We start from the raw sequence: 57,671 nt of genomic DNA on the forward strand, positions 1-57,671 counted from the left end.
ACGATCCCGCTTTCAAATTCGTCGCGCGAGCGGAGCAAAGGGAAATTCAGTTTGGCAATATCCAACCTGCGCAGCGTAAAACCTGCATTTGCAGCGCCTATTGCGTAGGCGTCGGCGAGTGCGCCGCACAAATGGCGATCATGGCCATCTGGATGTGCTTCTATGATCAATATATGCCTCGGCAAGATCCAGACTCCTGTTGGAATTGAGGACGTGGGCTCGAGACCGAATGCCTATGTCATAGCGCCTGTTTCAATTTTTGCCGAAGCACGGTGGCTGCGAGCCTTCATTCCCATCATGACATGCCGCGCAATAGGAGCCTTGACCTATCGCAATTCCCTGCCATGCAACGAGGAATGTCTTCGCTCACGCCGGAAGAACAAGCTTTTTGCGACTTCGAGGGCGACTGCGAAAGCGACTGTAATGGAAAGCAAAGCGATAACCATGTTGAAAGGCAGCGGCACAAAACCGAAGGTTCCCGCGAATGGTAGGTATGGTAGACTGATGGCGGCAAGACCAATGGCTGCCGTTGTAGCGACAAGCAGGCGACTTGGCCTACTCTTCCAGCTTGGGAAGATCGTGCGGATGATCAGCATCGTTGCGATCTGCGACGTTAGCGATTCAACGAACCATCCTGTGCGAAACACATCAACACTCGCTCCGACAAAGAGAAGGAAACCGAAGGTCACGAAATCGAAGAGGGAGCTGATCGGCCCGAAACACAGCATGAAGCGTTGAATGCCGGCGATGTTCCAGCGCTTCGGTCGCTGCACCTCGATTGGATCGACCCTGTCGGTGGCGATTGTCATCGATGGTATGTCCGCCAACAGATTGTTGAGCAGGATTTGTTTGGCTAGCAATGGCAGGAAGGGCAGCAGCAGCGAGGCGATCGCCATGCTGATCATGTTGCCGAAATTGGCGCTGGTGGCGATCGATATATATTTTAACGTGTTCGCAAACGTCCGTCTTCCATCGTCGACGCCACGCATCAGGACGTCGAGGTCCCGGCGTAGCAGGATAATGTCGGCCGCTTCCCGCGCAACATCTACGGCACTATCGACCGAAATACCCACATCAGCTTCATGAAGAGCAGGGGCATCGTTGATACCATCGCCCAGATAGCCGACGACGTGGTTAGCCTTGCGTAACGCTTTGACAATCCGCTCTTTTTGATTGGGATCGATCTCGACAAAGAGATCTGTCTTGGCGGCACTGGCGAAAAGCGCGTCATTGCTCATGGAGGCGATCTCGCGACCGCTCAATATACGCCCGCCCTTTAGGCCCACGGCCTTTGCCAGATGGGCGACGACATAGCGATTGTCCCCGGAGATGATCTTGATGCTGATGCCACGCTTGCGCAGTCCTCCAAGAGCCTCTTCCACGCCAGCCTTGGCGGGATCGAGAAATAAGAGAAACCCTTCCAGGCAAAGGCCGATTTCGTCCCCCTTGTCAGGCACCGTCTTTTGTTGGTCGAATGGGCGCGTTGCCACTGCGATGACGCGAATTCCGTCCTCGCTCCATTGCCGATATCGGTCGTCGATTTCGGCTCGCAACTCGGCATTGATAGGTTTGGCAACGTCGCCTGCTTTCGCTGTCGCGCAAATGTCAAGGAGGGTGGTGACCGCACCCTTGCAGATCAGTTGGGCACCATCCTGCCCAGCGACGATCACCGAAAGCCGCTTTCGGGCGAAATCATAGGGAATCTCGCCCAGCTTTCGATAGGCCGCCAGCAGGGCGTCTGGCTTTTCGGTAAGGATGGCATCGTCGAGGGGATTTTTCAGTCCCGCCTGCAGGCCGGCGTTGAGGATGGCCATCAATTTCACTTTATCAGAGGGCTGACCGGTGACGTCGACACATTGGTCGAGGTGGATCGTTCCTTCCGTCAGCGTCCCGGTCTTGTCCGTGCACAGCAGGTCCATGCTGCCTAGATTTTCCATGGCTTCGAGACGGCGGATGATGACGCCCTGTCGTGCCATAACGCGAGCCCCGCGCGCGAGCGTCACACTGATGATGGCCGGCAACAGCTCAGGCGTCAGCCCCACGGCGAGCGCCAGCGAAAACAGCAATGAGTCGACAAGTGGACGATGCAGGAGAAGGTTGGCAATGAAGACGATGAAGACGATGACCAACATGATCCTGGTCATCAGATAACCGAAGCGGCGAATGCCCCGCGCGAAGTCCGTTTCGGGAACTTCACGGGTGACGGCCTCGGCAATCGAAGCGAATTCCGTGCTGTTGCCCGTCTCGACCGTAAGCGCCGTGGCAATGCCGCTTCGCACTGATGTGCCGGTGAATACGCAGTTCAGGCGATCATCGATTGGTGCTTCAGGCTTGGATATGCCCGGCGATTTGGCGACGGGAAACGTCTCTCCGGTCAGCGCCGCCTCGGTCACGTTGAGATCTTGCGCCGATAGAAGAACGGCATCGGCCGGCACCAGACTGCCGGCCGACAGCTTGATAACGTCGCCGGGCACGAGTTGGTCCGCTGGAATCGTCTGCTCCCTGCCGTCGCGGATGACCGCCGCGGTCAAGGAAATGCCGCGTCGAAGGGATTCGACGGCGCACGAGGCGGAAAATTCCTGCGAAAATCCAAGAAGACAGCTTGCGCCGACGATACAGCCTATGATCACCGCGTCATGCATTTCCCCCACACCCGCAGCGACAATGGCGGCGAAGATGAGAATCAAGACCAGCGGGCTAAGAAACTGCTTCAGCAAAATGCGCAATGCATTTGCGCGACCATCGGCGCTGAGTGCGTTCGGGCCGTAGGTCTTCAGCCGTGCGGCCGCTTCCGTTGCGGACAAGCCGGTTGACTGCGATTTGTATTCGGCAAACAGCGCCTCAACGGATTTTGCCCAATAGGGAGGCGGAAAATCTGTGACGCGATGCTCTGGCGCGGCATTATGGGCTGGATTGTCCATGGTCCTGTTCTCGAGGAGGAGGGAGCAGAAACAATCGCACGAGAGGCGAACCCGGCATTGACGAGGGTCAATTTCCGTCTCGGCATCGTAGCGGCGAAGATCACATGTTCGCGGACGGCATTGCGACCATCCCAAGGTGAAATGTGATCTAGATCAAGGATCGCTGCTTGCGCCGTGCATACAAGCCAATTCGAGGCTTGGAGAAGCATCATCCGGCTCGGAGACACCAGCATGCGCAAACAAATTGCTCTTATCTTAGCTGTCACCATCGGGCTGAGCCTATGTGGGGATGCTCGGGCCGAAAATGCTGCCTCTCGTGCGCTTGCCGGGATCAAAGCTTTCTGGAGCAGCGTCGCCGGTCAACAGCTTCCGCAAAATATCACTATGTCGAATGGCCGCATCGAAGCTCAGCAAATACTCATCTCGGCCAAGTTTGCAGGGAGGCTTGCGGAGGTGCTTGTCGATGAAGGCCAGATCGTCGACGCCGGCTCCCCAATCGCCAGGATCGATACTGCTGATCTCGAGGCGGAGCTTGTTGGAGCAAAAGCTCAGGTGCGAAAGTCGGAAAGAAGCGAAATAGAGGCAACGGCCGCGATTGCTCAGCGCGAAAGCGAACTTTTGCTTGCCCGTCAGGAGCTTGAACGGGCGCAGGCCATGAGCAACACCGGCAGTGGAACGGTACAGCAACTGGATCTCAGGCGCAGCCAGTTGAATGTCGCGGAGGCTTCGGCTCGGGCGGCTCAGGCCAGCCAGGATGAGGCTCAAGCGGCAACGGACGCGGCGCGTGCCGAGGTTGCGCGTATCCAGTCGCTGCTTCAGGACGCGGTGCTTAAAGCGCCGCGGCGGGGGCGCGTCGAATACAAGCTGGCGCAGGCCGGCGAGGTGGTTGCGGCGGGTGCCCCGGTTGCAACCATACTCGACCTTTCGGACGTCTCCATGACGATTTTCCTGCCAGCGCGGGCGGTCGGTCGGTTGGCGATCGGTGATGAGGCACGCATCATTCTCGATCCTGCGCCGCAATATGTTGTGCCGGCGAGTATCTCCTTCGTTGCGTCGGAAGCGCAGTTTACGCCGAAGGCCGTGGAAACGCAGGAGGAGCGCGAGAAACTGGTTTTCCGCGTTAAGCTGAAGATTGCGCCGGATCTACTGAAGAACTACGAATCCCGCGTAAAAACAGGGGTGAGGGGCGTCGGCTATGTTCGGATCGACCCCTCGGCAAATTGGCCGGCTGAGCTGCAAGTAAAGCTGCCGCAATGAGTGACGGGGCTATCCGACTTACTGCGGTAACCCACCGTTACGGCGCACGGACCGCGCTCGATGCGGTAGATCTTGCCGTTCCCCCCGGCTGCCTGGCGGGATTGATCGGCCCTGACGGCGTCGGAAAATCGACACTGCTTGGTCTCGCGGCAGGCACCATCCGAATCCAGCGCGGACAAATCGAGGTGCTCGGCGGAGATATGGCCGAGATACGCCACCGCCGCGCCGTTTGCGCCCGGATTGCGTTCATGCCTCAGGGGCTTGGGCGCAATCTCTACCCGACGCTGAGTATCGCGGAAAATCTCGATTTCTTCGGTCGTCTCTTCGGGCAAAGCAGCCGCCTGCGGCGAGCACGCATGGATGAATTGCTGCGTGTAACCGGGCTTTTTCCCTTTCGCGACCGGCCAGTGGGCCAGCTTTCGGGCGGCATGAAGCAGAAGCTTGGTATCTGCGCTTCGCTGCTGCATGATCCCGATCTCCTAATTCTCGATGAACCGACGACCGGTATCGACCCCCTTTCACGTCGCAAATTCTGGGAACTGATCGACCATATTCGAGCACAGCGTCCGCAGATGAGCGTCGTTGTCGCCACCGCCTATATGGAGGAGGCCGAACGTTTTGACTGGTTGGCTGCGTTGCATGGAGGACGGCTGATTGCCACCGGCAGTCCGGCGGAAATCATGCAGCGGGTCGGACAACAGTCTCTCGAGACAGCTTTCACGGCGCTGATACCAAACATTGTCGCCGAACAAAGTCCGCTGATCGCTACGTCACGCGCAATCGCCGATGGAGCACCGGCAATTGAGGCGGAAGGACTCACCTGTCGTTTCGGCGATTTCGTCGCGGTTGACCACGTGAGCTTCCGAATTCCAAAGGGTGAGATTTTCGGCTTCCTCGGCTCAAACGGCAGCGGCAAGAGCACGACGATGAAGATGTTGACGGGTTTGTTGCCGGCCACTGAGGGCGCAGCCCGACTATTCGGCCAACCGCTAAAGGCCGGAGACATCGATACCCGTAAACGCGTCGGGTATATGTCTCAGGCCTTCTCGCTTTATAGCGAGCTGACGGTACGCCAGAATCTGGAGCTGCATGCACGACTCTTTTCTATGCCTGCCGATGAGGTTGAATCCCGGGTCGCAAAGATGCTTGCCGAATATGACCTGACCGAAGTGGCAAACCAGCGGCCGGAGGACTTGCCACTCGGCATCCGTCAACGCCTGCAGCTTGCCGCCGCCGTCATCCACCGGCCGGAGATGTTGATCCTCGATGAACCCACGTCCGGTGTCGATCCTGTGGCGCGAGATGCCTTCTGGCGGTCGTTGATTACCCTGTCGCGGGAGGACGGGGTTACTATTTTCCTGTCGACGCATTTCATGAACGAGGCCGAGCGCTGCGACCGAATCTCATTAATGCATGCGGGTAAGGTGCTGGCGATTGGAAGCCCCGCCGAACTTTGCGCCAAGCGCGGCAAAGCAACGCTGGAAGAGACCTTTATCGACGTGCTGGCCGAGGCGGATATGGGGGGAAACACCGGTGCGGACGATGAAGCAACGGTGTTTTCCCACCAACATAGATCACCACAGCGATTTTTCGATCCGGGTCGGCTCTGGGCCTATGCGCGACGAGAGACGCTGGAAATATTGCGCGACCGGGCACGGCTCGTCTTTGCGCTGCTCGGGCCGGCGATCCTGTTATTGACGTTCGGCTATGGTATTTCGTTCGATGTCGAGCATTTACCCTTTGCCGTCTACGACCAGGATCAGTCGGCCGAAAGTCGGCAATTGATCGAGAGCCTACAGGGCTCTCGCTATTTCGAAGAGAAGGGGTCGATAGCATCGGCCGACGATCTGCAGACGCGCCTGCAAACCGGTGAGCTCAGAGTCGGTATCGAGATTCCTCCCGGCTTCGGCCGCGACCTGATGCGACAGGAAAAACCGGAGGTTTCCGTCTGGCTCGACGGCGCCATGCCGTTTCGTGCGGAGACGGCACGGGGTTATTTGTCGGGTCTTGTTGCCTCCTATCTCGCCGACGCATCAGCCCGGCAGACAGGACGCATCGTTTCGCCCTATCCGATCAATATCGAAAGTCGCTTTCGCTACAATCAGGACTTCAAGAGTGCCAACGCCATCGTGCCGAGCGTCATCATGCTGCTGTTGGTGCTCATCCCGGCAATCATGACGGCACTCGGCATTGTCAAGGAAAAGGAGACCGGTTCGATCGCCAACTTCCAAGCGACGCCGGTCACTCGCATCGAGTTTCTGCTTGGCAAACAGCTTCCCTACGTCGTGATCGCTTTTGTCAGCTTTCTGACATTGCTCCTCATGACTCGCACGATTTTTGGCGTACCCATCAAAGGCTCTATAAGCCTGCTGGTTGTCGGCACCATTTTCTATGTCTTTGCGACCACGGCTTTCGGCCTTGTCGTATCGAGTTTCGTTCGCAGCCAGGTAGCGGCAATCTTCGCAACCGCGATTGTCGCAATGATTCCCTCGGTCAATTTCTCTGGTCTCCTGGTGCCGGTTTCCTCGCTTTCGGGAGGAGGGCGAGCCATGGGCCTCCTCTTTCCTGCGGCCTGGTATCAGCCGCTAAGTGTCGGCGTGATCACCAAGGGGCTTGGCCTGACGGAACTATGGCCAAATCTACTAGCCCTTGCCGCCTTTGGCATCGTCTTCATTGGAGCAGCGCTCGCGGCGCTCAAAAAGCGGAGCGAATGATATGTGGGGGAAGCTCGGCCGCATCTTCCGGCTTGGCGTCAAGGAGCTTTATAGCCTGAGAGCCGATCCGGTGATGCTCATTCTCGTCATTTACACCTTCACCATCGCCGTCTACACGGTATCGACTGGCGCCAAGCTCGAAGTTGAAAACGCCTCCGTCGCTGTGGTCGACGAGGATGGCTCGATGCTGTCGGAACGGTTGAGAGATGCACTGATCCCCCCCTTTTTTAAGGAGCCTACGCTGATCGAGGCAAACGAGATCGATGCGGCGATGAATGCGGGGCGCTTCGTCTTCGTGCTGGAAATTCCGCCGAAATTCGAAGAAAATGCGATTGCGGGGCGTAAGCCCTCCCTCCAGCTCGATATTGACGCGACGGCAATGTCGCAAGCCGGAAACGGAGCCTCGTATATTCAGAGCATCATCCTAAAGGAAGTGGCGGTGGCACTGCCGAGCAACGTAACCGCCCAGCCGATTCATCTTATCATCAGCACGCGCTTCAATCCCAATCTGCAATCAACCTGGTTCACCGCCGTGATGCAGGTCATCAACAACATCACGATGCTCTCTGTAATCCTAACTGGCGCGGCCCTGATCCGCGAGCGTGAGCATGGCACGATCGAACATCTCCTAGTTATGCCACTGACGCCAGCCGAGATCATGATGTCGAAGATCTGGGCGAACGGGCTCGTCATCGTGGCTGCAGCGGTGTTTTCCCTTGTCATCGTTGTTGAGCGGCTGCTTTCCGTACCGATCGCCGGCTCGCTCGGCCTCTTCATCTTCTGCGCTGTGCTTTATCAATTCTCAGTCACATCGCTCGGCATCCTCATCGCGACGGCCTCCGGTTCGATGGCGCAGTTCGGACTGATCTCGATGCCGATCCTGATTGTAATGAACCTGCTGTCCGGCAGTACGACACCGATGGACAGCCAGCCTCTCTGGCTGCAATATGCGATGACGATTTCACCTTCGACCCATTTCGTAGCCCTTTCGCAGGCTATCCTTTATCGTGGAGCCGGGTTCAATGTGGTCTGGCTCGAGGCGGCCGCTTTGTTTCTCCTCGGCACAGCCTTCTTCATCATCGCTCTTATCCGCTTTCGTTCGACAGTAGCAACTGCTCGATAGAGCGGGTCGAGAGCGGTTTCTTTCACCCACGGACGAACGTAGTCGATCAAGATTCTAAGTTTCAGAGGCTGTCGGTGTCATTTTGGATAGTAGACGGAAACCCACCGAATAGTGGGCGGAAGTCTTCGTGCGACGGCACCGGAATGTCTAGTGAGAAAGTAGAACAGGCATCGTTGGTGCGGTCAGTAGCGACCGGGTAACACCCCCGAAGATAAATTCGCGCAATTTGGTGTGCCCGAATGCACCAGCGACAAGCAGGTCGGCGTAGTTTTCTTTGGCAGCCGATTGGATAACGTCAGCCGTCGGTTCTCCATGAGCCTGGATGGCGATGATCTCAACATTTAGGCCGGCATTGCGAAGTACGGTTGCGAATCGGTCGCGGGCCTTCTCATTGATCAGTTTCTCATCAATGACCGAGACTAACACAACTCGCGATGTATTCTCCAAAAGCAGCCGTGCACCCGTTAGCGCCCGCGATAGGGCAGCGCTTCCGTCCCACGCTATCGCTATCGTATCAATCCGCCCATAGAAATTGTCCAAGGGAAATAGGACAAGTGGCCGGCCGCTTTCAAATAGAACACTCTCGACAAGTGGCGCTGTTATCTCAGAAGCTTCCATGACCGAAAGCTCATAGGCGCGCGACAGCTCGGCAAGGGCGCTGGCGACGAAAGGCTCCCATTCTTCGAAGGATTGAATCGAGGCCTGTATGTCCGCCTTCTGCGCATAATCTTGGAATATCTCGATCAGTGCCGCTCCACTATCGCGGCTAAATTGCTCCGCCTCGGAACTCGTTTTCTCCGCATCGGCTGTCGACACGAACGGTCGCCGAGTGAGCGGTATCTTGTCCTGCAAAACGCTTGCAGTGAGGTCGGCCTTTTGATGGCGTGCGAATTCGACGGCATTCTGAACGATGGTAAACGAACTGGCCTCTGGATAAGTGATCAATGGTAGATGGAATTGAGGTTTCATGCCGATCTCCTGCCACACGGTGCCGTAAATGGTTGCTCGCGCCGCCCACTTTTGCATTGATGGATATCAAAGTTACCAGTCTATAGAGCAGCTATCGGCCCCTTGTCGTAAGGATCGGCCGATGCAACAGGTTATCGGGTTCAAACTCAATTTCTCTCGCCCCAAGCCGGTGCCGTTCTTTACAAGTTTGCCATTGCATTGGTTGCTGCCGCCGACTTTATCAAAGGAGGGCCTTCAGACGTCGTAGGACGGTTGCGATCGACGGCCATCGAGGCACTCCGAAGGCGGCTTTCCCAGCCATCGGACGCAGCTCAGTTGCAATAGCGTCGGGGTATTAGGTGGGAAGGGGGAGCAAGAGCTCCCTTCCTTATGTCAGCCGACACTAACATGAAGATGGTTTTCAACGACTGTAACGCTGGGGATAGACCATGCAGCCTGCTCTGCGACGCGCCGTTCGTTCAACGTATGCACATTGCCCTCAAGCACCACTTTATTGTCGGCCACACAAACGCTTATCGCATTGGCGTCGAGCTCCGCGTTTCGCAGAAATGCCTGCTCAATCTGGCTCTTGATGTCGGAAACACTTGGACGTGGCTGGATCGTTAGACGATTAGCGACGCCGATAACACCGCCAAGCTTCTTGACGGCGTTTTCCGCAGCCATACGCTGAAAATTCCAACGGACCTCGCCTGACAGGGTCACCCAGCCCCTCTGAACTTGGACGTCAATGGCGCCGTCCGGAAGTGAGGTGTCCCAGGCAATGACATCAAGGGCGCGGCCTGCAATTTCGTCGTCAGAATGCGCTTTATGCCCTGGATAGCGAACTTCAATCTCCTCGGCTATTGCACGGACACCTTTCACACGTTGCGTAATAAGTTCGGCTGCCAGTTTTTCTGTGTAGCTCTTCACGTGGCCAGACAGCGTGACAATACCATTGGTCACGGAAACACCGATATTAGCAGCGTCAACGCTGGGATCGAATTCCAATTCGTCGAGGACATCCCGGCGAATTTTTAAATCGCTCATGTTTTCCTCCTTGAATACGATTGAGGCACTCTCCTCAGTTCCAATCTTTGTCACTGCGGCGTTCGGTGTCATTGCGCTCGGTCAAAAATGATTGCGGACTTTCGCATCAGCTTCCTCATGATCATCACGAGAAGATTCGGCGAATGGTGCAGATTTCAGCGCAGCGAATACCTGATGAGTGACAATCGTTCCTTCGGAAGCAAATCGGCTAAGTTGCCGGTCCGTGCTTTGTGCTCTAGCACGACGCAATCGCTATCATGCTGACGAGCCGTGCCAAACAGGCTCAACGTTCTGAAGTGGCGATACAAGTCGTAGTAGGGATCAGGTTGCAGTCGTTCGGCAATGGCCGCGCCAGCTCCATCGCTTTTCCCCCCGGAGCCCGCATCCAACCATCAGTCTTCGCGTGTCTTGAGAAGAACAGGCACGGCCTTTTCGTGAACCGGATTCACTATGGCGTTCGCGTCAGTTGGACGCGCCACGTCTATAGGAGGCGAGACGCGAATGTCATTGGGTTCCCTCTGGCGTGTGGATTTCAGCGCCATATCCGATCTTTGATGCCGAAGCTCGAAAATTCGGTGCACGGCGCTTGCTCGGGTCTAGCCTTCTTTCTGAAGATCACCACGCGCCAACAAGCGAATTGCCGACAAGCGGAACGATCCTGGTTTTGCCCTGCTGATCTCGAACCGTGATTGACGTTTGCATCTGCTTCGGTGACTTTCGGAACCAATTCGCGGCGACGGTTGCAAGATCTCCGATCATCGGATGCTTGCGCCAGTCTGCGAAGCGTTGGGTCATTGCGTCAGGCTCAGAGTGATAGAAGAAATCACCGGATTGGCCTAGATCGTTGATAGACGGCGCCATTGATGACAACCGACGCTGAAACATCTTTGAAGGCAGTCCCAGACCCTCTGCACTTTCGGAAACCGCCGGAGCCATGAAGTCGATTGCCCAACCGTCCGCTTCGACCCAGCAGTGAAAGTTTTCACCGGCACCGGAAACGTAACCGTCTTCGCGGTGGTCAGCGAAAAGGATGTGCTTTCCTTCAAAATTGTAAGCGGCGAGACCACCCTTGGGCGTCGCCGCGACCTTATAATGGTGTTGGAGAATGAAGGCTCCAAATGTGCTGAAATACATGGAAGCCGTGGCAGGATTGGCGTTCTCGTTGATCAGCAAGCTATTGATGACCCTGTAGATCCGATGATAGTCGCTTTGCTTGATCAACATGACCGTTTGCCCCAATTCGATAGTCGGGCATGTACTAGGCGAGGGGAGGGGCATTGTAAACGCTGCCTCATTCGCCAAACTTTTCAGACCCAGACATTTTGCCAAGCGGTCGATCGACAACATAGCTCAAAAGGTGAGTTGGAAAAAAACAGATGCTGCGGACGGAACGACCAAGCTGCAATCCGGAAGATTCAAATCAGCATCTTCACAAGCAGGCTTCCGCAAGCATCCACATCTTTAATCGATTAAAATAAATTCAATCGTTTAAACTTTTTAATGCTCTAATTTACAAAGCATTTCTCCCGTGGCATTCAAAGAACATCAACGGCAGGGGAGGCCTCGATGCAAGAGCGTGAAACTGTACGGAAAGAAATCCCCGTACATGTAGTCGATCGTCTGGAAAATGAATGGCGGGTAATGCAGGTCGAGCGTTCGCCGGCAAAGCTTGTGCCTGAGATCGACGGGACCGATAAGATTACCTCTGCGCCGGGCAACGGCATTAACACACGCTGAGCACTACCGCGCTTGCGGCGGTTATCGGTAAAGCCTACATCCATCTCATCGAACGTTCTGCGCTTGGGATCCGAATTGATCGGGTCCCATTTCTTTATGCGGAAATTGCGCGTGGGCGGGGAAGAGGCTCTTCGCCGGATGTCGCTGCATCATCGGGCTGGTTGAGCACCGTTTGGCTCACGGTGTCGACGATGGCGTATTTCTCGGCTTGATAGTTCCAGTATTCGGAGATGAAGTTTCGAGACAGCCAGAAGCTGCTTTTGCCGGAGTCGTCGGCCCAGCCGACGTTTCCGAGTTCTGTCGCCTGTTTCAAAAGCCGCTTCAGATGCGAGCCTGAAATCATGAATTGGCTCTGGATGACCTTCAGCGAAATTGGGCCGATCAGGACCTTGTCCGCGGCGGGATCAATCTTGTCGATTCGGGAAAAGAGATAGTCCATCACCACACCGCCGGAGGTCGCCCAGTTGAACAAAGCGAAGGTTACGCCGGGATTCTGCAGGCTTTCGCTGTCCAGGATCATCTTGGCGATCCTGGGCTGCATCCGCGACACCGAAGCGGGGTCGGCGGTTGTCCTTGCCAGCCTGTCGCCGCCGTCCAGCGCGTCCAGAACCAGCAGATGCGTGTAGATCCAGCGAGCCATATATTCGTGGGTCGTTTCGGTAGGCTCCAGCAAGGTGATGCGGCGGTCAGAACTGCCGGCGATCGGCCGAACGAAGCGGTAGGCAACCATTTCCTTCAGGAACGCTGCGGCCGTATTGCGGCTCGCGATCTTATGCTTGACCGCGAAATCGATAAACCTGCCGGTATAGAGCGCCGGCGCGGGGCCGTCTGGATAGCCGAGAAACAGAGCATAGCCGGCATGTGCCAGAAGCCACCTTTGCTGCGCAGCAAAGATCGAGGCTATGCGGGGGTTCTCATTGTAGATCGCCATAAGTTCATGCGCGCTCTGTAATATAGCGGATAGGAAATGTTCGTTTTGCGCAAGTTCTTTTGCTGTGAAGGCCATAAGTGCCAACATTCTTTCAATGGTTTAGGATTGGCCAAGTCATCGCCTCAATAGCCGATATTTATAGGCTTTAAATACTAAATGTTTGTTTGTTTTGCTGGTTCCAAGGGGCTGCGATTTGCGTCGCCGTCGACGTGTTGTAGCCCGTCAGGCTCATGTCCATGATGACCTGCGTTTTGTCGGGTGATCGTGCATGCCTTGCTTCTGACAGGGTCTGCTGCTAGTCACCCCTCCATAGTTTCCGGTCGCAGCCCACCCGGTCAAAACAAGGGATCACGCATTATGAAGACTATCGTCATCTGCTCCGGCGGATTGGACTCCGTTTCGCTCGCCCATAAGGTCGCAGCGGAACATCAACTTGTCGGGCTCGTTTCGTTCGACTACGGCCAACGGCATCGCAAGGAGCTGGATTTCGCAGCCGCCTGCGCCACACGCCTTGGCGTGCCGCATCATATCATCGATATCACCACAATCGGCAGACACCTGACTGGATCGGCCTTGACCGACGATGTCGAAGTGCCGGACGGACACTATGCCGAGGAAACGATGAAGGCGACTGTCGTTCCGAACCGCAACGCCATCATGCTCGCAATCGCCTTCGGCCTTGCCGCCGCGCAAAAGGCAGATGCTGTCGCGGTTGCCGTTCACGGCGGCGATCATTTTATCTATCCGGATTGCCGGCCAGGCTTCATCGATGCCTTTCAGCATATGCAGAATCACGCCCTGGATGGCTATGCCAGCGTTTCGCTCTATGCACCCTATGTGAACATCTCCAAGGCCGACATCGTGACCGACGGCGCGAAGAACGGCACGCCGTTTGCCGAGACCTGGTCTTGCTACAAAGGCGGCATGCGCCATTGCGGCCGCTGCGGCACCTGCGTCGAGCGGCGCGAAGCCTTCCATCTCGCCGGTGTCGAAGATCCGACGGAATATGACGATCCGGATTTCTGGGTGGCGGCGACGGCCGGATATTCGGCCGAGGAGGTGAAATAATGTTCCGCATCACCAAGCAATTTCACTTCTCCGCCTCGCATCAGCTCACCCATCTTCCGGCCGATCATCAATGCGCTCGGCTGCATGGGCACAACTATATCGTCGAGGTGGAGCTTTCGGCTGCCGAACTCAATGCCGACGGTTTCGTCCGCGACTATCATGAGCTTGCGCCGCTGAAGCGCTATATTGACGAGCAATTCGACCACCGCCATCTGAATGAAGTTCTCGGTCATGATCGTGTGACATCGGAATATCTCGCCAAGCATCTCTACGACTGGTGCAAGCAACGCCTGCCCGAGACGTCGGCAGTGCGCATCAGCGAGACGCCGAAAACCTGGGCGGAATATCGGCCATGAGCGAGGCGCGCGAAACCACGATCCGCGTCAGCGAGATATTCGGGCCGACAATCCAGGGCGAGGGGGTATTGATCGGACTTCCGACCGTGTTCGTCCGAACCGGGGGCTGCGATTATCGTTGTTCCTGGTGCGATACGCTGCATGCGGCCGACAGCGAATATCGCGATCAATGGCAGCCAATGTCGGTCGACGAGATCTGGCAGGAGGTGACCCGGCTTTCCCGCGGTAAGCCGCTGATGGTTTCGCTTTCCGGCGGCAATCCGGCCATCCAGCCGCTCGGGCCGCTGATCGCCCACGGCCATGATCAAGGCTACAGGTTTGCGCTGGAGACGCAGGCGAGCATTGCGAAGGCGTGGTTTGCCGATCTCGATGCGCTGGTGCTGAGCCCGAAGCCGCCTTCGAGCGGCATGGAGACGGATTGGGATGCGCTGGACGACTGTCTCCGCATGGCGGCAGACGGACCACAGATCGCGCTGAAAATCGTCGTTTTCGATGATCGCGATTATGCCTATGCACGCGATGTCGCTGCCCGTTTCCCACATCTGCCGGTCTATCTGCAGCCCGGCAACCATACGCCCCCGCCGCCCGAAGCTGATGATGCAACAATCGATATCGAGGGCATCATGGATCGCATGCGCTGGTTGGTGGACAAAGTGACGTCAGACGGATGGTTCGAGGCGAGGGTTCTGCCGCAGTTGCATGTGCTGCTTTGGGGGAACAAACGCGGCGTTTAGTGCCGGCGTTGTTGGGCAATTCGCCGTCGTTCCGTATGAACCTGGCCGACCGTGACTATGCCAGATGGGCCTGATTTTAGCCCAAACCTAACCCGACATAATTCAAGCTATATCGAATATACTCAGAAAGGGTGAAGCGACGTTCGAGACTATCCTATGGTAAAACATAGATAATCTTGGAGGGTAGGATGTTGTGTCCGCGTGACGCCGCGATTGCTGTGCTGGGCGTCATGCTGCTCGCCCCGTCGCCCTCGAGCGCGGCCGAGAAGGTCGGCGAGGCGGTTCTCATTAAAACCGAAGTTTCGGGCGCCAGTGGTCCGCTGGCGGTCGATGATCCCGTACATCGGGACGAGCAAATTCGCACCTCTATTTCGGGCCTTGGACAGTTCACATTTCGAGATGGCACGAAGTTAGCTGTCGGAGCCGGCTCGTCTGTTGTCATCGACAAATTCGTTTTCGATGACTCTGGTGCGGTCAAGAAGCTTACCATAAATGCGGCAAAGGGCACTTTCCGTTGGATGAGCGGTAATTCAAACCACTCCGCCTATCAAATCGTGACGCCAGCCGGAACGATCGGTGTGCGCGGAACTGCATTCGACTTTTATGTCGGCTCCAATGGCACGACGGCGGTCGTTCTGTTGAACGGCGCCGCGCAGTTCTGCGGCGCGGGTGGCTGCAGGCAATTGAAGGCGCAATGCGACTGCGTGGTCGCTAAACGCAATGGCGAGATCAGTGATCCGCGCCGGGTCAATCGCGATATTCTCAAGACGCTCGGAAACCAGAAAGCCCTACCGTTCCTGTCCGGCGATCAAAGTCTTTCGGGAAGAATGGCTTTTGCTGGCGGCGGCGATTGTGGCCTATCGACCGCGATGAGAGACAGGCCCAACGGCATATCTCCGCGCAGCGCTCCGGCAAATAATCCTTCTCCATCAACGCCCGATACGCCGGCATCGCCACGCGCCGAGGCCCCCGCTGCACCGAGTGCGCCCGCAACGCCCAGCGCGCCCAATGTCTCCAATCCACCAAGCGCGCCTGATCCCGGCAAACCGCACGAGCACGACGACGGCAAGCATCATGGTCATCACGACCATCATGGCGATCATGATGACAACGACGACCATGACGACGGTGATCAAAATAGCGATCATGACGGCAATCAGGGCAATCATGATGGCGGCGGGCATCACCATCGGTAGCACATAAAACTCTTTGAGGCCGTACGGGCTGCCTGCTTTCGATGATGCGATTTGAAAGCGGGATGGCTGCAAATTTAGCTAGATGTCAGCCGCCTTGTCTTCTGGTTCGTCGACGAAGTGTCCGGCTCGGCGCGAAATCTGGCTGTAAAAACCTTGCAACAATCCCGTCGCCGCGACTTGCGCCTTGAGTTTCGCGGCGCTGACGAGTTTGCGGTTGTTCGTCGATCGTGCTCGCAGGGCAGAGATTAGCCGTCTGTGCATGGCGTAAAGTTCAACAAATTCGGCAGATCTTGCCAGGCTCGCATCGCCCACCACCGCAAAGAGTTGGGTTCGTATACTCTTCCCCTTCAGCGTCAGCGCTCCGGCTTCGAGCAGGGCGCAATCAGGCAGCAAGCTTGCTGTCGGTTCGGATACCAGAATGTCGAAATTGACGTCCTTACAGGCGGATTCGATGCGCGCGGCAATGTTTACGGCATCGCCGACCGCGGAGTAATTGAAACGTGTCTCGGCACCCATATTGCCGACGCAGGCAAGCCCGGTATGGATGCCGATCCCGATACCGACCTTCCGCTCGTCTCCGAAACCGAATGCATCGGTGCTGTTGAGGCGGGCGAGCGTTTCTCGCATGCCGAGAGCTGCGCGCACAGCCTTGCCGGCATGATCGGAGACATCCACGGGAGCGTTCCAGAAGGCCATGATCGAGTCACCGATGAACTTGTCGAGCGTGCCGTCGTTTGCGATGACATGGTGGCTAAGGGCATCGAGCAGCGTGTTCAGAAATGCGACGACGGCGCTCGGCGTCATCTCCTCGCTGATCTGGGTGAAGTTTCGCACATCGACGAACATGACGGTCAGCTCGCGCTCATCTCCACCAAGGCGCAGGGCATTGCGCGTATGCTCGATGCGATAGAGCAGCGATGGTGAGAGATAGTGGCCGAATGCCCGCCGCACGTCACGCCGTTCCCGGTCGGTCACGAGAAAGCGGAACGCCGTCGCAGCGAAATGCGTGATCGATCCGGCGACGATCGGCGCCAGCGGGTCGAAGAGGAGCCCTCCATAGAGGAAGGCAATCCACGAGGCGACGAGGGCAAAAAAGGTAATCAGCAAGCCGCAGGCCAGCGCGACTGCCGGATTGACGAAAGTGGTGAGGATCACCAGAAGGCTACCCAAGACGGCGATGGACAGGATTTCCAGCCCGTCCGCCCAGTCCGGCCGGGAGAGGAAACGGCCGGAAAGGATCTGTTCGACGATCTGCGCATGGATGGAGACACCCGGCACGTTTTCGCCAAGGGGCGTCGTGCGGACATCCTGCAGACCGGAAGCGGAGGTTCCGACGAAAACGATACTGCCTTCGATGGCCGATTTGATCTCGGCCGAGGCGTCTCCGGCGCCGAGCACCTTGCTTGCCGAAATATACCGTTCCGCGGTGTCGGGACTGACATAGAGCCAGAGCTCCCCCGCGGCCGTCACCGGCACCACGAAATCCCCGATCTTGACCCGGGTTAGCGTGTTCGGCTTGTCCGCAGCCGCGTCGAGTATGTAGGTGGAGGCTCCCTGTGCGACCCGCAGCGCTTCGAGCGCAAGATTGGGGTAAAGCTGCTTGCCGTCACTGAGGAAAAGCGGAACTGCGCGCACCACCGCCGATGATGCGCCCGGATTGAGGCTGATATGGCCGAGACCGGCGGCATTGGCTTCGAATCGCGGCTGCAGCGGCGTTGCGGCCTTGAGCGCGGGCGGCGCACCGAATGGAGTTTCGCCGGTGTAGGCAAATCCTGCCTTGACCGGCGGCAGATAGTTGCCTTCGTTGGAAAGACCGAAGCCCAGCACCACCGGCCTTCCGGATAGCGATTGGGAAAAAATCTCATCATTGTCCGGCAGTTTGCCAAGCAGTGAGGGATCGATGCCAGTGACATCACGAACGACATTGCGGGGCGACAGGCGGTCGGGCTCGGCGAAAAGGACATCGAAGGCGATCGCGGATGCGCCCATATCGGAAAGCTTGTCGACAAGGGCGGCAATCCGGTTTCTCGGCCAAGGCCATTGACCGAACTCGCGCAGCGACGCTTCGTCTATGTCGATGACCCTGACAGGCTGGTTCTCGAAGGTCCGGGGCACCAGGCGCTGATACTGATCGAACGTCAAATCGCGGGCGAGCCTTAGCAATTGAGGATCGCTTGCCCGCAGGATTGTCAGCGCTGTGACAATCGCCAGGCCGATAACGACGCCAATTTGCTGCGCGCGCGTCACCATTACGGTGTCAGTCCCCTTGCCCCGCATCCCCGGCAATAAGTAGCTTTCGGAGAAATACTATTGATCTGTTGCTGCGCCAAGGAATAGCATGCTGCCTTGTTCACGTGAACGATGCAATGAGCAAAGTATCGAAGAGATACGGAACAGGATCTTCTTGGCTGCCGTCACTCTCATCGAGGGCTTTTGATGAAGATGGTGGAGAGCGGCGGCAGCCGAAGGGATAGCGAGGCTGGGCGCCCGTTCAGCGAAGACAAAGCCGCTGGGATTGCCCCGTTCACCAGGCCGGACCCACCATATTCATGGGCATCGCTATTGAATTCCTCGATCCATATCCCTTCCGTCGGAACGCCGATGCGGTAGTCGTAACGCGGAACGGGCGTAAAATTCGACACGACAAGAACTGAATAGGAGCGGTCCTGCGGAAACCGCAGCATCGCGAAAACGGAATTGGCCGCGTCATCGACCACGGCCCATTCGAAGCCCTGCGAATGAAGATCGCCGAATTGCAGGGCTTCCTCCCTGCCATAAATGCCGTTCAGATCTCTTACCAGCCGCTGCATGCGCGCATGTCGCGGCTGGTCGAGGACATCCCAGGTTACGGATTGATCGTGCTGCCATTCGCCGGGCTGTGCGATTTCTCCACCCATGAAAAGTAGCTTCTTGCCCGGATAGCCCCACATGAAAGCGAGATATGCCCGCAGATTGGCGAATTTCTGCCAGTTGTCGCCCGGCATTTTCGTCAGAAGGGAGCCCTTTCCATGGACGACTTCGTCATGGGAGAGCGGCAGCATGAAGCGTTCGGAATAGGCATAAATCATGCCGAAGGTCATCATGTCATGATGATGGCGGCGGTAGAGCGGGTCCTTCGACATGTAGGTGAGACTGTCATGCATCCAGCCCATGTTCCATTTGATGTCGAAGCCCAGGCCGCCTTGCTCCGCTGGTTTCGTCACCCCAGGCCATGCCGTGGATTCCTCGGCGATCATGAGGGCGTGGGGGCATCGTTGATGGATGATGCTGTTCAGGTGCTTGAGGAATTCGACCGCTTCCAGATTCTCCCGTCCGCCGTATTGATTGGGAACCCATTCGCCTTCGTTACGGCTGTAGTCGCGGTAGAGCATCGAAGCCACCGCATCTACTCTCAGGCCATCGACGTGGTAGCGCTCCAGCCACTCCAAGGCACTGGCGATCAGGAAGCCTTTCACCTCGTTGCGGCCGAGATTGTAGATCAGCGTATTCCAATCGCCGTGGAAACCTTCCTTGGGGTCCTCATGTTCGTATAGGGCGCTGCCGTCAAAGCGGGCCAATCCCCAGACATCGGTCGGAAAATGTGCGGGCACCCAGTCCAGGATCACACCCAGACCTGCTTCGTGGCATCGATCGACGAAATAGGCGAAATCTTCCGGCGTACCATAGCGTCCAGTGGGGGCGAAAAGACCGAGAGGCTGGTAGCCCCAGGAGCCGCCGAACGGGTATTCCATGATGGGAAGCAGCTCTATGTGGGTGAATCCCATATCACGCGCATAGGGTACGAGCCGCTGGCTGAGTTCAATCCAGTCGAAAGACCGGTTGCCGTCCTGAAGATTTCGAAGCCAGGAACCCACATGGACTTCGTAGACCGAGATCGCCCCTTCCAGGCCCTTTCGCGATCGCCGGGAGTGGAGCCACGCGTCATCACTCCAGCGGAACGGCGTTGAGGACGCGACGATGGAGGCCGTGGAAGGGGCGGCTTCGCTCGCCCGCGCCACCGGATCGGCTTTTTGTGGAAGGCAGTTGCCGTTTGCATCGATAATCTCGAACTTATAGCGCTCGCCGGGCGTCAGCCGTGGAATGAAGATTTCCCAAACGCCCGCGGGTGCGCGCAGGCGCATCGGGTTGCGCCGGCCGTCCCAGGAATTGAAATCTCCAACCACCGAGACCCGTTGCGCGTTCGGTGCCCACACCGCAAAGCGAACGCCGGCGATTCCGTCGATCTCCATGGCGATGGCGCCGAGAGCCCGGCTCAGATTGTAGTGGGTTCCCTCCGAAATCAGATGGAGATCGAGTTCGCCGAGCAGAGGCCCGAAGCTGTAGGGATCCTCGGTCAGTTGAACCGCATCCGGCCATCTGATCTGAAGGCAATAGTCCAATTTTGAAGCGACAGCGGCCGCAAACAATCCGGCCGGGTTAACAAGCTGGCAGGTCGTCAGGATATTGCCGCTCGCGGTGTCGATAATATCCACCGCATCGGCGCCGGGCATGAGGACCCGCACGATCGTGAACATACCGTGCCTATGCATTCCAAGGATTGCAAACGGATCGCCATGGCGTCCTTGCGTCAGCGCCGCAATCGCATCCTGTCCGATGCCGGCGAGAAGGTCGGAGCGTTCGATATCCACTAGCGGGCCTCCAGAAGATTGGACAGGATGCCCGAAAGCCCTGCCAATGGAATGGGCAGCCATTTCGGCCGGTTGCGCGCCTCGTAGGCGATTTCATAAGCAGCCTTCTCGAGAAGAAAGGCATCGAGAATCCTGTGTCGCTGCTGGGACGGCATGGACAATGCCGCCGACGTCGAAATGGCTTCAAAATAGGCGTTCAGAAAAGCCCGTTCCGCATTCGCGGCGAAGCGGGCGATAGCCTTCCGTCGACGCTCGTTTTCGTGCTCGATAACCGCATCATTGTCGAGGTCGGCAGTCGCGGCGAGATAACTCAGCGACCGCAATAGTCCTGCCACATCCCTGAGCGGGCTGGTTTTGGCGCGGCGCTCGGCAAGATTTCTCGCAGGCTCGCCTTCGAAATCGATGATCACCGCATCGCCTTCGCTGACGAGGATCTGGCCGAGATGGAAGTCGCCATGCACGCGTGTCATGAGTGTGCCGCGCACACTTTCCGCCAGCCTATCGGCCAGATCGACAATCGCTGCCTGGCGCTTCAGAAGCGGCTTGGCCAGAGCATCGACATCCGGATCGGCGGTCTCGTCCAGTTCCGCGAGCTTCGAGAATGCATACGAAACTTCGCCAGTGACCGTTTTCTTCAGCGCTACGATCTCGGCATCATCAGCAATGATCGGTTTGAAAGCCTCCTCATCGGTGCTTTTGGCAAGAACCACATGCAGTTCGCCGAGACGCTGACCGATCATGCCGACGAAGTTCGTCAGCGACTGGAAGAAATCGTCGCGCGGTTGGGCGTCCGGATCACTCAAGGCGAACTCGTCGGCGGCGCGGCGCAGATTGCTCAGCATCCAGTTCCAGGCGTCACCCTGGTTTCGGATCGCGCCCTGGACGATGATGAGCGTGGATCGGCGTCCACTGGGATCGGTATGCGCAACCTCGCCCAGGAACGGAGCGGTGTGATCATAGCCGGCCCGGGTCAGAAAGCGTGTCATCTCGACCTCGGGATGCATGCCGGGAAAGATATGTCTGATCAATTTGATGATGACCAAGTCGCCGATGATCAGCGAGCTATTCGACTGCTCCGCCGAGAGCCAGTGAATCGGCATGTCGGCGACCATATCGAGATGATCGAGCTGATCGGTGCCGACAAACTCGATGGTTCCCGTGCGGCCGGTGGTGTGGGATCGTTCGCAAAGGCCGCGCACGATCCCGCGCGCCATCGCATCCACGGCAAATCCGTCCGTCAGGAAGCCGACACGCCGGCCCTGGCGGAGCCTGCCCAAGGCAAGTTGCTGGGCGAGCACCGGAGGCTGGCTGTCATCCCACGCCACGGCAAGCGGGAGCTGGTAGGATTCCGTATGGTTTGGAAGCACCGCCTCCAATTCACCGAGCACGACACCTTCGGCAAACGGGATCGGCGTTGCAGAAATCAGCCGGGCCGCCTCTAGCGTCTGGTCTTTCGCCCCAAACCAGCGGCGTTTGGAAAGATATGCCGGTAGGATCTCGGAATTCAGGATCTTCGAATGTCTCGGCTCATCCACCAATTCCAGCAGGTTTCGGCGGATGACCATCGTCAGCAGATCGGGAAGCTGCTCGGGCGGCGCCGTCCGCCAGGCAGGCCCATCGGCGTCGGCAACCAATTGGAACCAGAAGAAGCCGTAAGGCGGTAGCGTCAGCAGGTAGGTCAATTGGCCGATGGGTGGAAATGGTGACATGCCCGTCAGTTCTATCGGCACGCGCGCCTCGAACTGCGACAGGTCCAGTTCCACGGCCTGCGGCAGGCGGGAGAGATTGGCAACGCAGAGAACGGTTTCGTCTTCGTGTTCACGAAGATAGGCAAGGATCTTGCGATTGTCCGGCGAGAGGAAACGCAGCGAGCCGCGGCCGAATGCCGGATGTTTGCCGCGTAGCGCCAGCATCCGGCGCATCCAGTTCAGGAGCGAATGTGCGTCCGTGCTTTGCGCCTCGACATTGACGGATTCAAATCCATAGAGCGGATCGGCAACCGGAGGCAAAACGAGGCGCGCGGGGTCCGCGCGTGAAAAGCCGCCATTGCGGTCGGGAGACCACTGCATCGGCGTCCTGACGCCATCCCTGTCGCCCAAATAGATGTTGTCGCCCATGCCGATTTCGTCGCCGTAGTAGATCACCGGCGTTCCCGGCATGGAAAGAAGGAGCGCGTTCATGAGCTCGATCCGGCGGCGGTCGCGCTCCATCAGCGGCGCAAGCCGCCGGCGGATACCGAGATTGATCCGCGCGCGCTTATCGGAGGCATAGGTTTCCCATAGATAATCGCGCTCGGCGTCGGTCACCATTTCGAGCGTGAGCTCATCATGATTGCGCAGGAATATCGCCCATTGGCAGATGTCCGGAATTTCCGGCGTCTGGCGCAGGATGTCGGTGATCGGAAAACGGTCTTCCTTGGCGATCGCCATGTACATGCGCGGCATCAGCGGGAAGTGAAATGCCATGTGGCATTCGTCGCCGTCGCCGAAATATTCGCGCGTGTCTTCCGGCCACTGGTTCGCCTCCGCCAGTAGCATCACGCCGGGATGGGTCGAATCCAGCGCCGCGCGTATCCGTTTCAGGATTGCATGGGTTTCGGGTAGGTTCTCGTTGATCGTGCCCTCCCGCTCGACGAGATAGGGAATGGCATCCAGGCGAAAACCGTCGATACCCGTTTCCAGCCAAAAGCGCATCACTTTCAGCAATTCTTCCATCACCAGCGGATTGTCGAAGTTCAGATCCGGCTGGTGCGAGTAGAACCGATGCCAATAATAGGCGCCCGCGACCGGATCCCATGTCCAGTTGGATTTTTCGGTATCGACGAAAATGATGCGGGTTTCCGAAAACCTCTGATCGGTATCCGACCAAAGATAAAAATCCCGTTCAGGCGATCCCGCCGGCGCTTGGCGGGCGCGTTGGAACCACGGGTGTTGATCCGAGGTGTGATTGATCACGAGTTCGATGATGACGTGGATATTGCGCTGGTGGGCGGCGTCCACGAAGGCTCGAAAATCCTCCATCGTTCCGTAATCCGGACTGACATTGCCATAGTCGGCAATGTCATACCCGTCGTCGCGGCGCGGTGAGGGGAAGAAGGGCAGCAGCCAGATGGCGTTGATACCCAGGGCCGCGATATGATCGAGTTTTTGATGCAGCCCCGCAAAATCGCCGACGCCGTCATTATTGGCATCGTAGAACGATTTGATATGGAGCTGATAGATCATCGCATCCTTGTACCAGAGCGGGTCGAGTTCTCTGTCGCGGTGCATCGTGTCCATTCATGCCTCCCTTGACCGAACGCGCCAGATCGCGAAGGGCAGGCTATGCGGATCAAGCCTGACCCTCTGCTGTTTGCCGGTCCAACTGAAGCGGCCTCCGCCGATGAGATCTTCGGCATCCAACGTGCCGCCGTCGCCGAGTGACCAGAGCCAGAGCGGTATTTCGACCTCGCTCTCCTGCGGGTGGTCGGGATCGAGGGTAATGGCGACGAGCAGGACATTGTCGCGGGCAGGGCTCGCTTTTTCGAAAAAGAGAAGATTGTCGTTGGCTGCGCTAAGAAGCGTCAGCCCCAGATGCGAATGTAGCGCGCTGTTTTCGTTCCTGATCCCGTTGAGCATCCGGATCTCGGCGATTATGTTGCCGGGGCGCTCATAATCCCAGGCGCGGATCTCGTATTTCTCGCTGTCGGCATATTCCTTGCGCTTGGCATCCGGGCGTCCCTCGCAAAGCTCGAAGCCGTTATAGACACCCCAAAGACCCGAAAGGGTTGCCGCGAGCGCTGCGCGGATCAGGAAGGCCGGGCGAGGGGCATCCTGCAGGAAATCCGGATTGATATCATGCGTGTTGACGAAGAAATGCGGGCGGAAGAAATCCTTCGCGGCCGTCTGAGTGAGCTCTCGCATATATTCTTCGAGCTCCCATTTGGAATTGCGCCAGGTGAAGTAGGTGTAGGATTGGGAGAAGCCCAGCTTTGCCAACCGATACATGACTTTCGGCTTGGTGAAGGCTTCCGACAGGAAAACCACATCCGGGTGACGCGCCCTGATATCGTCGATCAGCCATTCCCAGAAAGGAAAGGGTTTGGTGTGGGGATTATCGACGCGAAAGAGCTTTACACCCTGATCCACCCATAATTGGACGACGCGCCGCAGTTCGAGCCATAGTCCTGGCACCGACTCCTTCGTGTAGAAATCGACGTTGACGATGTCCTCATATTTTTTCGGCGGGTTCTCGGCGTAACGGATCGTTCCATCCGGCCGCCAGTCAAACCAACCCGGATGCTGTTTCAGCCAAGGGTGATCGGGCGATGTCTGGATGGCGAAATCGAGGGCGATCTCAAGGCCATGCTCTTCAGCGGCTTTGATCAAGCGACGAAAGTCTTCGAAAGAACCGAGTTCCGGATGGATGGCGTCGTGCCCGCCGGCGGGAGAGCCGATAGCATAGGGACTGCCCGGGTCGTCGGGGGTCGCTTGCAGGCTGTTGTTGCGGCCCTTCCGGTTGGTCGAACCGATCGGATGGATCGGTGGAAAATAGAGCACATCGAAACCCATGTCGCGAATGGCGGGCAGTCTTTCGATAACGTCGTCGAAGGTGCCGTGTCTGTCGGGATCGCCGCTCTGCGACCGTGGGAAGATCTGGTACCAGCTTGCGAACGCCGCTGCCTTCCGTTCCGCGTCGACTGCGCTTGCTTCCGAGCGAACCCGAAAGGGTCGCTTATCGGCTCGTGCCATCAGTTCTAACGTATGCGCATTGAGCAGGATTGCCGTCCGCTCTGCTTGGGAAGAGAATTCAAGCCTCTCAAATAATGCCTGCAGCTCGGCTCGAACCGCGGTTTCCCGCGTCTCGGCAAGTGCGGCGCGAACGAGGTTCATTCCTTCCTCTATTTCCAGCTTGAGATCGAGCCTCGCCTCGTTTTTCTTCGACAGCTCATAGCGAAAGACCGCAAACAGGCTTTTCCATGCCTCGACTGCGAATTCATACCGGCCGACGCGCTCCAGCGGGAATTCTGCGTGCCAGCGATCGTTTTCGACCAGCCGCATCTCTGCTTCGTTCCATGCGGTCGCATCCGTGGAGCGCCACATCAGGGCCGCCGCGATCGGATCATGTCCCTCAGCAAAGATATCCGCCTCGACGGAGACGATGTTGCCGACGACGCGCTTGACCGGAAAACGTCCGTCATCGACCCGCGGCATGATGTTTTCGATCGCCAGGCGGGGCGAAGCGGTTGCCTGTGCAATGTCAAGGTTAGGCGCGACCGTGATCGGCGTCGAGGCCGTCGCCTCGAACGCGATGACTTCTCCCGCCCGCAGGCGCAGGTCTTCATCAACCCCATTCGAGAAGGGGAGAAAGCCCGACGCGGCTTCGCGCAGCGCCGTCAAAGGGGCAGGAGCGCTTCGCCGAAGGTCCCTGTTGAGGAGGATGATCTCTACGCGGTCCGCATTCCGAAGGTCTTCTTCATCCGAATGAAGAAGAGCGGATACGGGGGTGTTTGCGCTGCGGATGAGTGAAAGCGACGAATGAAAACTCGCGCCGTTCGCTTCGATTTGCCTATTGGCAGCGCGAATCTCGGACGAGATATCGAAGGCCAGGTCATATCGAAGACCCCGCAATCCCGATCCGTCTCCGTGGGTCGGATCGAGCGGCAGCGCTGCGCCATATTCAAAACCCATGGGGATCATGAGCCCGCCGCCAAGGGATGTGGCAAGGCGCAATGCCCTTATCGACCGTCGTTCGCGTATTTCCCGGCTTTCCGTGCCGTGGGCCACCCGCTTGGCAAAGGGCGGTTCCGGAAAGGCGATCTGCCAGCCAAATGGCTGCTGGACACGGAATTCCTCGATGAACCAGCTTTCGTCGAAGTCCCACCAGGCCATCGATGAAAAGCAGCCATCAAATCCGACTTCGCCCAACGCCGTTCTCGCCGCGAAGGTGGTGCCGGGCGTCCAGGCCAGGAATTGCACGTTCGGCGCCTCTTTGTGCACCGTTGAGATCAATGATCGCCATAGTTCTGGTGGCACGCGATCGGTGCCCAGGCAGCGATAGCCTGATATTCCAAGCCGGCTAAGCATCTGCACCCGTTTTGTCCACTGTGCCAATAGCTGCGATTGTTGATCTTCCGCGGCGAGGGTGATGATCGAGCTGCATGCGTCCAATGGCGATAGCCTCGGGTCGATCGGACGCAAATCGCGGGATCGGTCGCGCGCCTTTCTATCGAGCACGAGATCCATCATGAGCGCCACGCCGCGCTTCCCGGCCTCCATCGCCAAAGTCCCTAAGCCATCGACGAGAGAGCTACCGAGCGAGAGTTCAGGGTCAAGATTTTCGAAATTCCGGGGCGCGAACACGCTGTTGCCGCCCCGATCGAAAAGAGGCGCCGTCAGAACAGTATCGAAACCAGTGCCCTTTGCGTGATCGAAGACCTCGCGCCACGCATCGATGCCTCTCAGAAGCAAGGGATTGACGTAGTAGATTTGGGGCGGAGCGCTCTGCAACCCCTCGTTCGCAGTTGATGTCATCGCCGCTGCTCACGTTGGTTTGACATGAGGGTTTGGGATGAGAACTTTCGTTGGGGCCGCTTTGTTCCCTTGAACATTTTAAGGTCGGCCGGCCGATGTGTTCTCCTGCGACGCGGGTTCCCGCACAGTGGCGGGAGTTCGATCACTGGTTAGCGGCTTTGCACCAGTTACATTGGAAGACGAGGATAGGCTTCAAAAAACCCTTCAGCCGCCGGTGGGTCGCATGGGCGAAGAAATCGGCGGTGCCGTATTCTCGAAAAATGCTCTCTGACACAAGGATCTGATCGGCAGAGGCAGAGGCGCACAATCGCGCTGCGAGTTGAACGGTCGAGCCGAACAAGTCGTTGCTGTCCGCGACGGGCTCACCGCAGTCCAAGCCGATGCGGATATGGAGCGGTTCGAGGTTGCCCTGATTGTAGCGCTCGAATTCCTGTTGGATCGCGATTGCGCAATCTACGGCCGCAGTTGTCGAGACGAACGTCGCCATGATGCCGTCGCCCGTGTGCTTTATCTCGCGCCCCGAAGATCGAGCGAGGCATCTGCGCACGACAGCATCGTGCGCCCTCACCAGTTCGATCGCCATACGGTCGCCGAGGCGCGACGTCATTTCCGTCGAGCCAACAATATCGGTGAACAGGATCGCCCTGTGGGCGGCATCCATTTCCAGCGAGGATTGTCCGGATGTCGGCTCGGGATCGTGAATTCGGCCGAGAAATGCCTCGACCGCCGACAGGGCGACCTCGACCACCTCGCCTGCGATGAAGCCGTGGGCAACGCGGTGCACGCACTGAGCCGTTTGCGCGTCGGGCGCATCCATCAGGCAAAATGCAGTTCCGCGCCGCTCGTCGAACCAGTAGGTGAGGAACTTAACCCCGTACCGATCTTGAATGTCGAGATCCCGGCGGTGTGCTTCGGCAATATCGGCCGCAGTGATCCCCTTCAGATCATGACGATCCATGAAGATAGCCATCACACGCCCCGCTGAAATCCCCCACACATATATAAGACTACCCTAAAGTTTAGACGGCGCCCAGCCTATCCCATCGGGCGATCCGATTTCCCGATTTTCTCAGAGGGCCGTCGTCGGATGCGGCGATCCGTCGTAAGCGCCCCAGATCGACTGGTCGAAGCAGATGACCGAGCCGGTCATGAGGCCGGATTCGGCAGACGACAGATAGGCGCAAGCGCGGGCCACCTCTTGCGGGTCGACCAGACGGCCGAACGGTTGGCTCGCCGCTGCCTTTTCCAGCCAGTCGGCGGGCGCGTCATGATATTCCTTCTGAATCCGATCTTCGCCCTCCGAGGCCATCCAGCCGATATTGAGGCCGTTGACGCGGATACGGTTGCGCAGCAACGCGTAGGCGGTGTTTTTCGTCAGGGTTTCCAGTGCGCCCTTGGAGGCGCAATAGGCGACGATGAAGGGCTGGCCGGCTTTGGCCGACATCGAGCCGATATTGACGATCGTGCCTTCGATCTTTTCACGCCGCATGACCTTCACGGTTTCCTGCATCAGGAAGAACGGCGCCCGGACATTGACGGCGAACATGGCGTCGAAAAGCTCGGGGCTGGTGTCCAGAATCGTGCCCCGATCCGTGATGGCAGCAGCATTCACCAGCGCGTCGACCCGGCCGAAGGTCTGGTCGCAGACATGCACGACGTTCCGTGCCTCTTCCACATTGCCGAGATCGGCTTTGACGTAGACGACCTCGGTGCCTGTTGCCGCTGAAATCTCCTGCGCTTTGGCTTTGCCCTTCGCCTCGTTGCGGCCGCAGATGACGATGCCTTTGGCGCCGCGATCGGCAAAAAGGCGGGCGATGGTGGCGCCAAGGCCTTGTGTGCCGCCGGTGACGATTGCGATCTTGCCGTCGAGACGGCTGTGGTCTGTGCTCATGTGGTTCCTCCCGAAGATGGTCTGATACGATATGTGGAAAGCCCCTCGCGATGCGAGAGGCCTCGTTTTACTGAATGATGCGCCTTCGGTGCCGTCAGGTCAGCTTCTTGTCCGCCTGTTCCGCAAGCGCCTTGCTGAAAGCCTCGTCGCTCCAGTTTTCCTTCAGCGCCTCATGCATCAATTGCGCCTGCGTCTTCGGCGCAAGGCCGCCGATGGGTGGGTCGCGGTCGAGGTTGGTGGGGAAGGAATAGCCCTCGGCGCAGGCGGCGACGGCATTCGACACTTCGGCCCTGGAGAGTTTGCCTGTCGATTTCAATGCCTTCAGCGCGGGAAAGAGGCGGGCGCTCATGCGCTGGCGATTGACTGTTTCCATGGCGCGGCCGAAGGCGGAGGAAACCTGCAGCAGATTTGCCAGGCGCTTGATGTCGACCGAGCGATTATTGCCGGCCGCGTGGAAAAGGGCAGGGTTGAAGAAGACGACGTCGCCCTTTTCGAGCGGGAGCTGAACATGGTTGCGATCGAAATAATCGCGGAACTCCTGACGCTTCAGTGCGAGATAGCCGGGCACGTAGGTCTGGCTATGCGGCAGGAAAAGCGTCGGCCCGCTTTCGAGTGGCATGTCGCAATGAGCAACCGCGCCCTGCAGCGTCAGAACCGGCGAAAGCCTGTGCACATGGGCCGGGAACTGCTCGATCACCTTCGATGATTGGAAGCCGAGATGGTAGTCGCGGTGGGCGGACTGCGCCGCGCCGCCGGGATTGACGCGATTGACCTGCGCCGTCATCTGATAACTCGGTCCGAGCCAAGCTTCGCTGGCGATGGTGATAATGGCATTGCCATAATATTCCGCGAAGTTTTCGGGATCGGCGAGGCAATGTTTTTCCAGCGAATTCCAGATGCGGTCATTGGCACCGGGCTTGGCGAAATGGTCACCGCCGCCGGTTGCGGTGCGATGCTGCTCCTCGATGATATCGTCGAAGATGGTGCTGGCGCGATCGATGACGGATGTATCCTCGTATGCACGCTTGAAGACGACGACGCCCGGGCCTTCGCCGAAGGCTTCGCAGATTTCGGCGAGCACGGCGCGGCGACCTTGCGGGGTCGCAATATCAGCGAGAACCTTGCGGCTATCGTAGATCAGGACATTTTTCTCGACATGATCGGCGGTCGGATAGTCGGAAAGCGCCGTGGTCTTTTCGGCGAGCGCGCGAAAATCGTCGAGGTCACAGGCGTCTTCGGTCAGCCAGACGCGGTCGGCGCGCAGTTTTTGAAGATTGTCTGATTTCATCGGATGCTCCTCCATCTCTGATGAAGGCACTATACGGCAGATGCCAGTGTGTTATAGATCACATATCCATCAAAAAACCATCAGAGTGAGCCGTATGTCGCATCCGTTTCTCGTCAAGGACATCGCCTTTCAAGCCGGGCTCAGCACCGCCACTGTCGACCGGGTGCTGAACGGCCGGGCAGGCGTGCGGCGGCAAACCGAAATGCGGGTGAAAGCAGCGATTGGCGAACTGGAAAAGCAGCAGGCGGGTGTTGCGGCAAGCGGGCGAACGCTGGCGATCGATATCGTCATGGAGACGCCGGAGCGCTTTTCCAATGCCGTGCGTGCCGCCTTCGAAGCAGAGGTCGCGACCTTTCTGCCGACGGTCTTCCGCTGCCGTTTTCATTTTGCGGAAATCATGAAGCCGGTTGAAATGGTGCAACTGATCGATCGCATTCGGCTCAGAGGTACCCACGGGATTGTGCTGAAAGCCCCCGATATTCCTGAGATTGCCGCGGCGGTCGAGCGTGCGACCAATGCCGGCATCACCGTGGTCACTCTGGTGACGGACCTGCCAAACTCTTCGCGTGCGGTTTATGCAGGCGCCGACAACCGTGCCGCCGGCGAGACCGCGGCCTATCTTGTCGGGAATTGCTTTGATGGGGCCGCCGCCAGGGTGCTTGTGACGCTGTCGAGCGGCCGCTTTCGCGGCGAGGAAGAGCGGGAGATCGGCTTTCGCCGGGTTCTTCGGGAGCGCTATCCGCAGATCGGCATTGCCGAAATCAGCGAAGGTCACGGCGCCGACGCTGCCACAGGCATCCTTGCCGCCCGCGCCATCGCGGCAGATGCGACGATCAATGCGGTCTATTCCATTGGCGGCGGAAACAGGGCCGTGCTCGCCGCCTTCGAGGAGGCCGGCAGGACAATCCGCATTTTCGTCGCGCATGATCTCGATGCCGACAATCGCGCACTGCTTGCTACGGGTAAGATTGATTTCGTGTTGCATCACGACCTGCGAACGGACGCGCGTTCGGCATTTCGAGCCATTATGAGCGGTCTGGTGAAAGAGCGTGTCGCGCCGGCCGTACTGTCCGCAGTGGAAATTATCACACCCTATAATATGCCTGCGGGGAGCTGACCCGCCGGTGGACCTCTCGCTTAGCGCCGTCCGCCCACTTCATCGATATGATAGAGCAGGTCGGCCGGATCTTCATAGACGCGGATTGCCCCGGCATCCCTGAGTTCTTCCTGGCCATAACCACCGCTCAGCAGGCCGACACCGAGCGCCCTGCAACGCGTCGCCGCAAGCATGTCCCAAATGGCATCTCCGACGACAACAGAATTCTCTATCGCAACACCGAGGGCTTCGGCTGCGGCAATGAAGAGGTCCGGGTCGGGCTTGGCATATTTGACCTTGTCGCGAGTGATGATCGGAAACGCTTCCGGGTCGATCCCCAAGGCGGCAATGTTGACCGCTGCCGTCTCCATACGGCCGCTTGTGGCGATCGCGAAGGGGATCTTGGCGTCCGACAGCCATCGGAGAAGCTCGCTTGCGCCGGGAAGGGGACGTATCTGAGTGCCGAGCCGGCGATAGGCTTCGGCGTGAAGGTGCCGCAAACGCTCATTTTTCTTATCGGTTATTTCGATGCCGGTTTCACGGAGCAACTGGTAGGTGAACAGCCCGCCGCTCATTCCGATTTTTCTATGGATGCGCCATACCGAGAGGTCTATGCCCTCTGCATCCAAGGCTTCTTTCCACGCGAGCACATGCTGATAGACGCTGTCCACCAACGTGCCGTCAAGATCGAAGAGAAAGGCATGTTCAATGCGCATCGAGCCCTCCATACCCCGGATTTAGGGGAGGATCGAAAGGCATCAATGGGAAGATGGTGCAGAAAAGGCTTCCCTTACCGCTTGTCGCTCTCCAGCACCTGCAGCATCGCGGCAATGTAGCCATAGGTGAAAGCGAAGGCGGTATTTTCCGGGTCGCGCCCGGAAACGCGCGGCACATGATCCGGCATGATCATATATTGATAGCCGACATTGGCGTAGGTTTTCAGCGAACGCCACATATCCATGTCGCCTTCCTCCGGAAAGGTCTCCATGAAGGAGAGCTTGCGGCCGCGGATATTGCGAAAATGGACATTGAAGAGCTTGCCCCTCTCACCGAACCAGCGGATGACGTCGAAAATTTCCTCGCCCGGATTGTCGAGCATCTCGCCGACCGTGCCCTGGCAAAAGTTCAGCCCGTGATAGGGGCTCTCGCGCATCTGAACGAACTTCTTCAGGCCTTCGACGCTGCCGAGAACGCGGGTGACCCCGCGATAGCCGGGAGGCGTGTAGGGATCGTGCGGATGGCAGGCAAGCCGCACTTTGCAGGACTCGGCGACCGGAACGACGCGGGACAGGAAATAGTCGATACGCTCCCAATTCTCCTCTTCGCTAAGGATGCCGGCGATCGAAGGCGGCGCATCGTGATCGGTCTTTTCCCAGCGAAACGCCTCGTTTCTCGATCCGCCGCGGCCGATCTCCAGTTCGGTGCGGGGGATGCCGATAATATTGAGATTGTATTTGACGGAGGGAATGCCGATGGCGGCGGCATTTTCGATCAGACGGCAGATGGAATCGATCTGGCGGTCGCGGTTCGGCCTGGCCGTCAGGATATCCGGGCTGTATTGCTCTTCGATCACCCGCGAGCTCATCGGGAGCTGGATCATATCGAGGATGAGGCCAAAACTCTCGATATGTTCGCGGTGGGCTTTCAGAATATCGAGCGTCCAGTCATGCGGATTGCCGGCCGGATCTGCATTGACGTGCCTGACACCCAACTGCGCCATGACGCGATAATCATCATCGTCCCGAGCCTGAAACTGCGTACCGAGATACATATGAAATCCTCTCCTCGAATCTCTTGACTGCTAGAGCACTAAAAACAAAGAGATAGGGCACGCGAATTCATCCCCGCGAAAATACATTCGCGGCAATCCGCCGCGGTTACTTTCCGGCTGGAATTTCCTTAGCGGATCGAACTCAGCAATATCGAGCCTGTGGCAAGACTGTCGATAAGCACCGTCATCGCATAACAGGCGACAAGCAGTTGAACTGAAAAGCTCAGTATGGGTCTCCAGTCGCGCGCAGAAGAAGGCCGATTGCCGGTTGCGGCCGAGGGGGTCTCGATATCCAGGGGCACGGCTTCCATGGTCTTGGCGCCGAAAACCAGAAGCATGAGAATGTTGAAGATGATGAACTGGCGCGGGCTTGCTCCAATCGTGCAGAAAATCAGATTGCAGCACAGACAGACGCCACAGAGATAGGCGCATTTCTGCCTGCCGAGAAAGCGCTTTAGAACGGTCGATCCATTCAAAATTCGACCCGGATTGCTCTGTCCGGCATTGCTGGTTGGCTTCACATCCTGCCTCCTTGCTCGAATCGGGCAGGCAAAGGAAACCAGCTTTCGCGGATCGCATGTGTTGCATTACATTGCGGCAAATTCTTTTAGTTTGCGGCGGCCAAGTCCCTTCGCTGCGAAGCCGCAGGCGTCACGCCGCTGAAACAAAACGCAACAAGATACAACACTGCGTTACACCGAAAAGCTCTATGGTCGGCCGAGTTTGAATGAGAGGTCGCTGGATGCTTTTAGATTTTCCTTCAGAGCCCGGTCAGGCGGATGTGCTGATCTGTCTCGACAATCCGCAGGTCGCAAAGCACATCGGCTCGGTCCTGTCCGCCCGCGGGCTGACGGTTGCGACCGTTCCGGTTTCCGGGCTGGATGCAACATTCGAGCAGCCAGGTGGCCAGGTTGTCGTTACGCATACGGCGATGATCGGGCGGGTGCGCAGCCGCCTGCACCTGCCGGTGGTCAATGTCGAGGCGTTCATATTCGAGCGGCCGGATCATTCCACTACGGGCGCACCGAAGCAGTTCGATGGTCCTGCGTTCGTAAAACGCGTCATGACCGTGATGAGCGACGCCGAAAGGCGGCGCCGCGGTGATGGGCGTGCGGCGTGATCATGCGGGTCTTTTGAGGCCGTGTCCCGGGTGGGCAGAGCGGCGCAAATTCTTACAGGCGCTGCTGGGTCTCCTTGTCGAAAAAGTGGACGTTCGACGATCTGAGAGAGAGGCTCACCATCTGGTCGGGCGTCAGTTCCGCGCGCTCGCGCATGACCCATGTCAGTTCGCGCCCTTCCAGATCGAGCGCGACGTGGGTCTCCGAGCCTGTCGGCTCGACGACGGTAACCTTGGCTGGCACGCCGCCGTCGCCGGCAAAGGATAGGTCCTCTGGACGGATGCCGATAACCACGTCTCTGCCGTCCGATTGAGCCGGAGCCGCCGACAGTTCGATTGCCATGCCGCTCGGCAGCAACAGCCTGGGGTTCGCGCCGCCCGTCAGCCGGCCTTCCAGGAAATTCATCGCCGGCGAGCCAAGAAAGCCTGCCACGAAGATATTTCTCGGCCGGTCGTAAAGCTCGAGCGGCGTTCCGATCTGCTCGACCTTCCCGCCCTGCAGCACAACGATCTTGTCGGCCATGGTCATCGCTTCGATCTGGTCGTGCGTGACATAGACGATCGTTGTTTTCAGCCGCTGATGCAGCGCCTTGATTTCGGCTCGCATCTTGACGCGCAATTTGGCATCGAGGTTGGAAAGCGGTTCGTCGAACAGGAAGACCTTGGGATCGCGCACGATGGCGCGGCCCATGGCAACGCGTTGGCGCTGGCCACCGGAAAGCTGCGCAGGCTTGCGGCCGAGCAGCGGCTGCAGCCCCAGTATCTTGGCTGCGTCGCCGACCTTCCGGTCGATCTCCGCCCGCTTTGCGCCGGCCAGTTCCAGCGCAAAGCCCATGTTCTGCGCGACCGTCATCTGCGGATAAAGCGCATAGTTCTGGAAGACCATCGCGATGTCGCGATCCTTCGGCGGCAGGTTGTTGACCGTGCGGCCGCCGATCGAGATTTCGCCGCCAGTGATTTCCTCCAGTCCGGCAATCATCCGAAGCAGGGTCGACTTGCCGCAGCCCGACGGCCCCACGAGAATGACGAATTCGCCGTCCGAAATATCGACATCGACGCCATGGATGATATCCACCGCTCCATAGGATTTCCTGACGTTCTTGATGGCCAATCCGGACATGAAATTCCTCCTGTAGACCCGATCAGTTCTTCTTGCGGATGCGAAGGGCCTGGTATGGCCTACCCGGCAGTTCGACGCCAAAGGCCGCATCCGCCTTGCCACCGCGCACGATCGCGCCGTGCCGGGTGGGGTGCGGGATGGGCGCTTCGACTTTCTTGGCCGGGGTGATTGTCATCTCCCAGGTGTCGATAATCTCGACATCGTAGTCGGTGCCGTCTTTGGGCAGGCCTGTCGACCAGACGACGGGCTGGTGTTCGCCGAGATAGATGTAGCTGATATCGCCGTCGCGCGCGCCCGAGACGCGGGTCCAGGGCCATTCACCGAAAGACGCCATCGGCTCGAGTCCGTTGACGACATCCCCCTCCAGCAGGTCGCGTAGGAAGCCGATGCGCTTCCATGCTTCGCCGCGCAGCTCGCCGCCCTTCGCCCACCAGATCAGATCTTCGGGATGCGAATAGGTTTCGCCGTGGCCGGCATAGCCGCCGCGTGTCACGGTGATCCAGAAACGATGCACCAGTTCCTGTGCCGTCAGGTTACCCCAGGACTGGATGATGTTGCCCTCATATTCCGGCTCGTCGTTGACAACCGGCTTGCCATAGGCCTCGCGCCATTCCTGCGTGCGCTTCACATCCCAGTTCTGGATGCAGGTATGTGTCACCCATGGCTTGCGATGATCGAAGTTCATCGTCGGCTCGCCGTTATGGATCGACTTCAGATGGCCATAGGGATCGTTCTCTTCAAGGATGTGGAAATAGCGGTCCCACTGCTGCAGCGGCTTGGTGTCGAGGAGGAAATCATATTCGTTGGCGAGCGCCCACCAGACATTGCGATAGGCCGAAAGACGCGCCGCGAGATAGGCGACGTAGCGGAAATCCTGCTCGGCCGACATGTCGGCATAACCCCAGCGATCATAGGGGTGGAACATGATGATATCGGCTTCGATGCCGAGATCGCAGAGCGCGGCCACCTGCTTTTCAAAGTGCTGGAACAAGACCGGGTTAGGCCTGTCGAAATCCTCTTTGCCGTCTGCGCCCTTTTCAAAGCAGGCGTAGAGAGGCTCATTGACGTTATAGGGATAGTCCTTGGGGAAGACGCCCATGCGGATCTTGTTGAAGCGCGATTTCCTCAGCGTTTCTAGCGTCTGGGCCTGCATCTCCAGCGGCTGATGCGTCCAGGCATAGCAGGTCGTGCCGAACGACAGGAAGGGCTTGCCATCGGCATAGGCGAAGTGGAACTTGTTGTGGACATGCACCGGGCCGTGATTGCCTTCAGACGGCTTGGTCGCGACAAACGAACCGGTCTTGCCATTCAACTCTGCCGTCTCCGAGCGCGTGCGGAAGGACCATTCGCCTTCATTGTCGGGCATGAAGCGAACGCGATAGACGCCGTCGCCGTCGTAGAAGCCGGGCACGCGGATGTCGCGGCTATTCTGGCTGAACACGGCATCGAATGCCACGTCGAGATAGGGATTGCCGCCCGAGGGGCCGCTGAAAGCCGCCTCGAAGACGCCCCATTTTTCGACGGTTGCATTGGACATGATATTCTCCTCGAAAGACTTGCCTGTTGGGTTGATGATCAGCCCTTGACGGCGCCGGAGGTGAGGCCGGAGACGAAGTAGCGCTGAAAGATGAGGTAGACGAGCGTCGCCGGCAGCACGGTCATGACGATCGCGGCATTGAGCTGCCCGTAATCATTGGAAAACTGGCCCTGGAAGGACATAAGGCCGAGCGGCAGCGTCCACATATGCTGATCCTGCAGGAGCACCAGCGCCATGGCGAATTCATTCCATGTGGAAACGAAATCCAGGATCAGCAGCGCCGCTAGCACCGGCACGCAGACCGGCAGGAATATCCGGCGGAAGATGGTGAAATGGCTTGCGCCATCGATCAACGCAGCTTCCGACAATTCCTTCGGAATGCCTCTGAAAAAGCCATGCAGGATGAAGACCTGATAGGGCACGCCGAAGGCGATATAGGGCAGGATGACGCCGGGATAGGTGTCAATCAGGCCGAGCGAATTGACCAGCGTAAACAGCGGCGCCAGCATGACCTGGAAGGGGATCATCGTGCCGAAGACGACGAGGAGCAGCAGTAGCTTGCTGAACCGCAGCCGGATCTTGGCGAGCGCATAGGCTGCCATGGCCGACAGGATCAGCCCGAGCGGCACCTTGATCACGGTGATGATGGTGCTGTTCAGGAAGGCGCTGGCGAAGTTGCCGCGACCCCAGGCGCTCGAATAGTTCTCGAAAGCCGGATTGAGCGGTGGCACGAAGGCGCCCGTCGTCGTCACATCGGCCTGCGTTTTCAGCGACGTGAAGACGATGAAGACGAAAGGTGCAAGCCAGATCGCGGCGACGAGGAGCAGCGCGATCCATAAGCCGATCAGGACAGGATCCCGCTTGCGCTTTGCCGGGGTGACGGTCTCGAAGTCGTCCGACATGGATGATGCCGATGCTGCCGTCATTGTTCGGCCTCCTCATGCTTCTGCGTCCATCGCAGGTAGGGAATGACGATGGCGATGGTGATGAGCAGCAGGACGACGGAGATCGCAGCGCCACGGCCGAAATCGAAGATCTGCATGGCCTGCGTAAAGGCCCAGAGCGCCAGCATCTGCGTGGATTGTGCCGGCCCGCCGCCCGTCAGGCCGTAGACGATGTCGAAGGCCTTCAGCGATGAGATGACCGATAGAACCAGCACGATCGTGAGCGTGGTGCGCAGCGCAGGCAGGGTAACGTATCGGAAGATGTTCCAGCGCCCGGCACCATCGATGCGGGCGGCCTCGACCAGTGTCTGCGAGACATTCTGCAGGCCTGCGAGAAACAGAACCATGGAGAAACCGACGGATTGCCAGAGATAGGCGATGAAGACCGAATAGAGCGCGATGTCCTTATTGCCGAGCCAATCCTGAATCCAGTCCTGCAGCCCCATCGACGTCAGAATCTCGGTGAAAAGGCCGAAGAAGGGATCGTACATCCACTTCCACATAGTCGCGACCGCGATCGGGGCGATGATGACCGGCAGATAGAAAATGGCGCGGAAGGTATTGCGGGCGAAAAGCTTCTGATTGAGGCTCAGCGCTAGCAGCAGGCCGATCATCGGCGGGAAAATCACACACATGATCGTCCAGATCACCGTGTTGCGGAAGGCGACCCAGAAGACGGGATCCTGCGTGAAGATATATTGATAGTTCGCCAGGCCGACGAACGGGCGTTGGGGATCGAGGCCATTCCATTTCTGAAAGCTCAGCACCACCACGTTCAGCATCGGATAAAGCGCGAAAATCGCGTAGATCAGCATGGCCGGGGCGAGCAGGATCGCTGCCTGAACGCGCGGGTCATGTGTTCGATTGCGGAATGACATTCTGATTGCTCCCGGCGGCAACTGACGCGTGGGCATAAAGTGAGGGAAGCCGTCCACTGCGATTGGCAATCGAAGCGGCGGCCTCCCTCGAGAGATCAGGTGCGACCCGCGATGAAGGTCTGCAACTGCTTGGCAGCATCGGCCGGCTGGATATTGCCGGCAGCAACGTCGTTGATCACCCGGAAGTATTCGGTGGTGACGTCAAGCGGGAAGGCCTGGTCGCCATTCATGTAGACCTTGCTGTAGGTCTTGAAGATATCCAGCCATTTCGCCTCAAGCGGCTTCTGGTCGGTGTACTGGACATTCTTGTTGACCGAGATCGAGCTGATCTGCCCGACGAGATCCTGCTGCACCTTGGTCGACAGGAAATAGTCGAGGAATTTGGCGGCAAGATCCGGATTCTTGCTCTTGGTGCTGACGTAATTGTACTCGGCAAAGCCATAGAGACGGTTGGTGTTCGTCGGGAACGGCACGACGCCGTAATCGTCGAGGTTGACCTTGCTTCCGCTCAACTGGCTGACCAGCCAGTCGCCTTCGAGCATCATCGCGGCGCGGCCGGCGACGAACAGCGTATAGGACTGCTGGTTGCTGATGCCCATGAAGGGCTTCAGCGTGTAGTCCTTTGTCCACTTGGCAAACTCGGTGAAGGCATCGGTTGCGCAGGGCTCCTTGGTCCAGTCGGCCTTCATGGCCATCAGCGCATCGTGCTTGTCGGCGCCGCATTTGGTCTCGAGCAGCACGTCCATCAGGCGCATGACGTGCCAGTTGACCGAGCCGCCGAAGGTGAAGGCCGGAATTCCAGCCGCCTTGAGCTTGTCGGCTGCCGCCAGCAGTTCCTCATAGGTCTTCGGCTCCTCGGTGATGCCGGCCTTCTGGAAGAGCTTCTTGTTGTAATAGATCGCCTCGCCCTTGAAGGTGAAGGGCACGCCATGCTTGCCGCCGGGATAGAGATCGGCAAAGGCGGCTGCAGACGGAAGCAGTTCATCGTCCCACTTGTACTGCGTGTAGTATTTGTCGAGCGGCAGCGAGAGGCCCGCCTTCACATATTCGCCGCCGAGACCAAGCCCAGCCCAGCTAAAGTAAATATCGGGGCCCTTGCTGGAGCCTGCGGCCACGCGAAGCGCGGTCTTGTGTTCATCGACGCCGCGTTGGACGATTTCGATATGAGTGCCGGGATTGGCCGCCTCGAAATCAGTCGCCACCTTCTTGAGGGCACCGTTTGCTGCGCCGTTGTCGAAGTTAAGCGTCCATAGTGTCAGGTCTTCCGCGGCGACATTGGTCGCCGAAAAAGCTGCCGCAGCAATCGCAACGGCACCGAACCAACGCGCATATTTGGAGTTGATAGCCATCTCCCGTCCTCCTCTGAACAAAGCTGAGGTGGTTTTGGCAAATCGTTATCAACATGTCAACTGGTATGATGAGGTCATCATTACTCTGATGTGAAATGATCCTTGACGCAGGATAGGATCACCACAGCCGAAGCCGCTCCTGGATCCATGTGTCCCAGAGCCCGCTCGCCAAGACGCGATGACCTGCCTTTTGCCGCGATCATGCCCTTCGTCGCTTCGGCTCCCGCCTCACCAGCCTTGAGGCCGGCAGCGAAACATTCGGCAAGCGATGAGCCGTGATCCCGGGCGGCTCGGCAGGCCGCGGCAGCCGGTGCCCAGGCATCGACCATCGTCTTTTCGCCGACCTCCGCCTTGCCACGGTCCTGAATGCCCTTGGCAAAGGCCGCAAATAGTTCGACCATATCGTCGTCGTTCAGCGATGGTTTCCCCTTGGCGACTGCGCCCGCACGCATCAGGGCTGTCGCATAGAGCGGGCCGGAAGAGGCTCCCACGGCATTGAGGAAGGATTTCGCTGCCGTGTTGAAGACCAGCGTCGGATCGGCAGTCGTCGAATCCAGCTCTGAAACCGCTTTGGCGGCGGCGGCAAAGCCGAGTTCCATGGCTATGCCATGATCGGCATCGCCGATCACGCCATCCAGCTCGCAGAGGCGATCCTTCTCGCGTGCCATCGCCTCGGCGATCCGCACGAAAAGGCCCTTCAAGTCTTCTGTTGCAACCGTCGTCATTGCAAAGCCTCGCCGGAGCGGAACATGGCGCAATCGCAGGGATGATCGATCAGCCGCTGCAGTTCGTCGTCCAGATGCATCAGCGTGATCGAGGCACCGGCCATCTCCAGCGAGGTGCAGTAATTGCCGACCAGCGACAGGTGAATGACGAGGCCTGCATCGTCGAGCATCGCCTTGAGTTTGCGCATCATGATGTAGAGCTCCATGAGCGGCGTCGAACCCAATGAGTTGACGAGCACGGCGACCCGATCGCCACGCGCCGGCTTCATCTCGTCGAGGATCTTGCCAACCAGCTCGCTCGTCACCTCATCTGCCGATCGCATCGGTCCGCGGGCGACGCCCGGCTCGCCGTGGATGCCCATGCCGATCTCCATCTCGTCGGGGCCTATCTCGAAGTTCGGCTTCCGTGTCTGCGGCAGGGAGCAGGGCGCAAGCGCGACGCCCATTGTGTAAGTGCGCTCGTTGGCGAAGCGCGCGATACGTTCGACATCGTCAAAGCCGTACATGAGATCACAGGCCGCGCCCGCGGCCTTGAAGATGAAGACGTTGCCGGCAACGCCGCGACGGCGCTCCTTCTGATCGACGGGCGCGGAGGCGACGTCGTCCGTCGTCAGCACGGTGCGGACCTCGATGTCATCCATGGCGAGCATCTCGGCCGCCATATCGAAATTCATGACATCGCCGGCATAATTGCCATACATGAACAGCACGCCGGCGCCGCCATTAACGGCTTTGGTGCATTCAATGATCGGATCCGGTGGCGGAGAGGCAAAGACGTTGCCGATGGCTGCCGCATCGGCGAGTCCTTTGCCGACATAACCCAGGAAGGTCGGCTCGTGCCCCGAACCACCGCCGATAACCAGGCCGACTTTGCCGGGCCTTGGCCCCTCATTTGCGACGATGGAGCGCGGCGATCCCTCGACGGCGCGCAGGTGACGGGGATGAGCCGCCAGAACGCCCGCCAGCATCTCGTCTACAGCGGCGGCACCGTCATTGATAAGCTTCTTCGTCTTCACGTGAGTCCTCCCAGTCATCTCGTTTCGGAAGACTAAGTTGCCCTTCTCGACTGTCAGGTCAATCCTTCAACACGATCGAACGGACGGCAAAAGGTTGCAGCGTCAGGCTGCCACTCTCGCGCTTCTCGGCGAGGTGGAAGGAGCCAAGTTCGACCTGTTGTGCTGTGGCCGTGATGTTCACCAGCAGCATTTGCGGTGCTCCATCGGCAGGCGCCGCGACGAAAGAAAGGACGGCAGTCGGATCGGATGAGATGCATTCCCGCCATTGACTGCCAGCAAGCCGGGCGAGCCTCGCGACCGTGTTGAAGATCGGGCGCTTGCCGCCCGCTGGAGACGGCTCGTCCTTGCCGGCGATCACGCCGAACGGCCCCGTCAGCGCCGAAAGCGTCAGGCATTCCAATCCGGCATCGAGCACTTCAACGGCATAGCCAAGTGCGAAGGCTTCCGCGAAGCGGCTATTATGCCGGGGGTCCCTGTTTGCCATCGGAATGCAGCTGCCGGCGGGATTGTCCATCGTCCGGCTGCCATAGGGGTTCTGGCGCATCGGGATGGTGGAGGGGCCGATGCGATAGGGCTTGTCGCCGTAGATGGCGCGGACCGAGCGCGTGATGAACGGCAGCGCCTCCAGCGTCTGCATGACGCTGAGATCATCGGCCGCATGGACGATCGGGTTCGTGCAATGGGTGATGAAATCAAGCGGTTCGGAGGGAACACGCTTGCGGTTGAGTTCGGTGAAATAGCTGAGCATGCCGCCGCCAAGCCGGACACCGGGAAAGGCGGAACGTGCCGCCGCATAGACCTCTTCAAGCGGCGGGCATGCCGGCCATTGACTGCCCGGCGGCGTCGATTGTCTGTCCACCGAAGGGGATATGACCACCGCATCCGGTTTGAAACCGGCCGCCTGCATCCAGGTTGCGATCTCGTGCGCCTCGGCAAGCGGCGACCGTTTGCACGGCAATGCGATTTCGAGGGTCGATGTGCCGGCGTGAAGCCTCGCGATGGCACCGAACGCTTCGAAGGCCATAGCGTTATGACCGGCATTCGGATCGAAATGAAAGAGCAACTCCTGCGGCCCGATCTCCGCCAGGATGCCGGGGGCCTCAAGCGTCGCCTTCGCCTCTTCCGGCGTGATCACCAGCCCGATCGACGGCATCATGCCGCGCTTGCTTCCCCCCGTGATCGTGACTGCGCGGCCATCAGGCCGGACGGATGCAGGGGCACTCGGCGTTTGCCGCTTGTCAGTGAAACTCAGGACAATGCGCTGGCTGACGGGTTGGCCGGCGGGAATTCGATAGGGCCAGGGGAGGGCAAGGGGGCGGACATAGGTCTTGTAGGAGGCATCCGACCAATTGCGTTGGTCTTCCATCTCGAAAGTATCGCCTTCCATGCGGCATTCCGCCGTGACCTCCGGCAGGACGGTATGCGTGATCGCACGCATATCCTTGAAGGGCTGCCAGGGCTCGATGAGATCGGGAAAGCGCGTATCCTCGCGACGACCGTCGACATGCTCCACCGAGACCGCTGTCCCGGCAACGCCGACAATCGGATGGAGAATGCAGAAGCCGCAACGGTTCGTCTCGAAGCCGGTTTGGGACGTGGCTTCCGCTTCGAAGATTACAGCACCTCCGGTCTTGGCGGAGATATGCACGCGAATTTCAAGATCCGTATCGTCCGGGCCGGCGCAACGCGCGAGGTAACCTACCGAAAATCCGTCATCACCCTGATCGATCTTCAAGTCCGATATTCGCGGGGCGTAAGTGCCCCAATCGCGGTCGCGCACGAGGTAAGATACGGCGCGCAGCACTTCGGTTCCGTCGTAGGTGATCGTGCGGAGATTGCCGTCCTTGAAGTCGACGGCGAGCCTGCCGGCTGTCAGCCGTTGTGGCAGTACTTCGGTTTCGCGCGTGCCGTAAAGTTGAAAAGGGTCGATTTCAGCGGTCATCGCAGCATGGCCCCAATATCGACGGTCCTCCCATGAGCGGCACTGTCATAGGCTGCATCGACAAGCGCGAAGGTCTTCAGATTATCAGCCCCTGACGTGGACGTTTCGCCGCTTGATGCAAGACGGTCTGTCCAGTGCTGTTGAATGGCGAGAACACTCTCCTGGATGTTGTGCCATGGGCGGGAGGCCCAGGAGAGAAGCTTGGGCGAGGCGTCCGAAACGGTGGTGCCGTCTGCGTTGTTGACCTCGAGACGATAGCCCTGCGAGAGCCGGATCGTTCCCAGCGTTCCGTCGATCTCGATCAGCGTTTCGGGAAAGGGCTCTGTCCCGAGCTTGGTCGCATAGCTGACGTCGACGATCGACGTCGCGCCATTTTGATGATCGAGCATGATGGTCGCGACGTCCTCGCCCTTGATCTTCGGATTGACCCGTTTGGTGCGCGCGGTGAGCGTCGTGACATCGCCAAGGATGAAGCGTGCGATATCGAGCGTGTGGATACCGAGATCTTCGATGATGAAGCGCTCGCCTTCGGCAAGGTAGGGTTGGCCGGAAAAGACATCGTAGCCGGAGCGGAAGGAAAAGCGGCCCCAGAACGGCTCGCCGATCGCGCCTGATTGAAGGACGGACTTCACGGCCTGAATTGGCGTCTGCCAGCGGAAATTCTCGTGAACCATCAGGGGGATCGCGGCGTCGGCGCAAGCCTTGACCATAGCTTTGGCGTCGCTCAACGTCTTCGCAAAAGGCTTTTGGCAGATGGCCGGGATTTTGTGGGTCGCTGCCATTTCCACCAGCGCGCGGTGGCTCTGCACCGTTGTCGCGATATCGACGAAATCGAAACCACCATCGGCGAAGAGAGCCGCCGCATCGCTGTAACGGCGCTCGATGCCGAATTGGTCGCCGACGATCTTCAGCCGCTCCGGATCACGATCGCAGATCGCGACGATCTCCGCGCCTTTGACGTCCCTCCACGCATGCATCTGGTTTATCGCGAAGAAGCCACAGCCGATGAGCGCACCCTTGAGTTCCGTCATATCTCAACCTGCCTTTGCCATTTGCATGAGTGTCACGCGCTGCTGGAGACGGCGCTGCGCCTGATCGACGACAACGGCGATGATGATGACCAGCCCTTTGATGACCATCTGCCAGAAGGACGAAACGCCCATCATCACCAATCCGTCGGACAGGATGCCGATGACGAAAGCGCCGATGATCGTGCCCCCGATCGTGCCGCGTCCGCCGGACATGGAGGTGCCGCCGAGGACGGCCGCGGCGATGGCGTTGAGCTCGAAGCTCTCGCCGGTCGCCGGATGCGCCGCCATCAGCTCCGACGAAATGACGATGCCGACAATGGCAGCGCACAATCCGGAGAACATGTAGACGACGATTTTCACCAGATCGACGCGAATGCCCGACATGCGCGCTGCGCGCTCGTTGCCGCCGACGGCAAAGATATGCCGGCCGATCGGTGTCGAGCGGGCGACATAGGCGGCGAGCAGCGCCAGAACGATGAGGATCCAGATGGAAACCGGAAGGCCGAGCAGCCTTCCGGCACCGAAGACATCAAAGCCGGTCGTGTCGAACTCCGGCCTGCCGACGAGGTTCGGAAAGGTCTGGCCATCCGAAGACAGCAATGCCATGCCGCGCGCGATGTAGAGCGTGCCAAGCGTCGCGATGAAGGGCGCAACGTTGAGTTTGGTGATGAGCAATCCGTTGATCAGCCCGATGACGAGGCTGACTGCGAGGGTGATCATCACGATCTCATAGAGGTTGAAGTAGACGGTGTATCCGATCGGCAATTCGACGCCATTGAGGATCAAGGCGCCGGTGACCATGCCGCACAGGCCGACGATCGAACCGACCGACAGGTCGATGCCGCCGGTGATGATGACGAAGGTCATGCCCATCGCCAGGAAGGCGTTGAGCGCGACGTGTTTCGACATCAGGATCATGTTCGCCGTCGAGGTGAAGTTCGGCGCGAAGATGGCGAAGAAGATGATCACGGCAAAGAGGGCGATGAAGGTCCTGAGTTTCATCAACGTCAGGAGGATAGAGCCGTTCGACCGCTTGGCCGCAAAAGAAGACGATGTATTCGCGGTCATGACGCGAGTTTCCTTGTATGTCCGTGTCCCTTGGCCGACGCTGCGACGATGGCCTCCTCCGTCGCTTCCTTTCTGTCGAAGACGGCGACCAACTGGCCGTTGCTCAAGACAGCGATCCGATCGGAGAGCGCCATGACCTCTTCAAGGTCCGAAGTCGAAAACAGGATTGCGAGACCCTTGCCGGCGAGCTTGCGCATGGTGCGGAAGACATCGGCCTTGGCGCCGACGTCGATGCCCCGGCTCGGCTCGTCCATCAGCAGAACTTTGGGGTCCGTCATCAGCGCCTTGCCGATGACGACCTTCTGCTGGTTGCCGCCCGACATCGACGTCACCTCGAAATCGGGATTGGGTGCCTTGATCGAGAGATCCCGGATCATGTCGCGAATGGCGCGCTTTTCGGCACCGGCATCGATATGAAAAAAGAAACGCGCGAAGCGGCCGAGGCTCGCAAGCGTCAGGTTGCTGGCGATCGAGAGCACCTGCACCAGACCCTCGCGCTGCCGATCTTCCGGGATCAGCGCCAGGCCGCGCCGGATTCGGTGGGTCGTGTCGCGCTCGCGGACCTCGATGCCGTCGATGAAGATCTTGCCGGTTGAATGCATGTGCCGGCCCATGACGCATTCGAAAAACTCACTGCGGCCGGCGCCCATCAGCCCGTAGATGCCGAGGATTTCGCCGGCGCGGACGGAGAGCGAGACATGGTCGACGGCGAGGCCGCCGGTCGGCCGAGGCAGGCTGATGTCTTCCGCACGAAAGGCTTCCTTGCCGATCGCATGGCCGCCATCCCGGGCAAAATCCTTGGCATCCGATCCGATCATCGACCGGACGATCCATTTCGTATCGATGTCGCGAACCGTCGCCTGGCCGGTGATCTGCCCGTCGCGCAGCACGGTGATGTAATCGCCGATCCGCATCAGCTCTTCCAGCCGGTGGGAGATATAGACGATCGCGACGCCCTGCGCCTTCAGTTCGGCGATCACCTTGAAAAGGATGTCGACTTCCGCGGCTGAAAGCGCCGAGGTCGGCTCGTCCATGATCAGGATGCGGGCATTGAGCGAAATGGCCTTGGCGATTTCGACAAGCTGCTGCTGCCCGATCGGCAGATCCTCCACCATGGTTTCGGCGCTGATGCCCGCATCCAGCTTCGTCAGAAATTCATTGGCCTTGGCGATCTGCGCCTTGTGGTCGATGCCGAAAACGCCACGCGTGATTTCGCGTGTCGCAAAAATGTTTTCGGCGACCGTCATGTTGGCGAAGAGATTAAGCTCCTGGAAAATCATGCCGATGCCGCGCGCCTGCGCGTCGGCCGGGCTGTCGAAATGAACCGCTTCGCCCTCCAGCAGGATACGGCCGGCGGTCGGACGCTCGACGCCTGCGATGATCTTCATCAGCGTCGATTTGCCGGCGCCATTTTCCCCGACCAGCACATTGACCGCGCCGCGCCGTAGTTCGAGGTTTGCGCGTTTGACCGCGACGATGCCCGAATAAACCTTGGACACGTCCTCGAGACGAAGGATGATGTCTTCCTGGGTCGTATCGCTCATGATCCTTGTCCCAAGGTCAGCGCCGATGGAGTAATCAGGGGAAGCTGGCCGGATGTGGGCAGCGGAAACGCGCCGGTTACATCGACTGTCTTTCCGGTCAGGCCATCCTTCGGCAGAGCGGCGAGAAAGGACGTGTTCACCTTCTCATTGAACGCCTTGCCGAATTGTGCCCATTCGATCTGGTTCTTGAATTCGTTGAAGTCCACGAAGTCCAAAGCGTCGCGCAGCGCCGTGCCGCGGATTGCCGGGCCGATCTGAACCTTTGCATCGGCCTTGCCATCGCCGTCGACATCGACGTCGAGCGTTGCGGCACGGGATGCGGTGTCGACGGCGACGATCTTGCCCTTGAGCTTCACGGCATAGGTCCAGGGCGAGGTGCTCTGTTTGCGCGGATTGCCGTATTTTATACCGGCTTCGTCCGGGTTCGATGCCGCAGCCTGCATCACTGTCTTCAGATCGCCGGCACGCTTTTCAAGGTCGGGTATCGCCTGCGATTGCCAGATCGCGTCGACCTTGGCGGCAGGATCGAAGGCGCTCTTTGCCGCCTGCGCCGCCTTCTCCTCGGCCGTCGGCGTCTTGATGATCTTACAGCCGGGCAGTGCTGCGGCCAACATGAGGGCCACAACAGCGCCTCTGATCCTCAACATGCAATGCACCTCATCTCACAGAAAACGTCAGGAGAGCGCGGCTTTGCCACGCCCTCCGCAGTGCTCGGTCCGCCGTTAATTTTTCAGTGCGAAGGTCTCAAGCTTGTCCGCATTCCCCGCCGTGATGAGAACGCAATCCATGAGCTGCTTCTCTTCCTTCGGGGTCGTCTTGTTCTTGATGTACGCATCGGCCTGCTGAACCGCCATCTGAGCCTGGGCATAGGCGGGCTGCAGCACGGTTGCCTTGATGCCGCCGGCCTTGATCGAGTCGCGCACGTCGTTGGAGCCATCGAAGCCGACGACGATCACATCCTTGCGGCCGGCAGCCTGAAGCGCTGCGATCGCGCCCATCGCCATGGTGTCGTTGCCCGAAATCACGCCCTTGATGTCGGGGTTCGCCTGCAGGATGGTTTCCATCTTCGCATAGGCTTCGGTCTGGCTCCAGTTCGCCGATTGCTTGGCGACCAGCTTCAGGTCCGGATAGTCATCGATGACGTCGTGATAGCCCTGCGAGCGGATGCCGGCATTGGTGTCGGACTCCTTGCCCACCAGCTCGACATAATTGCCCTTTTCGCCCATCTGCTTGACGAATTCCTGCGCGCCGAGTTGTGCGCCCTGATAGTTGTTGGAGACGATCTGGGCGGCGGCGACACCGGTCGCATTGATTTCGCGGTCGATGAGGAAGGAGGGGATGCCGGCATCCTTGGCCTTCTTGACCGCGGCTACCGTCGCGTCGGCACCGGCATTGTCGAGGATGATGGCCTTGGCGCCGCGGCCGATCGCCGTGTCGATCACTTCCGACTGTTTGTTGGCATCATCGTCATGCGTCATGACGAGGGTCTCGTAGCCCAAATCCTTCGCCTTGGCTTCGGCGCCGACGGCTTCGGCCTTGAAGAACGGATTGTCGTGCGCGGGCGTGATGATGGCGATCAGATCTGCCGAAAAGGCAGGCATTGCGGTGCCCAATGCAAGGGCGCCGGCAAAGGCGGCAAGAGTCAGTCTGCGTGTCAGTTTCATGCTTTCCTCCCAATTATGAAAAGGCCCTATTCCCGGTAGGGCTAAGAAGGGAGGGGCCAGCCCTCCCGGGATTTTGGTCAGGTGATGCGGCGGATGCTTTCTGCGATCTCCTGGGGCTCGAAGACTTTCTTCCAGTCGTCGCGCATCAGAGCCGGGATGCCGAATTCGATCGCCTTGTTGCAGGCATCCGAAAACACGCCTTCGACCTGGTTGAAGATCACGGCGCCGAGGACGTTCATGTGGCCGAGCAGGAAATCGCGAGCGGCCTGTTCCGGCACGCCGCGCGCCACGCACTCGTCCATGGCCTGCCGCATAACAACGAGCAGCGATGCGCAGACGGTTTCCGAGAGCCCCGGTTCGAGCATCGCCATCTGCTCGACGGTGACCCGATGCGAGCGCATGACCGGCGCCCAGATGAGCTTGGCGATCTCCTCCCCGAGCGCATAGGCAGCTTCCGGTCCCTGCATCAGCGCGGACACGATATGTTGCTTGGCGAACAGGCCACCGAAATGGTCGTTCTTCGCCTGCATATCGGTTTCGTCGTTGAAGATCGGAGGGTGGCAGGGATGGGTGACGAAATAGGTGAGGTCATCGCGTTTCGGCAGGTGGCCGGCGAAAGGTGCTGCGGCGTCGAGCGCGACCACCATCGTCCCGGGCTTCAGCTTATCGACGATCCCGGCGGCGACTTTGCCGATGGCCGTGTCCGGAACGGCCAGAATGACGACTTCGGCGCCATTAAGGGCTTCGTCGACAGGCACGCATGACAGGCCGAGATCGTTCTTCAGGCGCGCCTTGCCTGCATCGCTCACCTCGACGTGACGAACATCGAAGCGCGAACCTTTGAGATTTTTGGCGAGCCGGTATCCCATTTTCCCGCCGGCGCCGAAAAGAGCTATTGCAGTCATGTTTTCTTCCTCGTCCATTTCAAATTGTGGTATCGCAAGTGGTATAATGAGTCAATAAGCACACCATTATCTGAGGTGCATAAAACTCATTTTTCTAAGCGCTTCTTCCGTCGCGGATCTGCGGGAAATAGCCGTCGGCTCCGACCTGCCCGCCTTTCAACGCGGTCTGCAGCCCATTGGTTGGGTCGTAATTGCCATGGGCCACGCAAAGCGGCGATCCCGGCGTCTGGGGGAGAGGCAGTAGGGTCGTCAGTGCTTCGACGCGCAATTCCTTCAGCGCATGGCTCGATGTGTCGCCGCCGGCGATGACCGCACGGCTGAGCTTTTCACTTTCGACAAGGCGACGCAGGATGATGCCAAGAGCTTGTCCGAGCCGATGCCGGGCGCCGGGAACACGGTCGATCGCGCTGCCACGATCGGCGGAGGGGCCAAGCGCCGTGTGCAGGATGACGCTGCGGCCCGTCTTCAGGCTGGCAATGCCGGCATCGACGGCATCGTCGATCGCCCGGTCAGCGCTTTCGCCGACAAGCGCCAGGGGATCGAGGTCGATGCCGTCGAAACCATCCGTCATTGCGTGACGTATCTGCCGTTCCGTCGTCGGCGAGACGCTGCCCGAGACGACGGCGAGGCGTTCGACCTTTCCCGGCGGGGCAAAATCGCGGCGCTCGCCAATCAGGCCTTCACGGCGCCAGGCATTCAGAAGCGCGTATTCGACGCCGGAGGAGCCAGCGACGAAGGGGCCGTCTTTTGCTGCGCGCCGCCAAAGCTGACTTCCCGCAGCAGCCTGCGTTTCGGCGCTGTCGACATCGATCAGCATGATTCCGGCCGTTGCGGCGGCGCGTTCGTCGACCCGATCGTCCGCATCCGTGGCCGTCAGGGTCACGAGATCAATGAGGTTCACGGGGAGGGAGGTCTGTTTGCCGAGATGCAGCACCAGATCGGCTTCGTCCATGGGCGTGACCGGATGGCGGCTCATCACCGGATGGCGGTCGATGCGATAGACCTGGCCTTGATAGGCCGCGAAGAGGTGCCCGAAAGCCGTGTAGCGTTTGAGCTGCGGCGCACCGACGACGACCGGCACGGAGGATTGCGCAAAAAGCTCCCTGCCGATTTCGATCGCCTTGCCGATATTGCCGATCGACGGACTGGAATCGAAGGTGGAGCAGACCTTGTAGTGGCATATCCTCGCTTTGAGCCCTTTAAGCCATTGCAATACCGGAACGAGATGGTGCTGCATCCACTCCGGGGTCTCGCTGCGGCTGGTGCCGGCGATGCCGATGGCGCGGCATTGGCTAAAACGCTCCAGCAGCGCGCCATCGGGGATCCCGAGAAAAAGCACCGTCGGAACACCGTTCGAAGCGAGAGCCTCCATGACATCGGTGGAGCCGGTGAAATCGTCGCCGTAATAGCTGATCAGAAGATTGCCCGTCGCCATCATGCGCCCTTGCCCTCACTGAATTTTGCGATCGAGGCGGCGAGCTCCGGATGGTCCTTGGCATAGTCTTCGAGCTCGATATCCGCGACCGCGGCTTGCCACGCCTGTTGGATCGCACAGACGCCAGCGGCTGGTCCGAAAGGGTGGCTGACGATGCCGCCGCCGCAGAGATAGAGCAAATCGGTAGTGCGCCCGGTCCGCCGGTAGGTCTCGGGCGCCTGGCCGCCCCATTGACCCGAGCCGGCAACGGGAAGCGGGCAATCGGATGGATCGAACAGCGGCGTGCTGACGGCCTTGAAGGACTCGACGAAGCTTTCGTCCGGTTCCCAATATTTGACGCGGATACCGTTGATCTGAAACTGGTCGACACCGAGCAGGCGCCAAAACTGCTGATAGACCTTGAAATCCATGCCGGCGCCGGGATGGCGTGCCAGCACGTCCCAGCCGTTGCGGTGGGCGTGCAGCACCAATGCCGAGCGCTTGCGAAGGAAGCTCATGCCGCCAAAGCCGATAGAATTGATGTTGATAACGGCACAGTTGCCGCCGGCCTTCAGGACGAGGTCGTGGTTGCGCATCATCTCATCGGGATCGGCGTGGGAAATGCCGAAGGCATACATCACCTTCTTCCCGGTCTTCTGTTCGTGATCGAGGATCAGCGGCATGATCGCCTCGACACGTTCCTTGAGCGGCGAATAGGCGGGGCTCATCAGCTTTTCATCGTCCTTGATGAAATCGACGCCGGAGCTGATGAGCTCGCCGACCAGTTCAGCGGTCTCGGCTGGGCGAAGGCCAAGGGCCGGCTTGACGATCGTGCCGATTATGGGGCGTCCTTCAACGCCCGTCAGGCACTTGCTGCCGGCAACGCCGAATTGCGGACCCGGATGCACGCCGTAAAAAGCCCCCGGGAGCTTCATGTCGACGATACGAATGCCCGTCATACCTTTGATCGAGTAGACGCCGCCGATCGCAATCGTCATCAGGGCTGAAAGATCGGTGCCGATCGCATCGAGCGGAAAGGCGATGTCGACATCGGCGCGATGAAGAGGACCATGACCGGCCGCAACTTCAGGCCATGTCGGCCGCTCTGCATCCTCCAGCCGCCGAATGCCCAGGACTCGCGCCGCAACCCGCGATTTCAGCTCTTCCGTCTCGCCGGGAACCGGTACGAAGGTGCCCGTCGACTGATCGCTGGCGATCTTGTCAGCCATCGCTTCGATATGGCCGGGCGTCTCGATGCGGTAGGTGATCGTAATGCTCATAAGCAGCCGTTGCTCCTTTCGCCGACGATTTTGTCGTGGCGTCAACTCGTGATCTGGTATAATGAGTATTCCAATTTGTGCAACGATTTTTTTGTTTAGGAAGCCCCAAGTCGTTCCGAACGGGCTTTCTCAGCGCGGTCTGACATTGCATAAGGGAGAAAAGCTTTGAGCCAGCGAGATGCCATGAGCCAACCAGTCGAACAGATCGTACGTCGGAAGCTCTCCGACGAAGTATTCGACCGATTAGAGCGTTTGATCACGTCGGGAGAACTCAAGCCCGGCGATGAAATGCCGTCCGAGCGTGTTCTCATGGAGCGCTTTGGCGTCGGGCGTCCGGCGATCCGCGAGGCGATGCAGTCGCTCGCCAATATGGGATTGGTCAGCATTTCGCATGGGGAGCGGGCGAAGGTGCTGCAACTGACTGCGAAATCGATTTTCCGGCAGGTCGATTTGACCGCGAAGATCATGTTATCGCAGTCGTCGGACACCCTCGAACATCTGAAGAGCGCGCGCATATTCTTCGAGCGCGGTATGGCCCGGGAGGCTGCACCGCGCGCCACGGAAAAAGATATCGCTGACCTCAGAGATATTATTGAACGCCAGCGGGCCTCCCTCGGGCATGCCGAGGAGTTCATTTCGGCCGACATGCAGTTTCACACCCGGATTGCCCAGATTTCCGGAAATCCGATTTTCGTCGCGGTCAGCGAGGCGATGCTGGCTTGGCTGAAGACCTACCATACGGACATGCTCATCTGGACCGGCAAGGAAAAGTTCACGCTGGTCGAGCATGAAGAAATATTGGAGCGGCTGTCCGACCATGATGCCGACGGTACGGAGGCTGCGGTCCTGAAGCATCTGGAGAGGTCGAGAGCCCTCTACACCAAATAGAGATCCCGTTTTCGCCTGCCGAACAGCGCCTTGCCGATGTGTTCGATTTCCGCGGCTTTGTCGCACAGGATGAAGCCGGTAAATCCGGCGGGAACGATGGGCGGTTCGTGGCCTATCGCGAATAGATAAGGAAGCTTCAGCCTCTGAAGCGTTTCCACGATCGGAAATACAAATCCGGCGTCGAGATGCAGGTCGAGGATCACCGCATCCACGTTCTTGCCTTTGATGAGTTCGAGAGCGTCTTCGGCCGTGCTGACGGGACCGAGCAGGGTAGCGCCAAGTTCCTGCAATTTTTGACGCGCCTCCTCGGAGAGGAAATATCCGTCCTCGACGATCAAGAGCCGCTTGCCCGAAAACATCTGGCGATATGTCATCGTCGCGTCGTTCATATTTCGATCCAGAAACTGCCCCGTAGATCCACGAACATTCAAAGGCAGCGGTTGTTCCCGAGCCGGCAAGACGATGTCGATGGTGCTGAGGAATGCGATGCCTCTGCATGCGGCGGGCAGGGATATCCCGGCACGGCGCATGCGTTGTCATCTCCAGTAAATAGCGCTCCATCCCGCGGGAACAATCGTCCCGACCCCTTGTTTGGTGGACAAATAACAGGGGGAGCACATGAACGAAATCATCGACGTCAAATTCAAGATGCTCTGGAACACACCGGTTTGCGTTGCGGTGGGCGGCCGCTTCACCTCGCGCGTGAACGGACCGGAAGACGCTATTCATTTTCTTTCCGTCCGATGGCCATCCGAAAGAGGCTCATATTATGTGAAGGCAAAGGAAAAATGCCTCGCCGCCATTTCACACCGCGCCACGCTTGACGCTGCGCGCGAAGCCTTTGTCATGGCCTGTCTCGAAGCGCGTCTGATACAGGATGACGGATACGTGTGGTGAGGGCCGCGGCTTGCATCTCATCCGGATCAAGATTTGGCAACTCCTCGTGCCGCACGGAACAAAGAAAGCGGCGATCGGTTGACGAGGGTGTGACGTTCAAATCGCAGCGAGCCGCTCATGCTCGATAAACACTCCTCGCCCTATACCGGTCCTTCCCTCCAGCGCGATCATGCCGACGCGGTGACGCTCGGCGAACTCCGGCACGACGCCGAAGCCTGCACGCGTTGCGACCTCTATCGCCACGCGACGCATCTCGTCTTCGGGGAAGGCCCCGAAACGGCCGAGGTCGTGCTGGTCGGCGAACAACCCGGTGACAAGGAAGATCTGTCGGGCAAGCCCTTTGTCGGGCCGGCGGGCCGCCTGCTGGATCAATGCCTTGAGGAGGCCGGGGTCGATCGCGACCGCTGTTACGTCACCAATGCGGTCAAGCATTTCAAGTATCAGATGCGCGGCAAGAAGCGACTGCATTCCCGGCCCAATGCCGGCGAGGTGCAGCGTTGCGCCTGGTGGCTTGGCGCCGAACTTGACCTATTGAAACCGAAACTGGTCGTAGCGCTCGGCGCAACGGCCGTGTCTTCGTTGCTCGGATCGAAGGTGCGGGTGATGCGCGATCGTGGCAGCATCCTTCGTCCACCCGGGCAGTTCGACATTCTCGTCACCATTCACCCATCGGCTCTTCTGAGGATCAGGGAGGCGGACGAAAAGCAACGGAGCCGTTTGGCCTTCGTCCAGGATCTGAAGAAGATCCGGAGTTTCCTGCGGCATTGACTCCCGTTCAAGGCAATGTGGCATTACTCGTCGTCGCCCGGAATATGTGCATCGACGCCGGTCGTCCGAAGGTTATTTTGAACCTCGACGACGCCGGGGATGGACCGAACGATCGCTTCAAGATGACGGGCCAGCGGAATCGTCTCGACGCTACCTTCCAGCGTCACGGTGCCGCCGTCGGCCTGTACGTCGATGCTGTCGATGTCGACACCTCTCAGTTCGAGCTGCTCGGTTATGACCGCTTCCAGTTCATCGCTGTCGATACGATCGGTGGGAAGAGGCCCGGTCGTATCGTCCTCGGCTCGCTCGAGGCCAGTCTGATCGGCTGCATCCACAATGAAATTGCGATCCGGCTCCTCGTCGAAATTCGCGGAGGTGTCACCATATCCCCTGTTTTCAGGGCTTTGCGAGGCACTTCCGCTCCCGTCCGAATAAGGCCAGCCGTCCCGAAGATTGCGATCCTCATAGTCGCGATAGTCTTCTTCGCGCGATAGTGTCTTTGGCTTTCGAGGCTCTGTCATGTCGGCCTCCTTTCCTATGAAAGGTCAAACAAGACAGAGCTAATTTTGTTTCATCGATGCCCCTCCGGGCAACTGCGGCAGGAGGGAGGTATTCAGCTTCTGGTATATGTTTTCGCATGCTCCAATGAATATTTTTGATTGTTTCGCTCCGGGTGGGAACCAAGGCGAAGAGTGTCCGTTTCATGGGCGGAGGAAACTGCTACATGTCCAAATATTTGTGGAATCGTTCGGTGACGATCGTCACCGGGGAGTGCGGCCACCACGTTACGATCAACAACACCGAACAGGCCCTTAAATTTCTTCTTCGCGAATGGCCAGCAGGCAAAGCCGACCGCATTCATGCCATGGCCAAGAAAACCTTGATCGGCACTTACCATAGCCAAGGGTCTGTGGAGGAAGCGTGCGATGCCTTTTTGGCGGCAGCCATTTCGGCGGGCATAGCGGTAAGGAAGTGATGCGAAGGTAACTACAATGACTGCAACAAGTTTCATGTGAATATCCGCCGGAATCCGACGAGCGTGGCGATCCATTCATACTATCGCCACTTGAAATCGCGAACGCCCAACCGTATCTACGCTTCACTTCCCGTATTGATGGTCTGCTGCTCGACGCCAGTCGATGCGTTCCAAGCCGTCCGGGTTGGAAAAGGCGCTCCCCGAAAGGGTCGAGCGCCTTTTCTCGTTTTACGTTTGGGTTCGAGCCGGAGGCCGCTTCCTCCCAACATGGCAGGCGGCTCTCTCGTCGTGGATTGCTATCCGCGACAATGATCCGCCAAACGTCGGGTGAGGCGATCCTTGAGGATCTGGAACCCCAGGGATTGCCAAGCCAACGCTCGACTGCCGGTGTGTTGCTCATGCGACGCAGCCAAGTTGGACACATCGCCAAAGTCCGTCAGCCGGAGCCGGTATTGCCGAAGTATGGACTATATCGACAACGCCTTGCGCAAACGGGCAAACAGGCTCGGTGGCCGCCCGGCAACCAACGGACGAATGGAGCGTGCGACTACGGCAGAATTGACCGTCTCGCCGAAATGGCAGTAGCAGACAATTCCGTGCAGCTCATGATCCGTGAGTTCGAAGAAGCGCTTGGCCTCCCCGTAGCTGTCGTTTTCCAAGCCGGCAGCGCGAAGAACCGGATCCGCAAAAGCGACGGAAATTGGAGAGCTATCCGTTCGCATTGCCGCCCTGGTTTCACTAGGCTGAAATTCGGTTTCGCGCAAAGTGGAAAGAAACTGTCGGGGACTCCGCTCGAGAAGATCTATCCAACGTTCGAGCCGCTGGCTTCGCGACATTTCTCGATTAAGGAAGTCCTGATCGACTTTTGCAATTTTCTGCAAGTCATCGCGTGCATGCTGCTTCATCTCGGCCTCCTATTTGGCGATAGTTGGTCCCCTTCGATGTAACTTCAGCCCGGGTTGATGGTGATCCCAAAGAGGCGAGATGTCCAGTCACTTGGGGGTGCCAGACGATCTGCGGAAGGAGAAAAATGACGCGCCCCGGCTTTCTGCTCGTCTTTCTGGCAGAGGCATTGCCGATGGCGGCCTTATCCGAAATGATCGCGAAAGGCCTGCGGCGTGGTTCCGAATGCTCTGAGGAAACTCCGTCGCATGGTCTCTTCCGAACCGAAACCGCAGCGGATACGTGCCTGACGAACGGATAAGCCCTGCTCCAGGAGGTGCCGCACGGCCTCCACGCGGATATCCTCGACAGCCCGAGCCGGCGTTCGCCCAGTTGCCTGGCGATAATGCCGCGAAAAGCTGCGCGCGCTCATATTCGCCCGTTCGGCGAGCGCCGGCAGCGAAAGGTCGGCGCGCAAATTGTCGATGATCCATCCATGCAGCCGGTC

The 57,671-nt window shown here is 58.8% G+C and carries 50 protein-coding genes (2 of these 50 cut by a window edge); 13 read left to right on the plus strand and 37 right to left on the minus strand.

All coding sequences use genetic code 11. The annotated features are described in order from the left end of the window. Both GGD50_RS22375 and mgtA read right to left on the minus strand, forming a co-directional pair. A protein-coding gene (locus GGD50_RS22375; protein ID WP_183939464.1) for an NAD(P)H-dependent oxidoreductase crosses the window boundary here: on the minus strand, window positions 1-185 show its start. It extends 400 nt beyond the left edge of the window; only the first 185 of its 585 coding nucleotides appear in the window; the start codon lies at window positions 183-185; the stop codon falls past the left edge of the window. A 141-nt stretch (window positions 186-326) separates the two neighbouring features. Next, window positions 327-2,921 carry a magnesium-translocating P-type ATPase gene (gene mgtA / locus GGD50_RS22380; protein ID WP_183939466.1) on the minus strand — a complete coding sequence of 865 codons (2,595 nt, stop codon included), beginning with the start codon at window positions 2,919-2,921 and terminating at the stop codon, window positions 327-329. Between the two features lie 231 nt (window positions 2,922-3,152). Between mgtA and GGD50_RS22385 the strand changes: the two genes are divergently transcribed. Genes GGD50_RS22385 through GGD50_RS22395 form a run of 3 tightly spaced genes read left to right on the plus strand, consistent with a single transcriptional unit; the run spans window position 3,153 to window position 8,015 of the window. Continuing rightward, entirely contained in the window at window positions 3,153-4,178 is a 1,026-nt protein-coding gene (locus GGD50_RS22385) for an HlyD family secretion protein (protein ID WP_183939468.1), read from the plus strand. Continuing rightward, the gene (gene rbbA, locus GGD50_RS22390; RefSeq protein ID WP_183939470.1) at window positions 4,175-6,892 is read left to right on the plus strand and encodes a ribosome-associated ATPase/putative transporter RbbA; all 2,718 of its coding nucleotides are present in this window, start codon (window positions 4,175-4,177) and stop codon (window positions 6,890-6,892) included. Before GGD50_RS22385 ends, rbbA begins: the two co-directional genes overlap by 4 nt. Window position 6,893: 1 nt before the next feature. Further along, a complete protein-coding gene (locus GGD50_RS22395; RefSeq protein WP_183939471.1) occupies window positions 6,894-8,015 on the plus strand; it encodes an ABC transporter permease in 1,122 nt (373 codons plus the stop codon). Window positions 8,016-8,162: 147 nt separating this feature from the next. Here the strand turns inward: GGD50_RS22395 and GGD50_RS22400 are convergent, their stop codons facing one another. The 3 genes from GGD50_RS22400 to GGD50_RS22410 all read right to left on the minus strand — a co-directional run bounded on the left by GGD50_RS22400 (window position 8,163) and on the right by GGD50_RS22410 (window position 11,234). Beyond that, window positions 8,163-8,984: a universal stress protein gene (locus GGD50_RS22400; RefSeq protein ID WP_183939473.1), complete on the minus strand. Its 822-nt coding sequence runs from the start codon at window positions 8,982-8,984 to the stop codon at window positions 8,163-8,165. Window positions 8,985-9,356: 372 nt separating this feature from the next. Then, on the minus strand, window positions 9,357-10,010 hold the full coding sequence (locus tag GGD50_RS22405; protein ID WP_183939475.1) for a BON domain-containing protein: 654 nt from the start codon (window positions 10,008-10,010) through the stop codon (window positions 9,357-9,359). A 615-nt stretch (window positions 10,011-10,625) separates the two neighbouring features. Further along, window positions 10,626-11,234 (minus strand): DUF2026 family protein, encoded by a 609-nt coding sequence (locus GGD50_RS22410; RefSeq protein ID WP_183939477.1) that lies wholly within the window; start codon window positions 11,232-11,234, stop codon window positions 10,626-10,628. A 342-nt stretch (window positions 11,235-11,576) separates the two neighbouring features. On the opposite strand from GGD50_RS22410, the gene GGD50_RS22415 reads away from it, so the two are divergent. Further along, a complete protein-coding gene (locus tag GGD50_RS22415) occupies window positions 11,577-11,747 on the plus strand; it encodes a hypothetical protein (protein WP_183939823.1) in 171 nt (56 codons plus the stop codon). Window positions 11,748-11,841: 94 nt separating this feature from the next. On the opposite strand, the gene GGD50_RS22420 is transcribed toward GGD50_RS22415, so the two are convergent. Continuing rightward, on the minus strand, window positions 11,842-12,753 hold the full coding sequence (locus GGD50_RS22420; RefSeq protein ID WP_246451434.1) for a hypothetical protein: 912 nt from the start codon (window positions 12,751-12,753) through the stop codon (window positions 11,842-11,844). Window positions 12,754-13,035: 282 nt separating this feature from the next. On the opposite strand from GGD50_RS22420, the gene queC reads away from it, so the two are divergent. The 4 genes from queC (at window position 13,036) to GGD50_RS22440 (ending at window position 16,032) form a co-directional block, all read left to right on the plus strand. Next, a complete protein-coding gene (queC, locus tag GGD50_RS22425) occupies window positions 13,036-13,746 on the plus strand; it encodes a 7-cyano-7-deazaguanine synthase QueC (protein ID WP_183939479.1) in 711 nt (236 codons plus the stop codon). Next, entirely contained in the window at window positions 13,746-14,102 is a 357-nt protein-coding gene (gene queD / locus GGD50_RS22430) for a 6-carboxytetrahydropterin synthase QueD (protein ID WP_183939481.1), read from the plus strand. Before queC ends, queD begins: the two co-directional genes overlap by 1 nt. Next, window positions 14,099-14,836 carry a 7-carboxy-7-deazaguanine synthase QueE gene (gene queE, locus GGD50_RS22435; protein ID WP_183939483.1) on the plus strand — a complete coding sequence of 246 codons (738 nt, stop codon included), beginning with the start codon at window positions 14,099-14,101 and terminating at the stop codon, window positions 14,834-14,836. The genes queD and queE overlap by 4 nt, the downstream gene beginning before the upstream one ends. Before the next feature lie 188 nt (window positions 14,837-15,024). After that, the gene (locus GGD50_RS22440) at window positions 15,025-16,032 is read left to right on the plus strand and encodes a FecR family protein (protein ID WP_183939485.1); all 1,008 of its coding nucleotides are present in this window, start codon (window positions 15,025-15,027) and stop codon (window positions 16,030-16,032) included. Between the two features lie 78 nt (window positions 16,033-16,110). Here the strand turns inward: GGD50_RS22440 and GGD50_RS22445 are convergent, their stop codons facing one another. From GGD50_RS22445 to GGD50_RS22475, 7 genes are all read right to left on the minus strand, one after another. Then, window positions 16,111-18,282: a CHASE2 domain-containing protein gene (locus tag GGD50_RS22445; protein WP_246451436.1), complete on the minus strand. Its 2,172-nt coding sequence runs from the start codon at window positions 18,280-18,282 to the stop codon at window positions 16,111-16,113. 170 nt (window positions 18,283-18,452) lie between these two features. Further along, window positions 18,453-20,660, minus strand: coding sequence for a 1,4-alpha-glucan branching protein GlgB (glgB, locus tag GGD50_RS22450; RefSeq protein ID WP_183939487.1), 2,208 nt, complete (start codon window positions 20,658-20,660; stop codon window positions 18,453-18,455). Next, the gene (gene treS / locus GGD50_RS22455; RefSeq protein ID WP_183939489.1) at window positions 20,660-23,938 is read right to left on the minus strand and encodes a maltose alpha-D-glucosyltransferase; all 3,279 of its coding nucleotides are present in this window, start codon (window positions 23,936-23,938) and stop codon (window positions 20,660-20,662) included. Before treS ends, glgB begins: the two co-directional genes overlap by 1 nt. Beyond that, window positions 23,939-27,172, minus strand: a complete 3,234-nt coding sequence (locus GGD50_RS22460; RefSeq protein ID WP_183939491.1) for an alpha-1,4-glucan--maltose-1-phosphate maltosyltransferase — start codon at window positions 27,170-27,172, stop codon at window positions 23,939-23,941. It abuts the gene before it with no gap. Between the two features lie 142 nt (window positions 27,173-27,314). Further along, the gene (locus GGD50_RS22465; RefSeq protein ID WP_183939493.1) at window positions 27,315-28,142 is read right to left on the minus strand and encodes a nickel-binding protein; all 828 of its coding nucleotides are present in this window, start codon (window positions 28,140-28,142) and stop codon (window positions 27,315-27,317) included. A gap of 99 nt (window positions 28,143-28,241) precedes the next feature. After that, window positions 28,242-29,063, minus strand: a complete 822-nt coding sequence (locus tag GGD50_RS22470; protein ID WP_183939495.1) for an SDR family oxidoreductase — start codon at window positions 29,061-29,063, stop codon at window positions 28,242-28,244. A gap of 94 nt (window positions 29,064-29,157) precedes the next feature. Continuing rightward, window positions 29,158-30,351 (minus strand): phytanoyl-CoA dioxygenase family protein, encoded by a 1,194-nt coding sequence (locus tag GGD50_RS22475; RefSeq protein WP_183939497.1) that lies wholly within the window; start codon window positions 30,349-30,351, stop codon window positions 29,158-29,160. 94 nt (window positions 30,352-30,445) lie between these two features. Between GGD50_RS22475 and GGD50_RS22480 the strand changes: the two genes are divergently transcribed. Further along, window positions 30,446-31,468, plus strand: coding sequence for a LacI family DNA-binding transcriptional regulator (locus GGD50_RS22480; RefSeq protein WP_183939499.1), 1,023 nt, complete (start codon window positions 30,446-30,448; stop codon window positions 31,466-31,468). A gap of 20 nt (window positions 31,469-31,488) precedes the next feature. On the opposite strand, the gene GGD50_RS22485 is transcribed toward GGD50_RS22480, so the two are convergent. The 3 genes from GGD50_RS22485 to GGD50_RS22495 form a co-directional block, all read right to left on the minus strand. Then, the gene (locus GGD50_RS22485; RefSeq protein WP_183939501.1) at window positions 31,489-32,163 is read right to left on the minus strand and encodes an HAD family hydrolase; all 675 of its coding nucleotides are present in this window, start codon (window positions 32,161-32,163) and stop codon (window positions 31,489-31,491) included. A 74-nt stretch (window positions 32,164-32,237) separates the two neighbouring features. Next, a complete protein-coding gene (locus GGD50_RS22490) occupies window positions 32,238-33,218 on the minus strand; it encodes a mannonate dehydratase (RefSeq protein WP_183939503.1) in 981 nt (326 codons plus the stop codon). Window positions 33,219-33,346: 128 nt separating this feature from the next. Further along, window positions 33,347-33,739: a hypothetical protein gene (locus GGD50_RS22495; protein ID WP_183939505.1), complete on the minus strand. Its 393-nt coding sequence runs from the start codon at window positions 33,737-33,739 to the stop codon at window positions 33,347-33,349. Between the two features lie 221 nt (window positions 33,740-33,960). Here GGD50_RS22495 and GGD50_RS22500 point away from each other — a divergent pair, with 221 nt between their 5' ends. Further along, a complete protein-coding gene (locus GGD50_RS22500) occupies window positions 33,961-34,338 on the plus strand; it encodes a hypothetical protein (protein ID WP_183939506.1) in 378 nt (125 codons plus the stop codon). A 52-nt stretch (window positions 34,339-34,390) separates the two neighbouring features. Here GGD50_RS22500 and GGD50_RS22505 read toward each other — a convergent pair whose 3' ends face one another. The 16 genes from GGD50_RS22505 to oiaX form a co-directional block, all read right to left on the minus strand. After that, entirely contained in the window at window positions 34,391-35,455 is a 1,065-nt protein-coding gene (locus GGD50_RS22505; protein ID WP_183939508.1) for an ABC transporter ATP-binding protein, read from the minus strand. Window positions 35,456-35,477: 22 nt separating this feature from the next. Further along, window positions 35,478-36,992 carry a DUF5060 domain-containing protein gene (locus GGD50_RS22510; RefSeq protein ID WP_183939510.1) on the minus strand — a complete coding sequence of 505 codons (1,515 nt, stop codon included), beginning with the start codon at window positions 36,990-36,992 and terminating at the stop codon, window positions 35,478-35,480. Between the two features lie 38 nt (window positions 36,993-37,030). Then, entirely contained in the window at window positions 37,031-37,918 is an 888-nt protein-coding gene (locus tag GGD50_RS22515; RefSeq protein ID WP_183939512.1) for a carbohydrate ABC transporter permease, read from the minus strand. Beyond that, a complete protein-coding gene (locus GGD50_RS22520; RefSeq protein WP_183939514.1) occupies window positions 37,915-38,814 on the minus strand; it encodes a carbohydrate ABC transporter permease in 900 nt (299 codons plus the stop codon). Before GGD50_RS22520 ends, GGD50_RS22515 begins: the two co-directional genes overlap by 4 nt. 95 nt (window positions 38,815-38,909) lie before the next feature. After that, window positions 38,910-40,163 (minus strand): extracellular solute-binding protein, encoded by a 1,254-nt coding sequence (locus tag GGD50_RS22525; RefSeq protein ID WP_183939516.1) that lies wholly within the window; start codon window positions 40,161-40,163, stop codon window positions 38,910-38,912. An 80-nt stretch (window positions 40,164-40,243) separates the two neighbouring features. Further along, window positions 40,244-40,888 carry a dihydroxyacetone kinase subunit DhaL gene (dhaL, locus tag GGD50_RS22530; RefSeq protein WP_183939518.1) on the minus strand — a complete coding sequence of 215 codons (645 nt, stop codon included), beginning with the start codon at window positions 40,886-40,888 and terminating at the stop codon, window positions 40,244-40,246. Further along, window positions 40,885-41,904, minus strand: coding sequence for a dihydroxyacetone kinase subunit DhaK (locus GGD50_RS22535; RefSeq protein ID WP_183939520.1), 1,020 nt, complete (start codon window positions 41,902-41,904; stop codon window positions 40,885-40,887). Before GGD50_RS22535 ends, dhaL begins: the two co-directional genes overlap by 4 nt. A 58-nt stretch (window positions 41,905-41,962) precedes the next feature. Then, entirely contained in the window at window positions 41,963-43,846 is a 1,884-nt protein-coding gene (gene apnL, locus GGD50_RS22540) for a D-apionate lactonase (protein WP_183939522.1), read from the minus strand. Next, window positions 43,843-44,877 (minus strand): Gfo/Idh/MocA family protein, encoded by a 1,035-nt coding sequence (locus GGD50_RS22545; RefSeq protein WP_183939524.1) that lies wholly within the window; start codon window positions 44,875-44,877, stop codon window positions 43,843-43,845. The genes apnL and GGD50_RS22545 overlap by 4 nt, the downstream gene beginning before the upstream one ends. A 3-nt stretch (window positions 44,878-44,880) precedes the next feature. Beyond that, window positions 44,881-45,945, minus strand: coding sequence for an ABC transporter permease (locus GGD50_RS22550; RefSeq protein WP_183939526.1), 1,065 nt, complete (start codon window positions 45,943-45,945; stop codon window positions 44,881-44,883). Further along, a complete protein-coding gene (locus GGD50_RS22555; protein WP_183939528.1) occupies window positions 45,942-47,489 on the minus strand; it encodes a sugar ABC transporter ATP-binding protein in 1,548 nt (515 codons plus the stop codon). The genes GGD50_RS22550 and GGD50_RS22555 overlap by 4 nt, the downstream gene beginning before the upstream one ends. Then, window positions 47,486-48,136: a DUF2291 family protein gene (locus tag GGD50_RS22560; protein ID WP_183939530.1), complete on the minus strand. Its 651-nt coding sequence runs from the start codon at window positions 48,134-48,136 to the stop codon at window positions 47,486-47,488. The genes GGD50_RS22555 and GGD50_RS22560 overlap by 4 nt, the downstream gene beginning before the upstream one ends. 75 nt (window positions 48,137-48,211) lie before the next feature. After that, window positions 48,212-49,153 (minus strand): D-ribose ABC transporter substrate-binding protein, encoded by a 942-nt coding sequence (locus GGD50_RS22565; RefSeq protein WP_183939532.1) that lies wholly within the window; start codon window positions 49,151-49,153, stop codon window positions 48,212-48,214. A gap of 77 nt (window positions 49,154-49,230) precedes the next feature. Beyond that, the gene (locus GGD50_RS22570; protein ID WP_183939534.1) at window positions 49,231-50,058 is read right to left on the minus strand and encodes a phosphogluconate dehydrogenase C-terminal domain-containing protein; all 828 of its coding nucleotides are present in this window, start codon (window positions 50,056-50,058) and stop codon (window positions 49,231-49,233) included. Window positions 50,059-50,152: 94 nt separating this feature from the next. After that, entirely contained in the window at window positions 50,153-51,496 is a 1,344-nt protein-coding gene (locus tag GGD50_RS22575) for a four-carbon acid sugar kinase family protein (RefSeq protein WP_183939537.1), read from the minus strand. After that, a complete protein-coding gene (gene oiaX / locus GGD50_RS22580; RefSeq protein ID WP_183939539.1) occupies window positions 51,493-52,752 on the minus strand; it encodes a 3-oxo-isoapionate-4-phosphate decarboxylase OiaX in 1,260 nt (419 codons plus the stop codon). Before oiaX ends, GGD50_RS22575 begins: the two co-directional genes overlap by 4 nt. A gap of 183 nt (window positions 52,753-52,935) precedes the next feature. Between oiaX and GGD50_RS22585 the strand changes: the two genes are divergently transcribed. Next, a complete protein-coding gene (locus tag GGD50_RS22585; protein ID WP_183939541.1) occupies window positions 52,936-53,640 on the plus strand; it encodes a transcriptional regulator NanR in 705 nt (234 codons plus the stop codon). On the opposite strand, the gene GGD50_RS22590 is transcribed toward GGD50_RS22585, so the two are convergent. Continuing rightward, window positions 53,628-54,029 (minus strand): response regulator, encoded by a 402-nt coding sequence (locus GGD50_RS22590; protein WP_246451438.1) that lies wholly within the window; start codon window positions 54,027-54,029, stop codon window positions 53,628-53,630. The two genes, GGD50_RS22585 and GGD50_RS22590, sit on opposite strands and share 13 nt — an antisense overlap. Window positions 54,030-54,258: 229 nt before the next feature. Here GGD50_RS22590 and GGD50_RS22595 point away from each other — a divergent pair, with 229 nt between their 5' ends. Both GGD50_RS22595 and GGD50_RS22600 read left to right on the plus strand, forming a co-directional pair. After that, complete coding sequence (locus GGD50_RS22595; protein ID WP_183939544.1) at window positions 54,259-54,537, plus strand: DUF982 domain-containing protein; 279 nt, start codon at window positions 54,259-54,261, stop codon at window positions 54,535-54,537. A gap of 117 nt (window positions 54,538-54,654) precedes the next feature. Beyond that, entirely contained in the window at window positions 54,655-55,305 is a 651-nt protein-coding gene (locus GGD50_RS22600; protein ID WP_183939546.1) for a UdgX family uracil-DNA binding protein, read from the plus strand. Between the two features lie 23 nt (window positions 55,306-55,328). On the opposite strand, the gene GGD50_RS22605 is transcribed toward GGD50_RS22600, so the two are convergent. From GGD50_RS22605 to GGD50_RS22620, 4 genes are all read right to left on the minus strand, one after another. Then, entirely contained in the window at window positions 55,329-55,826 is a 498-nt protein-coding gene (locus GGD50_RS22605; RefSeq protein WP_183939548.1) for a BON domain-containing protein, read from the minus strand. 92 nt (window positions 55,827-55,918) lie between these two features. Next, window positions 55,919-56,317 (minus strand): hypothetical protein, encoded by a 399-nt coding sequence (locus GGD50_RS32815; protein WP_246451441.1) that lies wholly within the window; start codon window positions 56,315-56,317, stop codon window positions 55,919-55,921. A gap of 431 nt (window positions 56,318-56,748) precedes the next feature. Further along, window positions 56,749-57,186 carry a hypothetical protein gene (locus GGD50_RS22615; RefSeq protein WP_183939552.1) on the minus strand — a complete coding sequence of 146 codons (438 nt, stop codon included), beginning with the start codon at window positions 57,184-57,186 and terminating at the stop codon, window positions 56,749-56,751. 182 nt (window positions 57,187-57,368) lie between these two features. Continuing rightward, a protein-coding gene (locus GGD50_RS22620; RefSeq protein ID WP_183939554.1) for a GlxA family transcriptional regulator crosses the window boundary here: on the minus strand, window positions 57,369-57,671 show its final stretch. Its footprint extends 648 nt past the window's final position; 303 of the gene's 951 nt are visible here — the last part of the coding sequence; its start codon lies off the right edge, out of view — the gene reads right to left on this strand; the stop codon is at window positions 57,369-57,371.

It is taken from the genome of Martinezella paranaensis (assembly GCF_014200235.1).
GTDB lineage: Bacteria > Pseudomonadota > Alphaproteobacteria > Rhizobiales > Rhizobiaceae > Rhizobium > Rhizobium paranaense.

What these genes read in the sequence shown, in the direction of transcription:
- mgtA (WP_183939466.1), bottom strand. Translation starts at nt 2,921, where the DNA reads ATGGACAATCCAGCCCATAATGCCGCGCCAGAGCATCGCGTCACAGAT.
- GGD50_RS22385 (WP_183939468.1), top strand. Translation starts at nt 3,153, where the DNA reads ATGCGCAAACAAATTGCTCTTATCTTAGCTGTCACCATCGGGCTGAGC.
- rbbA (WP_183939470.1), top strand. Translation starts at nt 4,175, where the DNA reads ATGAGTGACGGGGCTATCCGACTTACTGCGGTAACCCACCGTTACGGC.
- GGD50_RS22395 (WP_183939471.1), top strand. Translation starts at nt 6,894, where the DNA reads ATGTGGGGGAAGCTCGGCCGCATCTTCCGGCTTGGCGTCAAGGAGCTT.
- GGD50_RS22400 (WP_183939473.1), bottom strand. Translation starts at nt 8,984, where the DNA reads ATGAAACCTCAATTCCATCTACCATTGATCACTTATCCAGAGGCCAGT.
- GGD50_RS22405 (WP_183939475.1), bottom strand. Translation starts at nt 10,010, where the DNA reads ATGAGCGATTTAAAAATTCGCCGGGATGTCCTCGACGAATTGGAATTC.
- GGD50_RS22410 (WP_183939477.1), bottom strand. Translation starts at nt 11,234, where the DNA reads ATGTTGATCAAGCAAAGCGACTATCATCGGATCTACAGGGTCATCAAT.
- GGD50_RS22415 (WP_183939823.1), top strand. Translation starts at nt 11,577, where the DNA reads ATGCAAGAGCGTGAAACTGTACGGAAAGAAATCCCCGTACATGTAGTC.
- GGD50_RS22420 (WP_246451434.1), bottom strand. Translation starts at nt 12,753, where the DNA reads ATGGCCTTCACAGCAAAAGAACTTGCGCAAAACGAACATTTCCTATCC.
- queC (WP_183939479.1), top strand. Translation starts at nt 13,036, where the DNA reads ATGAAGACTATCGTCATCTGCTCCGGCGGATTGGACTCCGTTTCGCTC.
- queD (WP_183939481.1), top strand. Translation starts at nt 13,746, where the DNA reads ATGTTCCGCATCACCAAGCAATTTCACTTCTCCGCCTCGCATCAGCTC.
- queE (WP_183939483.1), top strand. Translation starts at nt 14,099, where the DNA reads ATGAGCGAGGCGCGCGAAACCACGATCCGCGTCAGCGAGATATTCGGG.
- GGD50_RS22440 (WP_183939485.1), top strand. Translation starts at nt 15,025, where the DNA reads ATGTTGTGTCCGCGTGACGCCGCGATTGCTGTGCTGGGCGTCATGCTG.
- GGD50_RS22445 (WP_246451436.1), bottom strand. Translation starts at nt 18,282, where the DNA reads ATGGTGACGCGCGCGCAGCAAATTGGCGTCGTTATCGGCCTGGCGATT.
- treS (WP_183939489.1), bottom strand. Translation starts at nt 23,938, where the DNA reads ATGGACACGATGCACCGCGACAGAGAACTCGACCCGCTCTGGTACAAG.
- GGD50_RS22460 (WP_183939491.1), bottom strand. Translation starts at nt 27,172, where the DNA reads ATGACATCAACTGCGAACGAGGGGTTGCAGAGCGCTCCGCCCCAAATC.
- GGD50_RS22465 (WP_183939493.1), bottom strand. Translation starts at nt 28,142, where the DNA reads ATGGCTATCTTCATGGATCGTCATGATCTGAAGGGGATCACTGCGGCC.
- GGD50_RS22470 (WP_183939495.1), bottom strand. Translation starts at nt 29,063, where the DNA reads ATGAGCACAGACCACAGCCGTCTCGACGGCAAGATCGCAATCGTCACC.
- GGD50_RS22475 (WP_183939497.1), bottom strand. Translation starts at nt 30,351, where the DNA reads ATGAAATCAGACAATCTTCAAAAACTGCGCGCCGACCGCGTCTGGCTG.
- GGD50_RS22480 (WP_183939499.1), top strand. Translation starts at nt 30,446, where the DNA reads ATGTCGCATCCGTTTCTCGTCAAGGACATCGCCTTTCAAGCCGGGCTC.
- GGD50_RS22485 (WP_183939501.1), bottom strand. Translation starts at nt 32,163, where the DNA reads ATGCGCATTGAACATGCCTTTCTCTTCGATCTTGACGGCACGTTGGTG.
- GGD50_RS22490 (WP_183939503.1), bottom strand. Translation starts at nt 33,218, where the DNA reads ATGTATCTCGGTACGCAGTTTCAGGCTCGGGACGATGATGATTATCGC.
- GGD50_RS22500 (WP_183939506.1), top strand. Translation starts at nt 33,961, where the DNA reads ATGCTTTTAGATTTTCCTTCAGAGCCCGGTCAGGCGGATGTGCTGATC.
- GGD50_RS22505 (WP_183939508.1), bottom strand. Translation starts at nt 35,455, where the DNA reads ATGTCCGGATTGGCCATCAAGAACGTCAGGAAATCCTATGGAGCGGTG.
- GGD50_RS22510 (WP_183939510.1), bottom strand. Translation starts at nt 36,992, where the DNA reads ATGTCCAATGCAACCGTCGAAAAATGGGGCGTCTTCGAGGCGGCTTTC.
- GGD50_RS22515 (WP_183939512.1), bottom strand. Translation starts at nt 37,918, where the DNA reads ATGACGGCAGCATCGGCATCATCCATGTCGGACGACTTCGAGACCGTC.
- GGD50_RS22520 (WP_183939514.1), bottom strand. Translation starts at nt 38,814, where the DNA reads ATGTCATTCCGCAATCGAACACATGACCCGCGCGTTCAGGCAGCGATC.
- GGD50_RS22525 (WP_183939516.1), bottom strand. Translation starts at nt 40,163, where the DNA reads ATGGCTATCAACTCCAAATATGCGCGTTGGTTCGGTGCCGTTGCGATT.
- dhaL (WP_183939518.1), bottom strand. Translation starts at nt 40,888, where the DNA reads ATGACGACGGTTGCAACAGAAGACTTGAAGGGCCTTTTCGTGCGGATC.
- apnL (WP_183939522.1), bottom strand. Translation starts at nt 43,846, where the DNA reads ATGACCGCTGAAATCGACCCTTTTCAACTTTACGGCACGCGCGAAACC.
- GGD50_RS22545 (WP_183939524.1), bottom strand. Translation starts at nt 44,877, where the DNA reads ATGACGGAACTCAAGGGTGCGCTCATCGGCTGTGGCTTCTTCGCGATA.
- GGD50_RS22550 (WP_183939526.1), bottom strand. Translation starts at nt 45,945, where the DNA reads ATGACCGCGAATACATCGTCTTCTTTTGCGGCCAAGCGGTCGAACGGC.
- GGD50_RS22555 (WP_183939528.1), bottom strand. Translation starts at nt 47,489, where the DNA reads ATGAGCGATACGACCCAGGAAGACATCATCCTTCGTCTCGAGGACGTG.
- GGD50_RS22560 (WP_183939530.1), bottom strand. Translation starts at nt 48,136, where the DNA reads ATGTTGAGGATCAGAGGCGCTGTTGTGGCCCTCATGTTGGCCGCAGCA.
- GGD50_RS22565 (WP_183939532.1), bottom strand. Translation starts at nt 49,153, where the DNA reads ATGAAACTGACACGCAGACTGACTCTTGCCGCCTTTGCCGGCGCCCTT.
- GGD50_RS22570 (WP_183939534.1), bottom strand. Translation starts at nt 50,058, where the DNA reads ATGACTGCAATAGCTCTTTTCGGCGCCGGCGGGAAAATGGGATACCGG.
- GGD50_RS22575 (WP_183939537.1), bottom strand. Translation starts at nt 51,496, where the DNA reads ATGATGGCGACGGGCAATCTTCTGATCAGCTATTACGGCGACGATTTC.
- oiaX (WP_183939539.1), bottom strand. Translation starts at nt 52,752, where the DNA reads ATGAGCATTACGATCACCTACCGCATCGAGACGCCCGGCCATATCGAA.
- GGD50_RS22585 (WP_183939541.1), top strand. Translation starts at nt 52,936, where the DNA reads ATGAGCCAACCAGTCGAACAGATCGTACGTCGGAAGCTCTCCGACGAA.
- GGD50_RS22590 (WP_246451438.1), bottom strand. Translation starts at nt 54,029, where the DNA reads ATGAACGACGCGACGATGACATATCGCCAGATGTTTTCGGGCAAGCGG.
- GGD50_RS22595 (WP_183939544.1), top strand. Translation starts at nt 54,259, where the DNA reads ATGAACGAAATCATCGACGTCAAATTCAAGATGCTCTGGAACACACCG.
- GGD50_RS22600 (WP_183939546.1), top strand. Translation starts at nt 54,655, where the DNA reads ATGCTCGATAAACACTCCTCGCCCTATACCGGTCCTTCCCTCCAGCGC.
- GGD50_RS22605 (WP_183939548.1), bottom strand. Translation starts at nt 55,826, where the DNA reads ATGACAGAGCCTCGAAAGCCAAAGACACTATCGCGCGAAGAAGACTAT.
- GGD50_RS32815 (WP_246451441.1), bottom strand. Translation starts at nt 56,317, where the DNA reads ATGAAACTTGTTGCAGTCATTGTAGTTACCTTCGCATCACTTCCTTAC.
- GGD50_RS22615 (WP_183939552.1), bottom strand. Translation starts at nt 57,186, where the DNA reads ATGAAGCAGCATGCACGCGATGACTTGCAGAAAATTGCAAAAGTCGAT.